This is a genomic window from Sinimarinibacterium flocculans (assembly GCF_003201205.1).
Lineage (GTDB): Bacteria > Pseudomonadota > Gammaproteobacteria > Nevskiales > Nevskiaceae > Solimonas > Solimonas flocculans.
On sequence record NZ_QICN01000001.1, the window covers coordinates 457121 to 512092 of the forward strand.

The window sequence follows — 54972 nt, forward strand, 5'->3', positions numbered from 1 at the left end:
GGAAGTTGACGAACTGCTCGGCGACGAGGCGCTGCGCGAACACCCAGGCACCGGCCCAAGGTTCGGGGGCGACGGCTTCGCGGTCGTGACCGAGGCCCTGGAGAAAGACGGATACGACGATCAACAGCAAACCGTCGAAGGCGGCGAACAGGCCGCTGAACAGTATCGAGCCGAGCATGTCGATCGCGCCCCACCAGAACAGGGGCACGGCGACGATGTGCAGGATCAGGTTGAGGCGGTCCTGGTGGCGCTCGGCGTAGCCGGCCCACTGGGTTTCGAGCAGGGTTGCGAAACTCATCGCGGCTGAGCTCCATGGCATTGGCAATGCGCGGCGGCGCAGGGCACAGGGCGGGGAACGGGCGGCACGGGCGAACCCGGTACGCCGAAGCCTCGTTGACGGCGGAGCGGGGTCACGGCGTGGCTCCGGCGCCGGTGGGGTCGACGTGCCAGGCCGGCGGCGGCAGGCTGCCGCTCCATCCGGGCTGACGGTGCTCGACGGACACGTGCGTATAGATGCCGCCGCGCACGTTGAACACGGCAGTCAGGCGCATGAAGCGCGGCTGCGTCGCCGCCACCAGGTCGTCGAGGATTTCGTTGGTCACGGCCTCGTGGAACTTGCCCTCGTCGCGGAAGCTCCAGACGTACAGCTTCAGCGCCTTGAGTTCGACGCACAGGCGGTCGGCGACGTACTCCAGATAGAGCGTGCCGAAGTCCGGCTGCCCGGTCTTCGGGCACAGGCAGGTGAACTCCGGGATCCGCATGCGGATTGCGAAATCGCGTTGCGGCGCCGGGTTCGGAAAGGTTTCGAGAGACTTGCTCGGCTGGGTCGACATCGAGAAAAGGCGGCGAAGACGGGCCCGGTGGACGGGGCGGCTTCATAATTTACACTACGCGCCCTGCGGGCCCGTGCCCTTCACCTATAAGACCGCGCCCACGCGAGGCGCGAAAACACTCGATCAGCATGCGCCTTTCTGGCATCAAGCTCGCCGGCTTCAAGTCTTTCGTGGACGCGATGCAGCTGCCGCTGCCGGTGAACCTCACCGCGGTCGTCGGCCCCAATGGCTGCGGCAAGTCCAACATCATCGACGCGGTGCGCTGGGTGCTGGGCGAGACCAGCATGAAGAACCTGCGCTCCGCGGACGCAGAGGACGTGATCTTCAACGGCTCGAAGACGCGCAAGCCGGTCGGCCGCGCCGCGGTCGAGCTGCTGTTCGACAACAGCGACGGCACCATCGGCGGGCCGTATGCGGCCTACAGCGAGATCGCCGTGCGCCGCGAACTGACGCGCGAAGGCGGCTCGCAGTACTACCTCAATGGCGCCAAGTGCCTGAAGCGCGACGTCACCGACCTGTTCCTCGGGACCGGTCTGGGCGGCAAGAACCAGTACGCGATCATCGAGCAGGGCATGGTGTCGCGGATGATCGAGGCCAAGCCGGAGGAGCTGCGCCACTGGCTGGAAGAGGCGGCCGGAATCTCAAAGTACAAGGATCGTCGCCGCGAAACCGAGTCGAGAATCAGGCAAACCCGAGAAAACCTGATTCGACTGAATGACTTGCGGTCAGAAATTCAGCAAAGACTGGAAGTTCTGACGAAGCAGGCTGCCAATGCCGAGAAGTACAAGGCGGCCAAGGCCGAGGAACGCCAGCTGCGTGCGGAAATCCTGGCGCTGCGGATGCGCCAGTTCGACGAGCAGTGCGCGGGACACGAGTCGGCGATCGCCGAGCTGGAGCAGGCGCTCGAGCAGGCGCGCTCGCGCGTCCATCACCTCGCCGAGGCGCGCGTCTCGGCCGATGTCGAAAGCCGCGCGCTCGCCGGTCACCTGAACGAGGAGCAGAGCAAGGTCTACGAGGCCGAGGCCCAGCTCGCACGGCAGGAACAGAGCCTGCAGCACGCGCGCGAACTGCAGCAGCTCAAGGCGCGCGAACTCGACCAGATCGCGCGCCAGCTCGCGGAGCTGGATGCGCGCCAGGATCGCGAGCAGCAGCGCCTGGAAGAGGCGCGACGGCAGCTCGCCGACCTGGAGCGGCAGGTGGCCGATGCCGAGAACGGCGAGGTCGATGCGCAATCGGCGGTGATCGCCGCCGAAGAGGAAGCGCAGGAGGAACAGCATCGCTGGGACGTGTTCGTCCAGGACGCCGAGACGCCGCTGTCGCAGACCGAGGCGGAGCGCGTGCGCGTCCAGCAGCTCGAACGTGCGCGTTTCCAGAACGATGAACGGCACCGCCGGCTGCAAGGCGAGCTGGCGCAGATCAACGTCGAGCCGATCCGCGTCAGTCTTGAGGAAGCGGATCGCGAGCTGGCGACGCTGAACGCCGAACTCGATGGTGCCGACGAGCGCCTGCGCGAGATGGACACGCAGCTGCAGCAGCTGCGCGACGAGCGCACCGCATCCGAAGCGGCGCTGCACGAGACCCGTCAGCAGCTCCAGGCGGCGCGCGGGCGCGTGGCCTCGCTGGAGACGCTGCAGCAGGCGGCGCTGCGCGAGGACGATGCCGGCCTGAATCAGTGGCTGGCGCAGCACGGGCTGAGCGAGTATCCGCGGCTGGCTGCATCCCTGCAGGTCGACAACGGCTGGGACAATGCCGTCGAACAGGTCCTCGAGGGCCTGCTCCAGGCGCCGGTGGTACAGGACTTCGCAGGACGCGTCCGCGGACTCCAGGCGCCGGAGGGCGGGATCGCACTGGTCGCCGACACGACCGCGCGTGGAGCCTCGGGACTTGCCGCCCAGGTCAGCGGCCCGCAGGCCGTCATCGACCTGTTGCACGGCATCCATGCCGTCGACACCCTCGACGACGCGGAGGCGCTGCTGCCGACGCTGGCCGCCGGCGAATCGGTGATCACGCGCGACGGCGTCTGGTGTGGCGCGCAGTTCCGCCGCTGGCCGGGCCGCGGCAGCGCCGAGGGCGGCGTGATCGCGCGCAGCCAGCTGCTCAAGCAGCTCAAGGTGCAGGTCAAGGCGCAGCAGCAGCAGGTGCTCGAGCGCGAGCAGGTCCTGGGCGAGTTGCGGGGGCGCATCCATGCCGCCGAGCAGGAACGTCGGGACACCTCGTCGAAGTTCGATCAGTTGCGCCACCGCCAGGCGCAGAAGCTCGCCTTCCGCCAGGCCCAGGCGGTGCGCCTCGAGCAGGCGCAGCAGCGCTTCGAGGCGCTGAGCCAGGAGATCGAGACCCTGGATCGCGCACGGGCGCAGCAGCAGGACGAGCTGGAGACCTCGCGCACGCGCCTGTCGTCACTCGAGCAGATCGCCCAGGAACTCCGCGACAAGCGCGCGGCGATGCAGCAGAACCTGCAGCGCAAGCGCGACGCCGTGGTGCGCGCGCGCAACGACGCGATGCAGGTGCAGCAGTCGCGCAACAACCTGCAGGTCCAGCTCGCCGGTCGGCGCAGTGCCCTGAGTGCCCTGGAGCAGGCGATCGCCGACATCCATGCCGGGCGCGAGACGCTGCAGGCACGGCGGATCGAGGAGGAGCGCCACGCGGCCGAACTCGATGCGCCGCTGCAGACCCAGGCCGGCGACGTCGAGCAGGCGCGCGCGGCCGTGGAGACGGCGCGCGCGGCCCTGCGGACGGTACGCGAGCAGGTGGAGGCGGCCGAACTCAAGCTGCAGGAGGCCGCGCAGGTGGCGCGCGCGGCGGAGGCGGACAAGGACGCGGCGCTGGAGCGCCTGCAGCAGGCGAAGCTGGAATTCGAGAACCTGCGCGCGCATCGCGACAGCCTCGAGGAACAGATCGGCGAAACCGGCTTCGAACGCGAGGCCCTGTTTGCCGGACTCGCCGAGGATGCCACGCTGGCCAACTGGGAGGACCGGCTCGGCGTCGTGCTGCGTCGCATCGAGCGGCTCGGCGCGATCAACCTCGCGGCGATCGAGGAGCTCGAAGAGGCCCAGGGGCGCGAAACCTACCTCGCCGAGCAGCATGCCGACCTGCACGGGGCCCTGGAGACGCTCGAAGAGGCGATCCGCAAGATCGACACCGAGACCAAGGAGCTGTTCCGGCAGACCTTCGACAAGGTCGACACGGTGTTCCGCGACCGCTTTCCGAAGCTGTTCGGCGGCGGCGAAGCCTATCTGGAGCTGACCGGCGAGGACCTGCTCGATACCGGCGTGCGCGTGATGGCGCGTCCGCCCGGCAAGCGCAATTCGACCATCCACCTGCTCTCGGGCGGCGAGAAGGCGATGACGGCGGTGGCGCTGCTGCTGGCCCTGTTCCAGCTCAACCCGGCGCCGTTCTGCCTGATGGACGAGGTCGACGCCCCGCTGGACGATGCCAACGTCGGCCGCTTCTGCGAGGTGGTCCGGGAAATGTCGCAGAACGTGCAGTTCATTATCATCACGCACAACAAGATCACCATGGAGCTGGCGCGACAGCTGCACGGGGTGACCATGCAGGAGCCGGGCGTCTCGCGCCTGGTCAGCGTGGACATCGAGCAAGCCGTCGAGCTGGCGACCGAGCAGGGAACGAAGGAATGAGTCCGACGCAGTGGGCGCTTCTGATCGTGGGTGCGGTCGCCGTCATCGCGATCTACTGGTTCAGCCGGCGCGAGCGGCCGGAGGCACGCCGCCGCCGCAGCGAGGCACCGGTGAAGACGGTGAAGCTGCCGGGTGCGGCGCCCGGCGCCGGCAACGACCAGATGGACATGTTCTCGCGCTTCGGCGAGTTCGACGAGTTCGGCGTCGGCAAGCCGCGCAAGCGTGTGTCGCCCGATCTCGGCGGCGGCACATCGGTGGCCGGCACTGGCGCAGCGGCAGCGGCGGCCGCGGCGCCGGTCGAGGAGAAGATCGTGGCACTGCTGATCGCCGAGCGCGAGGGGACCGCGATCTTCGGCGAGCGGATCCACGCCGCGCTCCAGGCGCAGGGCCTGCAGTTCGGCGACCGCAAGATCTATCACCGCATCGCCCGTGGCGCCCCGGTGTTTTCGGTCGCCAGCCTGATCAAGCCCGGTCATCTCGATCCGGCGCAGCGCCGCGAGTTCTCGACGCCGGGTCTGTCGGTGTTCATGGTGCTGCCCGGGCCGACCGCGCCCGAGGAAGCGATCGCCGACATGTTCCTGACCGCCCGTGCACTCGCGCGTGAACTCAATGCCGACGTCTACGACAGCAACCGCGAACCGCTGACGGCAGCAGCGGAAGGGGCCATCGTCGCCGACGTGAAGGCCTGGGCGCGGCTGCAGGGCCTGTAGGAGCGACGGGGCCGTGGGCGCGCCGTCGGCCGCCGTGCAGCGGGCCGAACAGTTGCGGCGCGAACTGCGCGAACACAATCACCGCTACTACGTTCTCGACGATCCGGGCATTTCGGACGCCGAGTACGACACCCTGTTCCGGGAACTGCAGGCGCTGGAGGCCGCACACCCGGAGCTGCTGACGCCGGACTCGCCGACGCAGCGCGTCGGTGGCGCGCCGTCGGCCGAGTTCGCGGCGGTGCGGCATCGCCAGCCGATGCTCTCACTGAACAACTGCTTCAGCGACACGGAACTCGAGGATTTCGACCGGCGCGTGCGCGAGGGTCTGGCGCGTGACGACGTCGATTACGTGGCCGAACCCAAGCTCGACGGGCTGGCGGTCTCGCTGCTGTATCGCGAGGGTCGCTTCGAGCAGGGCGCCACCCGCGGCGACGGCGAAACCGGCGAGGACATCACCGCGAACCTGCGCACCATCCGCGCGATTCCGCTGACCTTGCGCGGGACGGCGCCGCCGCTGGTGGAAGTGCGCGGCGAGGTCTACCTGCCGCACGCCGGTTTCCGGCGCATGAACGAGGAGGCCGCGGCGCGCGGCGACAAGCTCTACGTGAATCCGCGCAACGCCGCCGCCGGCTCGTTGCGCCAGCTCGATCCAGCGGTCACTGCGCGTCGTCCCCTGGCGCTCTACGCCTATGGCCTCGGGTACGTGGAAGGCTGGCGCGCGCCGGCAACGCACCACGAGGTGCTCGCGCAACTGCGCGAATGGGGCTTGCCGGTGTCGCCGCTGATCGAGGTCGTGCACGGCGTCGACGGCTGCCGCGTCTATTACGCCGCCATGCAGACGCGGCGTGCCGGGCTGGCCTTCGATATCGACGGGGTGGTCTACAAGCTCGACGATCTGGCGGGACGCGACGAGCTGGGGTTCGTCGCGCGCGCACCGCGCTGGGCGATCGCGCACAAGTTTCCGGCGGAGGAAGCGCAGACGGTGCTGGAGAACGTCGAGTTCCAGGTCGGGCGGACCGGCGCGCTGACGCCGGTGGCGCGGCTGCAGCCGGTGTTCGTCGGCGGCGCCACGGTGTCGAACGCGACACTGCACAACATGGACGAGATCACGCGCAAGGACGTGCACATCGGCGATACCGTGATCGTGCGCCGCGCCGGCGACGTGATACCCGAGGTCAAGGCCGTCGTGACGGCGCGCCGTCCGCCGGATGCGCAGGCGGTCGTGCTGCCGCCGAGCTGCCCGGTCTGCGGCGGCCGCGTGGAGAAGGAGGAAGGCGAGGTCATCGCCCGCTGCACCAACGGGCTGTCGTGCCGCGCCCAGCTTCACGGGGCCCTGCTGCATTTCGTCTCGCGCCGCGCGATGGATATCGAAGGGCTCGGCGAGAAGCTGCTGGCGCAGCTCATCGAACTCGACTGGGTCCGCACGCCGGCCGACATCTACGCGCTGCAGGCGGAGCGCCTCGCCGGGCTAGAGCGCATGGGCGAGAAGTCCGCGCAGAACCTGGTCGATGCCGTCGGGCGCAGCAAGCAGACCACGCTCGAGCGCTTTCTCTATGCCCTGGGCATCCGCGACGTCGGCGAGACCACGGCCCGCGATCTCGCGCGGCACTTCGGCACGCTCGAGGCGCTGATTGCCGCGGCACAGGCCGACGCACCGACCGCGCATGCCGACAAGGACAAGGAGCGCTGCCCGCAGCTGCGTGCCGTGACCGACGTCGGGCCGGTGGTCGCCGCGCATGTCAGCCATTTCTTCGTCGAGCCGCGCAACCTCGAGGTCATTGCCGCGTTGCGCGGTGCCGGCGTGCACTGGCCCCAGGCGCAGGCCGCGCGCGAGGGGCCGCTGACCGGAAAGACCTTCGTGCTGACCGGCACCCTGCCGGGCATGACGCGCGACGAGGCGGGGGCGCTGATCGAAACGGCCGGCGGCAAGCTGTCCGGCTCGGTGTCGAAGAAGACCGACTATGTCGTCGCCGGCGAGTCTGCGGGCTCGAAACTGGCGAAGGCCGAGAAGCTCGGCGTCGCCGTCATCGATCTCGACGGACTGAAGGCGCTGATCGCCGGCGAAGGCTGAGCGTCCGGACGCTCAGGATGCGACCTCGTCGGGCGTGCGCGCGACGATGGACAGCGCATGGATGTCGGACTGCATCAGGGCGTCGAGTGCGGCGTAGACCGTCCGGTGCCGCTGCAGCGGTCTCTGGCCGGCGAAGGCGGCGCTGACGATCTCGACGCTGAAGTGTCCCTTGCCGCTGGCCGCGCCGGCATGACCGGCGTGCAGGTGGCTGTCGTCGCGCACGGCCAAGTGCGTCGGCGCGAAGGCCTGCTGCAGCGTTTCGCGGATGCGTTCGACACGGCTCACGGCAGGACCTTGAGATACGGCTGCACTGTGGTGCGGCTGAACACGCCCGCATGGACATACGGGTCATCGGCCGCCCAGGCCCGGGCGTCGGCGAGGCTCGGGAACTCCGCGATGATCAGGCTGCCGTGGAACCCGGCGTCCCCCGGATCGGGCGCATCGACGCGCGGCCTCGGGCCGGCGGCGAACAGCCGCTTCCCGTCGATCAGCGGTTGCAGGTAGGCGAGATGCGCGGCACGGGTCGCGCGGCGGATCGGAAGCGAGTCCGGCGCGTCCTCGCCCAGGATCATGTAGAGCATCGACTACTCCTCCGGCAGGTACTGCCGCAGGAACGGCACATGGGCGAGGAAGAACACGAACATCAGCAGCGTGAAGCCGAAGGTCTTGAACTGCACCCAGGTCTCTTCCGAGAAGTGCTGGGCGACATAGACGTTGAGCAGCGCGCAGAACGCGAAGAAGCCGGCCCAGGCCAGGTTCACCTTGCGCCAGACCGGGTCCGGCAGTGTCACCGTCTTCTGCGGGATGCGGGCGAGCAGTACCTTGTCGCCGATGACGTGGCTGAGCAGCAGGGCCAGGGAGAATACGGCATAGACCGCGGTCGGCTTGTACTGGATGAACGCCGGGTCGCGAATCCACAGCGTCAGGCCGCCGAGCAGACCGGCGACGACCGCGGTGATCAGGTGGGTCTTGTGGATGCGCCGCTCGCGCAGCCAGTAGACGGCCACGAGCAGGAACAGCGAGACGATGAGCACGCCGGTGGCGACGTAGATGCCGGCGACGTAGTAGGCGCCGAAGAACAGCAGCGCGGGGGCGAAATCGAGCAGGGCCTTCATTGAGTGGCGTCCTGTACGGGCCGGCGCCGACGTGGCGACGCCTTTTCCATGCAGGCTGGATGTCCTTTGATGAACGAGGTCCGTACATTCTAGAAGGCTTGGGCCGGTAGAATGCGCGCCTCATGGCCGACTGGTTCCAGATCCACCCGGTGAATCCGCAGCAGCGCCTGCTCGCGCAGATCGCCGTGCGGGTGCGACAGGGCGCGGTGATCGCGTATCCGACCGACTCCTGCTACGCGCTTGGCTGCCAGCTCGACGACCGCGGTGCCGCGGAGCGGCTGAGACGCATCCGCGACTTCGACCGCCATCACCAGTTCACGCTGGTGTGTCGCGACCTGTCCGAGATCGCGACCTACGCCAAGGTCGACAACCGCCAGTTCCGCCTGATCAAGTCGCTGACGCCGGGGCCGTACACCTTCGTGCTGATGGCGACCAAGGAGTTGCCGAGGCGCGTGGCCCACGAGAAGCGCAAGACCGTCGGCATCCGCGTGCCGGGGCACGTCACCACGCAGGCCCTGCTCGAAACCCTGGGCGAGCCGCTGATTTCCTGCACGCTGCAGTTTCCCGGCGAGGATCTGCCGGTCGGCGAGCCCGAGGACTGGCGCGAGCAGCTCGACCGGTCCGTCGACATCGTGATCGACGGCGGCCCCTGCGGCGTCGATCCGACCACGGTGCTGGATCTGAGCGAAGACGACGTCAGCGTGGTCCGTCGCGGCAAGGGCGACCTGGAGCGGATCGGGTTGTAGCCCGCATTTCTCACAGGGTCGCCTTCGATCCTCGCGCCGGTGCTGGACGGGGTTGAAGATTTCACGATGAGCCTGCAGAACAAGCTGTTGTCGGGATCGAAGGCTGATCGGCGCTGGCCTGCCTGCGGTGCCATCGGCTTGGGCTTCACTCAACCGATGGAACCACCATCGGTTTCGTTCCAGCCCGGCGCCGCTGGCAGCCTCGGCATACGGCCATCACTCGATCCCCCTGTGAGAAGTGCGGGCTAGCAGGGGCGGCTGCGCCCGGTCAGCCCGGACCCGGCGGCCGGTATAATGCGACGCCTACGAGGGTGCATCGGGCCGGTCCTGCGGCCGTCGATCGGACCTCCCAACGGCCGTCAGGCCCATTGCCCGTCAAGCCCGCACCGTGAGCGCATCGCCCAAACCCGTCGTCCTGTCCGGCATCCAGCCCTCCGGTCACCTGACCCTCGGCAACTATCTGGGCGCGATCAAGAACTGGCTGCCGCTGCACGCCAGTCACGACTGCTACTACATGCTCGTGGACCTGCACGCGGTCACCGTGCGCCAGGACCCGGCGGAGTTGCGCGAGCGCTGCTACGAGTTCATCTCCCTGTACCTCGCCTGCGGGCTCGACCCGGCGAAGAACGTGCTGTTCGTGCAGTCGCACGTGCCGGCGCACGCGAGGCTGGCGTGGGTGCTGAACTGCTATACGCAGTTCGGCGAGCTGTCGCGGATGACGCAGTTCAAGGACAAGAGCGCCAAGCACGTCGACAACATCAACGCCGGCCTGTTCAGCTATCCGGTGCTGATGGCCGCCGACATCCTGCTCTACCAGGCCAATGCCGTGCCGGTGGGCGACGACCAGAAGCAGCACCTCGAGCTGACGCGCGATGTGGCGATCCGCTTCAACAACGTCCATGGCGCGGACAAGCCGGTCTTCACCGTTCCGGAGCCGATGATCCCGCCGGTCGGCGCGCGCATCATGGGGCTGCAGGAACCGACGAAGAAGATGTCCAAGTCCGACGACGCGCCGACCAATGCGCTGTACCTGCTCGACCCGCCGGACACGCTCGTGCGCAAGATCAAGCGTGCGGTCACCGACCTCGGCAGCGAGGTGCGCTTCGACGTCGCCGAGAAGCCGGGTGTCTCGAACCTGATGTCGATTCTCGCGGCCGCGAGCAACCGCTCGATCGAATCGATTGCGCAGGAGTACGACGGTCAGGGTTACGGCAAGTTCAAGCAGGCGGTTGCCGACGCGGTGGTCGCGACGCTGGAGCCGGTGCAGGCACGCTACCGCGAGGTGCGTGACGACACCGAAGGCCTGCGCCGCGTGCTGCGCGACGGCGCCGAACGCGCCTCGGCACGCGCCGACGCCACGCTGCAGCGCGTCCACGACGCCCTCGGTTTCATTCCGGCATGAATACCGAAACCGGCGCCGAGGACATGACCGCGGATGTCCCCGCAGCGGTCGCGGACGCCCGCGCGCCGAAGGTCCATGGCCAGCCGATGGAGAAGCTGCCGGAGGACCTGTACATCCCGCCGGACGCCCTCGAGGTGTTCCTCGAAGCCTTCGAGGGGCCGCTCGATCTGCTGCTGTACCTGATCCGCCGGCAGAACCTGAACATCCTCGACATCCCGGTCCTGAAGATCACGCAGCAGTACATCCAGTACATCGAGCTGATGCGCGAGCTCAAGCTGGAACTGGCCGCCGAGTACCTGGTGATGGCGGCGCTGCTGGCCGAGATCAAGTCGAGCATCCTGCTGCCGCGTCCGCCGCCAGACGAGGCGGTGGAGCAGGGCGACCCGCGCATGGAGCTGGTGCGCCGCCTGCAGGAGTACGAACGGTTCAAGACGGCTGGCGAGACGCTGGAAAAGATGCCGCGCGTCGGCCGCGACGTGTTCCTCGCGCAGGCACGGCCGGAGGTGATTCCGCAGTCGGCGCAGGTGCCGATGCCGACGCTGCGCGAGCTGGTGATGGCGTTCCGCGACGTCATGGAGCGCAGCGCGCTGTTCACGCATCACCAGATCTCGCGCGAGCCGCTGTCGGTGCGCGAGCGCATGTCGCACATCCTGTCGCGCATCTCCAAGGGGCCGGCGCGCTTCGTCGATCTCGTGGACCCGGAAGAGGGGCGTATCGGGGTCGTCGTCTGCTTCCTCGCCGTGCTCGAGCTGGCGAAGTCGTCGCTGATCGCCGTGCAGCAGGATGCGCCCTTCGAACCGATGCTGCTGGCGCCGCCCAAGGCCGCGCCGGCAACGCTGGAGGAAGCTGTCGATGAGTGAAGAAACGACGAACCAGGACGCGGGCGAGCAGGATCTCGACCTGGCGTCGCCGCCGCAGGTGGACGACGAGCGCTGGGGCATGCTCGAGCGCGTGCTCGAAGCCCTGCTGCTGGCGTCGGACCAGCCGCTGTCGATCGAGCAGCTGCACCGCCTGCTCGGCAACGAGCTGGGCGTGACCAAGAAGGATCTGCGCGCCGGGCTCGAGCGCCTGGAAGCGACGCTGGCCGGTCGCGCCGCGGAGCTGCGCGAAGTGGCCAGTGGCTTTCGCATCCAGGTGCGGCCCGACTACGCCGAGTGGGTCAGCAAGCTGTGGCAGGAGAAGCCGCCGCGTCTGTCGCGCGCGCTGCTGGAGACGCTGGCGCTGGTCTGCTACCGCCAGCCGATCACGCGTGGCGAGATCGAGGAGGTCCGTGGCGTGGCGTTGTCGCCGAACATCATCCGCACGCTGCTCGAACGCAACTGGATCCGCGAGGTCGGCGTCAAGGAAGTGCCCGGCCGGCCGTCGCTGTTCGGCACGACCCAGCAGTTGCTCGACGACCTGTCGTTGAAGTCGCTCGACGATCTGCCGAGCCTGCCCGAGATCAAGGACCCGCAGCAGCTCGAAGCGGCCCTGCAGAAGCTCGGCGAGCAGCTGCACGAGGTCTCGCATGTTGCCGACGCGCCGGCCGGAACGACGGCGTCCGCCGCAGAGGATCAGCCGGCCGCCGGTGACGAGGCTGCGCCGGCCGATACCGGGACCGGCGACGAGGCGGGCGAGGGCGATGCCCCGCCGGCACCGCCGACCGTGCACTGAGCACGGACGCCCCGTGGCCGAACGCATCCAGAAACTGCTGGCCACCGCCGGCGTCGCGTCGCGCCGCGAGATCGAGCGCCTGATCGCCGAGGGGCGCATTCTGGTCAACGGGCGGCCGGCCGAGATCGGCCAGCGCGTCGATCACGACGACAAGATCCGCGTCGACGGCCGGCCGATCGGCCTGCAGCGCAAGGCCGACCCTACCCGCGTGCTGATCTACAAGAAGCAGGTCGGCGAAGTCGTCACGCGCGAGGACCCGGAAGGGCGGCGTACGGTATTCCGCAAGCTGCCGGTCCTCGAGGCCAGTCGCTGGATCGCCGTCGGCCGGCTCGACATCAACACCTCTGGTCTGCTGCTGCTGACCAACAACGGCGAGCTTGCGCGGCGCCTGATGCATCCGAGTTTCGAGGTGCCGCGCGAGTACGCGGTGCGCGTCCACGGCCAGGTGGATGCCGAGATGATCCAGCGCCTGACGCGCGGCGTCGAACTCGACGACGGCATGGCGCGGTTCGAGTCGATGCTTGCCGATGCTTACGAGGACGGCGAGGGCAGCAACCAGTGGTTCCGCGTGCGGCTGCGCGAAGGGCGCAACCGCGAGGTCCGTCGCCTGTTCGAATCGCAGGGGCTCGAGGTCAGCCGCCTGATCCGCGTGAGCTACGGGCCGATCGAGCTCGGCCGCGGCATCAAGTCCGCCACCAGCCGTGAAGCGACAGCGGCCGAGATCGAGGCCCTGATGGAGGCGGTGGGACTCGAGCCGGAACGTCCATCGGCACGCCCGCGCAGCGCGAGGCCGTCGACCGGAAGGGCGGCGGCGCGCACGAAGTCCGCGGCGCGCAAGCCCATGCGCAAACCCCGTCCTACAGCGCGCGACCGTTGACGCCGCGGCTGTCGGGACCCAGCAACCACAGCAGGCTCGGCACGACACTGTCCGGCAGCGGCACCGTCTCGGCGCGCTCGCCCGGGTAGCCGCGCAGGCGCACGCCGCTGCGCATCGGTCCCGGATCGAAGCTGTTGATCCGCAGCGTCGAGCGGTCGCTCAGCTCCGCGGCCCAGGAGCGCATCATCTGCTCGACCGCGGCCTTGGCGATGCCGTAGACACCGTCGTAGGCATGCGGCTCGCGACCGTGCCGGTCGGACAGGAAGACGACCGAGGCGTCGCTCGACGCCTGCAGCAGCGGCAACAGGTTGCGGGTCAGCGCGTAGGCTGCGGTGAGGTTGACCTGCAGCCCCTCCACCCAGTCCTTCGGCTCGATGTCGGCCATCGGCGAGAACGCCTTGAAGTGGACAGCGCAGTGCAGCAGGCCGTCGAGGCCGCCCATTTCTCGCGCCACCGTCTCCGCGAGATCGGCGTAGTCCTTCCATCCGGCGCCGACCAGATGCATGGGGTAGATCGCTGGTTGTGGTGCGCCGCCGGCTTCGATGGCGTCATAGACGGCCTCCAGCTTCCTGACCGTGCGTCCGAGCAGGATCACGGTGGCGCCGTGTGCCGCGCATCCCAGCGCCGCGGCGCGACCGAGGCCGTCGCCGGCGCCGGTGATCAGGATGCGACGGCCGGCGAGCAGATCCGGTGTCGGCTGGTAGTTGGCGGGAATCGAGTCGGACATCGGTGGCGCGGCAGCAGGGGGCGCGTAGTGTAGCGGCCCCCGCGGGGCGGCTCTCAGCCGCGAGGCTGCCCGGCGAGCCAGTGCAGCAGGGCGTCCGGCGACTCCACGACCCGATCGGCGCCCCAGCGGTCGACCGGGGTATCGCCGATGTAGCCCCAAGCAGCGGCGATGCTGCGCATGCCCGCCGCGTGTGCCGCATCGATATCGCGCAGGTCGTCGCCCACGTAGACACAGTTCGACGCCGCAACGCCGGCGAGTGCTGCGGCGTGCAGCAGTCCGTCCGGTGCCGGCTTGGCGCGTGGCACCTCGTCGGCGCTGACGGCGCAGCAGGCGCGCGCGGCCAGGTCGAGCGCATCGAGCAGCGGCCCGGTCAACCACGCCGGCTTGTTGGTCATCACACCCCAGCGCCGCTGCTGCGCCTCGATGCCGGCCAGCAGCTCGGCGATACCGTCGAAAGGCCGCGAATCGTCGGCCAGATGTGCGCGATAACGGTCGAGGAACAGGCGGCGGTGCGCATCGAACTCCGGATGCTCGGGCGTGATGCCGAGCGCCTTGTGCAGCAGCCCGCGAGCGCCGGCGGACGCGACCGGCCGGTAGTCGGCCAGCGGCAGCGGCGGCAGCCCCAGCGTCGCGCGGACGTGGTTGGCGGCATGGCCGAGATCCGGCGCGGTATCGACCAGCGTGCCGTCGAGATCGAACAGCACGCAGTGGACCGGTGCGCTCATCGGTCCTGCGGTCGCCGGCAGTGCATGAAGTAGTTGACGTCGATGTCGTCGGACAGCGTCGCTGCCCGCAGCAGCGGGTTGTAGCGCAGGCCCTTCATGCCCTGCAGTTCGAGTCCGGCCGCGCGCGCCCAGGCTTCCAGCTCGGACGGCCGGATGAACTTCTCGTACTGGTGCGTGCCGCGCGGCACGAGGTTCAGCAGATACTCGGCGCCGACGATCATCAGCGCGAACGACTTCGGGTTGCGATGGATGGTCGAGAACACCACGTCGCCACCGGGGCGCACGAGACGCGCGCAGGCGGCGACGACCGAGGCCGGATCGGGTACGTGCTCGAGCATCTCCAGGCAGCACACCAGGTCGTAACGGCCGGCCTGCTCGGCCGCCAGCGGCTCGGCGGCGATCTGCCGGTAGTCGACGGCGACGCCGGACTGCTGCGCGTGTGCACGCGCGACGGCGAGCACGTCCGCAGCCATGTCGACGCCGAGCACCTGGGCGCCCTCGCGTGCCAGCGCCTCGGCCAGCAGGCCGCCGCCGCAGCCGACGTCGACGGCGCGCTTGCCCCGCAGCCCGTCGGCGCAGCGCGCGATGTAGCGCACGCGCGGCGGGTTGATGACGTGCAGCGCCTGCATCTCGCCCTGCGGGTCCCACCAGCGCGCGGCGAGGGCGTCGAAGTTGGCGATCTCCTTCTGATCGACATTGGCGCTGCGGGTTCCAGCCGTGGCGCCGGCCCCGACCGGACCGTGCTCTGTTCCGGACGCATTCGTCATGGCTTGATCTTCCTGCGCCACTCGCCGGCGCGGGCGATCGCGGCATGCTCGTCGAGCGTCGTCAGACGCCGCTCGCGCAGCAGCGCACGACCGGCGACATAGGCATCGCTCACCTGTTCGCGGCCCGCGGCGTAGACCAGTTGCGAGAGCACGTTGTAGACCGGTTGGGTGTTCGCGGCGGACAGGTCCACGGCGATGAAGTCCGCCGACTTGCCGGCCACCAGCGAACCGATCTCGTCGTCCAAGCCGAGCGCCCGGGCACCGCCGAGCGTCGCCGCGTGCAGCGCGTCGGCGGCCGGCAGGGTCCGCGCGTCGCCTGCCACCGCCTTGGCCAGCAGGGCCGCGCAGCGCATTTCCCCGAACAGGTCGAGATCGTTGTTGCTCGCCGCGCCGTCGGTGCCCAGGGCGACGTTGACGCCGGCCGCGCGCAGTTTGCCGATCGGCGCGAAACCGCTGGCGAGCTTGAGGTTGGATTCGGGACAGTGGGCCACATGAACGCCGTGCGCCGCGGCCTGCGCGATCTCCTCGTCGGTGAGCTGGGTCATGTGCACCGCGATGAAGTCCGGGCCGAGCAGCTCGAGCTCGCGCAGCCGCTGCCAGGGGCGCTTGCCGGTGGCCTCTACGGCCATCGCCACCTCGCCGGCGGTTTCGTGCACGTGCATGTGGATGCCGATACCCAGCTCGTTGGCGTACTGGCGGATTTTCAGCAGCGGTGCGTCGGAGACCGTATAGGGCGCATGCGGCGCGAAGATCGTGCGCACCAGCGGCTCGTGCTTGAGGGCGTCGTGCAGTTCCAGGCCCTTGTGGATGTATTCATCGGCCGACGATGCCCAGGCGCTCGGGAAGTCGATCGCGATCAGGCCGACGCTGGCGCGCACACCCGCCTCGATGGCGATGCGCGCGCTCGCGTCGGGGAAGAAGTACATGTCGTTGATGCAGGTGACGCCGCCTCGGATCATCTCGGCGAACGCCAGCCGCGCGCCGTCCTCGCAGAAGTCGGGTGCCACGTGCGCGGCCTCGGCCGGCCACATGTGGTTCTGCAGCCAGTCCATCAGCGGCAGGTCGTCGGCGATGCCGCGCAGCAGGCTCATTGCCGCGTGCGTGTGGACGTTGACCAGGCCGGGCAGCACTGCGTGGTCGGGCAGCGCCAGCGTCTCGCGTGCCTGGTACTGCGCCCGGGCCTCGGCGATCGGCAGGACCGCGACGATGCGCCCGCCATCGACGATCAGCGCATGGGATTCGAGCACGGCGCCGGCCGGTTCGATCGGCACGAGCCAGCGCGGTGCGACCAGCAGGTCGACGGAAATCATGGGTGTCAGCGGGGCCGGTAGAATCTGCGCCGCATTCTATCCGAGCGATGCCATGACCTCCGCCGTGCAGCCGATTCTCTGGACCCGCGAGCAGCTGCGGTTGCTGGACCAGCGCGAGCTGCCGCAGCACGTGCGCTGGCTCGATTGCCGCGGTGCCGCCGACGTGGCCGCGGCGATCCACGACATGGCGGTGCGCGGTGCGCCGGCGATCGGCATCGCGGCCGCGTACGGACTGGTGCTGGCGCTGCGCGCCGACGCCGACGGTTTCGACCGCGCCTTCGCCGCGCTGGCCGCGTCGCGGCCCACCGCGGTGAACCTGCGCTGGGCACTCGAACGCATGCGCGGTGTGTGGCTGGCGACGCATGACATCGAGGCCCTGGAAGCCGAGGCCGTGCGCATCCACGAGGAGGATCTGGCGCAGAACCTGCAGATCGGCGCCTTCGGTGCCGCGTTGCTGCCGTCCGGCGCACGCGTGATCACCCATTGCAACACCGGCGCGCTGGCCACCGGCGGCCACGGCACCGCGCTCGGCGTGATCCGCAGCGCCTGGGCGCAGAACCGGCTGGCCATGGTCTACAACACCGAGACGCGGCCGTGGTTGCAGGGCGCGCGCCTGACGGCGTGGGAACTGCAGCAGGAGGGCATCCCGGCGCGCCTGATCGCCGACGGTGCCGCGGCGCACCTGATGTCGCGCGAGAAGATCGACTGGGTGATCGTCGGCGCCGATCGCATCGCCGCGAACGGCGACACCGCTAACAAGATCGGGACGTATGCGCTCGCCGTCGCGGCCCGTCGTCACGGGGTGAAGGTCATGGTCGCGGCCCCGAGCGGCACCTTCGACCTGCGCTGCCCGTCAGGTCGCGAGATCCCGATCGAGGAGCGGCCGTCCACCGAACTCACGGCGTTCCGCGGGCAGGCCGTGGCACCCGATGGATTCGACGCCTTCAACCCGGTGTTCGACGTGACGCCGGCGGAGCTGATCGATGCCATCGTCTGCGAGCGTGGCGTCGTCGGGACGCCCACGTCCGAGGGGGTCGCGCGGCTGCTGGGATAGGCCCTTTCGAGGGGGCTTTGTGTTAAAATTCCTTGACAAATATGACCGCGCCCACCGGGTGCGCAACCCTCTGAAAAGGCAATAAAAGCTGCGGCACCGCGAGGGCCGCGGCGTGCCGCATACATGAAGCCGGACATGAGTGACTTCGCCAAGGAGGTTCTGAGCGTCAATCTCGAGGACGAGATGCGGCGCAGTTATCTCGATTACGCGATGAGCGTGATCGTCGGCCGAGCGCTCCCGGACGCGCGCGACGGCCTCAAGCCGGTGCATCGCCGTGTGCTCTACGCGATGAAGGAGCTCGGCAACGACTACAACAAGCCGTACAAGAAGTCGGCGCGCATCGTCGGCGACGTCATCGGTAAGTACCACCCGCACGGCGACTCCGCGGTGTACGACACGATGGTGCGCATGGCCCAGGACTTCTCGATGCGCTACGTGCTCGTCGACGGCCAGGGCAACTTCGGCTCGGTCGACGGCGACGCGCCGGCGGCGATGCGTTACACCGAGGTGCGCATGGCGCGCTTGGCGCACGAGCTGCTGGCGGACATCGACAAGGAGACGGTCGACTTCCAGCCCAACTACGACGGTTCCGAGACCGAGCCGGGCGTGCTGCCGACCAAGGTGCCGCAGCTGCTCATCAACGGCAGCTCGGGCATCGCCGTCGGCATGGCGACCAACATCCCGCCGCACAATCTTTCCGAGGTCATCGACGGCTGCATCGCGCTGATCGACAACCCCGAGATCGAGCTGGCCGAGCTGATGCAGCACATCCCGGCGCCGGACTTTCCGACCGCGGGCCTGCTGCTCGACGCGCACGGTCTGGTCGACGCCTACGCGACCGGCCGCGGGCGTGTCGTCATCCGCTCGCGCACGCACTTCGAGGACATCGGCAACGACAAGCAGGCGATCATCGTCACCGAGCTGCCGTACCAGGTGAACAAGGCGCGGCTGCTCGAGAAGATCGCCGAGCTGGTCAAGGACAAGAAGATCGAGGGCATCACCGAGCTGCGCGACGAGTCCGACAAGGACGGCACGCGCATGGTGATCGAGCTGCGGCGCGGCGAGAACGCCGAGGTGGTGCTGAACAACCTGTTCCAGCACACCCAGCTGCAGGACAGCTTCAACCTCAACATGGTCGCGCTGGACAACGGCCAGCCGCGACTGCTGTCGCTCAAGGAACTGCTGCAGATCTTCGTCCGCCATCGCCGCGAGGTGGTCACGCGGCGCACACGCTACCTGCTGCGCAAGGCGCGTGAACGCGCCCATGTGCTGGAGGGGCTTTCGGTCGCGCTGGCCAACATCGACGCGATCATCGAGCTGATCAAGACCAGCCCGAACCCCGCCGAGGCCAAGGCCGGACTGATGGCGCGGCTGTGGGCACCGGGACCGGTCACCGCGATGCTCGAGCGTGCCGGCAGCGATGCGTCGCGTCCGTCGGACCTGGCGGCGGAATTCGGCATCGTCGACGGTGCGGACGGAGCGGGCTACCGTCTGTCCGAGGCCCAGGCCCAGGCGATTCTCGATCTGCGTCTGCATCGCCTCACCGGGCTCGAGCAGGACAAGATCCACGACGAGTTCCGGCAGCTGCTGGAGTCGATTCTGGACTACCTCGACATCCTCGGCTCTGACGAGCGCCTGCTCGACGTGATCCGCGGCGAGTTGCGCGAGATCAAGGAGCAGTACGGCGACGCACGTCGCACCGAGATCACCGACGCCGCGCTGAACATGGCGCGCGAGGACCTGATCCCGCCGCAGGACATGGTGGTCACGCTGTCGCACGAAGGCTACGTCAAGGCGGTGCCGCTGGACGAGTACCAGGCGCAGCGGCGCGGTGGTCGCGGCCGGATCGCGGCGACGACCAAGGAAGCGGATTTCGTCGATCGCCTGTGGGTGGCCCACTCGCACGACACGCTGTTGTGCTTCTCCAGCCTGGGCAAGTGCTACAAGCTGCGCGTGTTCGAGCTGCCGAGCGGTTCGCGCGGTTCGCGCGGCAAGCCGTTCAATAACCTGCTGCCGCTGGAAGAGCGGGAGAAGGTCAACGCCGTGCTGCCGATCAAGTCCTTCGACGACGCCCCGCCCGGCATGGCCTCGCCGGAGCAGAAGGCGTTCATCTTCATGGTGACGCGGCGCGGCACGGTGAAGAAGACCGAACTGGCCGCGTTCAAGAACGTGCGCGCCAACGGCATCATCGCCGTCGACCTGCGCGTCGACGACGAGTTGGTCGGCGTCGCACTGACCGGCGGCGGTCACGACATCATCCTGATCTCCGACGGTGGCCGTGCGATCCGCTTCAACGAGGCCGACGTACGGCCGATGGGGCGCGGCGCCACCGGCGTGCGCGGCATGCGCCTGCTGAAGACCTTTGCCAGCGGCGACGACGAGACCGAGGACGCGGCGGCCGATGAGGCCGACGAGGCTGCCGCCGACACCGGTCCGGAGCAGGCGCGCGTGATCTCCCTGCTGGTCGCCAACGGCGGCGATCAGGACAGCGAGATCCTGACGGTGTCGGAACTGGGCTACGGCAAGCGCACGCCGGTCGCGCAGTTCCCGCGGCGCGGCCGCGGCGGCCAGGGCGTGATCGCGCAGGCGCTGTCGGAGAAGACCGGTCGCCTGATCGGCGCCGTCGCGGTCGGCGACGACGACGAGGTGATGCTGATTTCCGAGAGCGGCATTCTCATCCGCTTCAAGACCAGCGACGTGCGCACGATGAGCCGCAACACCCAGGGTGTGCGCCTGATGCGGCCGACCGACGGCGATCGCCTCGTCGGGGTCGACCGGATCGACGGCGAGGATGCCGAGGGAGCCGAGGACGCCGTACTGCCGCCGGTCGACGGCGAGTAGGCGGGGCGCCGGGCGTTCAGATCCCTTCGGATGACGGCCTGAGCTGACGCAGGTCCTCGACGCCGTTGCGGCAGCCGAAGACGAAGGCGTCCGGGTAGCCCTCGCAGTACTGCGGATCGGTGAAGTTGCCGCGCTGTGCCCATTCGTAGCCGTCGGTGTGGGTCGTGCAATGCGTGCTGCACGGCGCCGGCGGCGGCACGGTGTCGCCGCGGGCGCAGGCGCCGATCAGCAGGGTGGTGAGCGTCAGCGGAAGGATGATGCGGGTCATCGTCGGAAAGTGGATTCGAAGCGTCGGGGTCAAAGATAGCGCACGCCGGTGAGGCGTTCCGATGCCTCCCACAGCAAGCGGTTGCGTTCGGGATCGCGGGCGATGCGCAGGCAGCCGACGCGCCGCGGATGGCCCTTGAGCTGTTGCCAGCCGTCCGGACCGAAGTAGTCGCCGCTTTCGACGTCGGGCATGGTGATCGCGTAGAGCTGCGGCAGCGCGCCCATGGCCTGATCCTGGCTGAGCAAGGCGTTGCCGAACTGCATCAGCAGCCTGCCGACACGGGAGTTCTGCTGCGCCGGCCCGACGAACATCAGATTGGTCGCCGCATAGCCCGGGTGGGCACAGGCCGAGCGGACATCGAAACCGGCGGCGCGCAGGCGACGGTCCAGCTCGAAGTGGAACCTCAGGTTGGCCATCTTGCTGCGACCGTAGGCGTCCCACTTGTTGTAGCGCTGGCGCTCGAAGCCCAGGTCGCCCGCATCGAGGCGCATGCCCCACTTGTGGGCATTGCTGGCGACGCTGACGACGCGCGCGCCGGCTGTGGCCTTGAGCTGGTCGAGCATCAGGCCGGTGAGGGCGAAGTGGCCGAGATGGTTGGTGCCCATCTGCATCTCGAAACCGTCCTTCGTGCGCTGCAGCGGCAGCGCCATGACGCCGGCGTTGTTGCACAGCACGTCGATGCGCTCGAAGCGGCGTGCGCAATCGGCAGCGAACGTGCGGACCGACGCCAGGTCGGCGAGGTCCAGGGTCATCAGCTCGGCCTTCGCGCCGGGAGCGCGCCGCTGCACCTGGTCGAGCGCGGCGCCGGCCCGGTCCGGATTGCGGCAGGCCATGATCACCTCGGCGCCGGCCGCGGCGAGCGCAACGCTGGTCTCCAGTCCCAGCCCGCTGCTCGCCCCGGTCACGACGATGCGGCGACCCTGCTGCGGCGGAATGTCCGCCACGGTCCATTGCGTGCTCATCCGGCTCCCCCGTCACAAAGCGCTGCAGCGTAGCCGGTTTTGCGTTGCGACCGCTACGATGGCGGCGAATGCGCAAGATCATTCACGTGGACATGGATGCGTTCTACGCATCCGTAGAGCAGCGCGACGATCCGTCGTTGCGCGGCCGTCCGGTGGTCGTGGCGTGGCGGGGGGCGCGCTCGGTGGTCTGTGCGGCCTCGTATGAGGCGCGGCGCTTCGGCGTGCGCTCGGCGATGCCGGCGGTGCGCGCCGAGCGGCTGTGTCCGGAGGCTGCGTTCGTGCCGCCGGATTTCAGCCGCTACCGAACGGTGTCGCGCCAGGTCCGCGAGATCTTCCGCCGCCATACCGCGCTGGTCGAACCGCTGTCCCTGGACGAGGCCTACCTGGACGTGAGCCATCCGCTCAGCGATCTGCCCAGCGCCACCGCGATCGCCGAATCGATCCGCGCCGCGATTCGCGCCGAACTGCAGCTGACGGCTTCGGCCGGAGTCGCCCCGAACAAGTTTCTCGCGAAGATCGCCTCGGACTGGCGCAAGCCCGATGGCCTGTTCGTGATCCGGCCGGCACACGTCGCGAAGTTTCTCGAACCGTTACCGGTGGGGCGCCTGCCCGGCGTCGGCAAGGTGATGGAAGGCCGGCTGGCGCAGATGGGCATCGCGACGGTCGGGCAATTGCGCCTGCGCGATCCAGGTGAGCTGCAGGATCGTTTCGGTCGCTATGGCCGGCGCCTTCACGAACTGGCGCACGGGATCGACGAACGCAGCGTCGAACCGGACCGCCCGGTGCAGTCGGTTTCGGCCGAAGACACCTTCGCCCAGGATCTGCCGCTCGATGCACTGGCTCCGCACGTCGAACGCATGGCGCGGAAAGCCTGGACGGCGTCGCGCAAGTACGAGCGGATCGGGCGCACGGTCGTGCTCAAGCTCAAGACCGCGGACTTCCGCATCCTGACGCGCAGTCACACGCCGCCGCTGCCGCCGGCGGACGAGGCCGAATTCGTCGGCATTGCGGTCGGCCTGCTGGCGCGCGCGGCAGGCGTGGCCGGTACGCGCTACCGTCTCGTCGGTGTCGGACTGGGAAATTTCGCCGACGCCGACGATCCGCGCGTGCAGGACCTGTTCACCGGGACGGCGATGACGTGAGACCGTCATCCGCACGCCATCTGTCCGCCACGCCGTTCTCACAGTCGACCGGGACACTGCAGCGGCCGGTCCGGGAGACGGACCTCCACGGAAGGAGCACGGCATGCGCAAGCGCAGGAAGGTGAGAGGGCTGTTGTCGGCCATTGTCGCGCTGTGCGCGGCATGGGCCCCGGGGTCCGCGACGGCGGGCGGCGATCACGGTCAGGCAGGGACCGCGGTCGAACTCGGGCCACGACCGTTCCATCTGGTCGAGGACATGGACGACAGTCCGCTCAAGCGCCGGCTGCAGCAGTGCGCGAAGCGACCGTCGCGGCGTAGCGACTTCTCGATTGCGCATCGCGGCGCCCCGCTGCAGTTTCCGGAGCACACGCGCGAGTTCTACGAAGCTGCCATCCGCATGGGGGCCGGCATCGTCGAGTGCGACGTGACGTTCACCGCGGACCGTGAGCTGGTCTGCCGGCATTCGCAGTGCGATCTGCACACGACGACCGACATCCTGGCGAGACCGGACCTGGCGGCGAAGTGCTCGGCGCCGTTCGTGCCCGCCGAGTTCGATCCGGCGACCGGCGAGCGCACCCGCGCGGCATCGGCGCGCTGCTGCACCAGCGACATCACGCTGGCCGAGTTCAGGACGCTGTGCGGCAAGATGGACGCGGCGAACCCGGATGCGACGAGCGTCGCCCAGTACCTCGACGGGACGGCCCGCTGGCGCACGGACCTGTACGCCGGCTGCGGTACGCTGATGACACATGCCGAGAGCATCGCGCTGTTCCGGCGCCACGGCGTGAAGATGACGCCGGAGCTCAAGGAGCCGTCGGTGCCGATGCCGTACCAGGGCGACTACACCCAGCAGCAGTACGCGCAGCAGATGATCGACGAGTACCGCGCCGCCGGCGTGCGTCCGCGCGAGGTGTTCCCGCAGTCCTTCCGCATCGAGGACGTGCGGTACTGGATCGAGCACGAGCCGCTGTTCGGACGCCAGGCGGTCTATCTCGACGGCCGCGTCGACGATCCTGCCTTCGTCGCCACGCTCGAGGACTTCCAGGCGCTGGCCGCGCAGGGCGTGCGCATCGTCGCGCCGCCGATGTGGGCGCTGGTAACGCTCGACGAATCGCAGCGGATCGTGCCGTCCGGGTACGCACAACTAGCGCGTCTGGCGGGGCTCGACATCATTGCCTGGAGCTTCGAGCGTACCGGTCCGATCGCGGACATGATCCCCGAGGGGCGCCAGTACTACTTCCAGAGCGTCGCTGAGGTGATGGACAACGACGGCGACGCGATCGAGGTGCTCGACGTGCTGGCGCGCGAGGTCGGCATCATCGGCATTTTCTCGGATTGGCCGGCGACGGTCACGCACTACGCCAACTGCATGCGCCTGTGAGGCGGATCAGGGGGCGATCGCGGCGTTGCGTTCGTCGATCTGCTCGTTGAGCGTCCAGTAGTCGTAGAGGATGCCGAGCCCGAAGACGCCGACCGTGAGCAGGTACAGGATTCCGGTGATCCACTTGCCCTGGTAGAAGCGGTGGATGCCGAAGATGCCGAGGAAGGTCAGCAGGATCCAGGCGACGGAGTAGTTGATAGGGCCGCCGCGGTAGCGGCGGTCGGCGTCGCGGTCCATCCCCGGGATCAGGAACAGGTCGACGATCCAGCCGATGAACAGCAGGCCGAGCGTGAAGAACCAGATCGTGCCAGTGATCTGGCGGCCGTAGTAGAACCGGTGGGCGCCCATGAATCCGAAGATCCACAGGGCGTAGCCGACCGGCATGTGGTGGGTGTTGTGCTGGCTCATTCGCTCGTTCTCCGTCGGCCTTGGATGCCCGAAGGGCCGTTTGCGTTTGCACGCGCCTCAGGCGGCGTGCGCGACACCCGAGTAGACGTAGGTCATCGGCTTCGGCCCCTTGAGGTAGCGGTGTGCGAGTTCGCCGATGCGGAATCCGCCGGCCTCGATCAGGGCCGGGATGTCGCGGTTCAGGTGGCAGCCGCCGGCGATCGGTTTCCACACCGGTGTCAGCCGGTGCTGCCAGCGGCGGACACCGTCATCCGGCGCGAGACCGTGTTCGCAGAACAGCAGCTCGCCGCCAGGCTTGAGCACGCGGCGCATCTCGGCCAGCGCCGGTACCGGATCGGGAATCGTGCACAGCGTGAACGTGCAGACGACGCTGTCGTAGCTGGCGTCCGCGGCGCCGATCTGCTCGATCACCAGCGGCACCGTGTCCACCGGAATGCCGATGCCCTGCGCCCGCCGGCGCGCCTTGGTCTGGATCTCGGCCGAGGGATCGACGCCGAAGATGTGCTCGACCTTGTGCGCGTCGTAGAACTCCAGGTTCAGGCCGCTGCCGATGCCGATCTCCAGCACGCGCCCGCGTGCGCGCGGCACGATCTGCGAACGTGCCTTCATGATCTCGCCGAGGCCGCAGGCGCAGTCGATCACGTGCGGCAGGATGTAGCGGTCGTAAAAGCCCATGAACGTCTCCCGGTATGCGCCGTGCACTTTACGGGCTGTGGCTGCGCAGTGCAGCGATGCGCAGCAGCAGGTTGGGGTCCGGGCAGTTCGCAAGCCAGCGTTCGCGCTCGCCGGCCTCGCAGACGCCGGGGTAGTCACCGGTGCGCCCCTCGAGATCGATGACGATCTGGAAGTGCAGGTGCGGCGGCCAGCCGACGTTCTCGCCGGGTTCGCCGAGTGCGCCGATGCGCTCGCCGGCGCCGACGACCTGACCGGGGCGCAGCGTCGACAGGCCGGCGCGCGCCAGGTGCCCGTAGAGGGTGTGGAAGCGCCAGCCGTCGATCTCGTGTGCGAAGACGAGGGTCGGGCCGTAGTCGCCGAAGGTGCGGTTGTCGGCGAGGCTGTGCAGCCTGCCGTCGAGCACGGCGTGAACCGGCGTGCCGGCGGCGGCCCACAGATCGACACCGAGATGAATCGTCCGCCAGCGGCCATCGGCCCGACGGAACAGGGGACTCAGGCGGTAGAGCGCGCGGTCTTCGGCGTACCCGCCGGCGGCGCAGCGAACCGCGGCGGCGTGCATCTGCGCCTGCACCCAGGTACCGAAGCGCTCGAGGTCGAGCGGATCGAACGCCCCCAGTGCCGCGTTGCCGGCGCTCAGGTCGAGTGCCACGACGCCGGCGGCATCGAGATCGAAACCGAAGGGACTGGCGGTCGGAGCCTGCGCGAGGCTGCGCTGCAGCGGCGTCACGAGCCGGTGGCCTGCAGGTTGCGGTCGAGCGGCTGCGGGCCGTACCAGTAGGCGAAGGCCGACTCGTAGAGCATCGTGCGCAGTTCGGGGGGCGGACGCCAGCGCTCGTGCGAGATCGCGGCGCGGATCATGAAATCGAAGAAGGTGAGGTGGGTGCGCAGGATGCGCTGGTGCCGGTGCGGCGCGATCGGGTTGAAGATGCCGAGCACCGAGAAGATCTGCGCCGGGCTCTTCTTGACCCAGAGCCAGGAACCCATCTCCAGCGTCAGCGGAATGAAGGGCCGGTCGCTGCCGAGCTTGGCACGGTCGTAGAGGTAGTCCCAGAGATCGCCGTGCGTCGTGTACTGGCGCGCCTGCGGTTCGATCACGTAGATGCTGTGATAGGGATGCGTGGTGCGGAACATCGTGCGCAGCGCGTAGATCTCCGGCAGGCAGTCGATCGGCCGGCGCGACCGTGCGTACGGGAACCAGATGCGGTCCTTGGTGCCGAAGCCGGAGTGGCAATCGATCGACAGGCTGAAGGCATGCGGCAGCAGGCGCTGCTCGACGACCTCGCACAACACCTGGGCCTCCGGCTGCATCGGGGCATCCCGGCGGCCGCGATACCAGGGCAGCGCCGAGGTCAGGCGCTGACCGCCGAGCAGCCAGGAGACGTCATGGTCGGCGTCGACGGGCGCGTTGCGCATCAGGTCGACGCCGGCCGGATTGCTGCGCGTGCGGCGGCGCATGCCGCCGGGATTGACCAGCGGCACGAAGACCAGGCGTACGCGTTCGAGCATGTGCCGCAGCGACTCGTCCCAGTGCAGGCGCTCGATGAGCGTTTGCAGGAACGCGATCAGTACCTGGGCGCCGATGCGCTCGACGCCGTGGATGCCGCCGAAGAAACCGACGGCCGGCGCGCGCGGATCCGTCGTGCCCAGCTCCAGGCAGTGCAACGGCAGGCGTTCCTTGCCGAGGACGACCTCGTGCAGCACTTCGCTGCGCAGCAGTCCGTCCGCGCGACGGATCAGTGCGCGGATGGCATCGAGTTCCGGGAAGTCGCCGGTGCTGAACGGGCGGGGGAGCAGCTGCGCCATGCCGGCATCTTAGAACGGCCGCATGACAAACGCGTCAGCGCAGCAGCTCGTAGGGGCCGCCCTTCTGCAGGGCCCGCTGGTACGCCGGGCGCGCGTGAATGCGTTCGAGGAAGGCCGCGATCCGCGGATACTCGTCGATGCCGCCGGCACGCGACGCCGCGGCCTCCAGCGGAAAGCTCATCTGCACGTCGGCGGCGGTGAAATCCTCGCCCGCGAACCAGGTGCTGCGGCCGAGTTCCGACTCGACGTAGTCCAGATGCAGCCGGGTGTTCGGGCCGAGAAACTGGCGATGCACCGCCTTGACGATACCGGCGGCGATCGGCCGGATCAGCATGGGGCTTCCCGGAACGATGCGGTTGAAGATCAGGGTCATCACCATCAGGGGCATCAGCGAGCCCTCGGCATAGTGCAGCCAGTAGCTGTAGCGAAGGCGGGCGTCGCTGCCGGCCGCCGGTGCCAGCCGGCCGCTGCCGTGGCGGTCGACCAGGTATTCGATGATCGCGCCGGTCTCGGCGACTACGCGCTCGCCGTCGCTGATCACCGGCGACTTGCCCAGCGGATGCACGTTCTTCAGCGACGCCGGTGCCAGCATGGTCTTGGCGTCGCGCTCGTAACGCTCGACGCGGTAGTCGATGCCCAGTTCCTCGAGCAGCCAGAGGACGCGTTGCGAGCGGGAGTTGTTGAGATGGTGGACGGTGATCACGTGGGTTTTCCTGTTGTCAGTCGTGGTCGTCGCGGCCGCTGACCCCGGGGTCGCGTTCGGTGCGCAGCCCGAGGGCGCTGCGGGTCGCCTGACCGGACAGGCGGTTGACGCCGCGGATGGTGCCGTAGACGGCGTTGGCGATGACATCGTGGGCCTGGCGCACGACGCGCGTCGTGTCCCGCGTCGCCGGCAGGGCTTCGAGCAGGCCGAACGGAATCGCCGCGATGCCGAAATGGACCTGGCGAACGGCCTGCGTGCCGACGTCGACCGCGGTTTCGGTCAGCTGCTGCGCTTCGGCCAGTTGTCGCTGCTGTTCGATGCGGCGGCGCAGCTCGATCAGCAGGGCTCCGCTGCGACGCAGACTGTCGGCAAGGCCTTCGATGGCGCGGGTGTCTGCGGTGCTGCGTCGCCAGACCTCGGCGCTCAGCGCGATCGCGAGCAGGCCCAGCACCGCGTCAACCCAGACCATGGATGCGCACCTCCGCCTGTACGCCGTGCTCGCCGAGCTGCTGCCGCAGCATCTCGGCCGCGCGTTGATAGACGAGCCGGCGGATCAGCCCGGGCGCGACGCGACCGAGCGGCCCGGCCAGCGGCGATTCCTGGCTCGCGAGTTCCACCGGGTTGAGGATTTCGATGGTGATCAGGGCGCCGCCGGTATTCAGCAGGGTGGCGGCATCCGGCGGCAGCGCATTCCAGCTGCGGGCCAGCACGGTCTGGTCGCGGGCCAGCGTCGCCAGCAGGCGTTGCTGCTGGTGCGCGCGCCGCCACAGCAGCAACAGGCTCGCGATCAGCGCGACGAGCACGAGTACGATGAACATCTGCATGGGGGAGCCGTCATCCGGCGCAGGACTGCGGCCACGCTAGCGATTGTGCCTTGCCACCGCAAGCCGCAACGCTGGCAGCGCCGGGTCGCACCGTATCAGTCCTGGCGGCGCCGGCCGGGGCGCGGTCGGCTTCACGGCGCGGCGACGGCAGTCAGCGGCCGCCGAGCACGAGCGTCGCGCGCTCGACATCCTTCGGACGTACCCAGAACACGGCCCCGTAGCGCTCGGCGCCGGCGGCGATCGCATCGATCTGCGTGATGTTGATGCCGGCCGTCCCCAGACGCTCGGCGAGCTTGACCAGCGCGCCGGCGCGGTCCTTGCCCTGGGCGAGAAAACCCGTCCGCTTCTTCGACAGGCGCCAGCCGAACTGCTTGGCGAGTGCTTCGAGCCAGGCGGCATCTTCGGGGATCAGTTCGACCTGCGACGTTCCGGATGCCGCCGGAAAGGCGGTGAGGGCGAGCAGGTTGATGCCGTGCTTCTTCAGGGTCTTCAGCAGGTGCGAGCCGTCACCCGGTTTGTCGCGGTGATGCAGGACGTACTTGTTCACCCGACGGATGCCCTTGGCCATCAGCATGCTCCTGAACGGATTCGCCGAAGCAGAAAAGCACAAATCCCCGGTACGCGCCAGCGCATCGCGGGCGGGCGGCTCGCGATCAGCGCCCATTCAGTCCGGCGCCGTCACACTGCATGGGTTCGACGTTCAGGGAAGCGTCGGACCGGGAGCTCCCCGAAAAAACGGTTCAATCCAGCAGGATCACCATGACAAGGATACTGGCAACCACGACGCTGGCCCTGTTGCTCGCCGCCTGCGGCAGCGACGGTGGCGGCGATTCCGGACCGGCGAAGCTGTCGCTCTCGGTCACCGACGCACCGGTCGATTCGGCCGAGGCCGTCGTCGTCTCGTTCACCGGTGTCGAGTTGTTCCCGAGCGGCGGCGGCGATGTCGTCGGCTTCGAGTTCGACCCGCCGCTGTCGATCGACCTGCTGGCGCTGCAAGGCGACAACAGCGCCTTCCTGATCGAGGACGCGGATATCGAGGCCGGCGTCTACGACGAGGTCCGTCTGATCATCGACACAGAGAACGCCAGCTGCAACAACCTCGTGGCGCCCTTCGCCTCGTACATCCGCATCGACGGCACCGACTATCCGCTGACCGTGCCCAGCGGCGGCGCCTCGGGACTGAAGATCTCCGGGCCGATCACCGCGGCCGCAGGCGGCCGTGCGGACTACACGATCGATTTCGATCTGCGCCGCTCGATCGCCGAGCGCGGCGCCACCGGTTGCTACAACCTGCGCCCGGTGCTGCGCGTCGTCGACAACGCCGAGGTCGGCTCCCTGTTCGGCACCGTCGATCCGGCATTGCTCGCCGATTCCACGTGTACGGCCGATCCGGTCACCGGCCGCGGCGCGGCGGTGTACGTGTTCGAGGGCAGCGGTATCGAGCCGGATGATATCGACGGCACGGATCCGGAGCCGCTGACGTCGGCGCTGCTGGCGCCTGTCGAGGGCGGAGGGCTCGCGTACGAGGTGGGCTTCCTGCTCGCCGGCGACTACACCGTTGCCCTGAGCTGCCAGGCCGGAGAGGACGAGGCCGCGACCGACGACGAGATCGCCTTCGCGGTGACCGTGGACGTTGCCGTCGAGGCGGACGCCGCGACGGAGCAGAACTTCACCGTCACGCCGGCGCCGTAGCGTCGAGACCGGTGTAAACCGGCGGGCCGGCGTCTCATGAGACGCCGGCCCGTTTTCGTTAGGCTGTGACCATGAGCATCCTGCAGCTGCCGCATGCACCGCCGCGCGTCCTGCTGTTCGACTGGCATGCCACCCTGGTCGACACCATGGATGCGATGTACTACGCGCTGGACGATGTGCTGCCGCGCTTGGTCGGGCTGGGGCTGATCGAGCGGCTGGTGCCGCCGGGACAGTCGAAGACGATCGAGGACGCGCGGCTGGTCAAGTACGTGCGCGAGCATGCGCGCCTGCATCCGAAGATCCGGGCCGAGCGCCGGATCTCGCGCACCGACATCTTCGAACTGCTGTTCGGCGACGACCAGGAGGCGAAGGCGATCGCCCACGCCGAGTTCGACCGCAGCTACGAGCGGCATTTCGGTCTGGTCCGGCCGATGGAGCGGGATGCGCGCGCGCAGCTGGAAGCGCTGCGTGCCCTGGGTATCCGGCTCGGCGTGCTGTCCAACCGCAGTCGCCGCTTCATGGCGCACGAGATCTACACCGTCGACGGCAGTGGCTGGCACGAGCTGTTCGACACCATGGTCTGCGGCGACGACGTCGAGCGGCGCAAGCCGCATCCCGACCTCATCCGCAAGGCACTGGCCGATCTCGGCGCGGCGACCGACGAAGGCTGCTGGTACGTGGGCGACAGCACGACCGACATCACGGCGGCGAAGCGCGCCGGCGTGACGGCCGTGTTCTACAACGGCGCCGGATGGGACCGGCACTGGCTGGACCGGATCTTTCCCGGCACCGACCGCCATCCGCACCGTCCGGACGCCGTGGTCGCCGACCTCGGCGAGCTGGTCGCACTGGCCCGGCGCTTCCTGGATGCCGTGGCCGCCGCCGGCTGATCGGGGGCGCCGCTTCAGCGCGCGGGGCGGGGCCAGGGCAGCAGTGCCGGCACGCGGCGCATGTGCTCGGCATAGCCCGGCCGGCGCTCGACGCTGCGCCGGTCCATGAAGGGAATGCTGGCGAACGCGAACATCCCGGTCATCGTCAGCGCGCCGGGAACGATCCACCACCACTGCGACGGCGCCGCCGCCAGGCCGAACAGCATCAGGCCCCACCAGAAGCCGAGTTCGCCGAGGTAGTTCGGGTGGCGCGACCAGCGCCACAGTCCACTGGTGATGAACGCGCCGGCCTGTTTGCGGGCGATGAAGGCGTGCAGCTGCAGGTCGGCCACCGTCTCGATCAGGATCGCGCCGAGCGTCACCGCCAGCGCCAGCGCATCGAGCGCGCCGAAGCCCGCGTGTCCGCGGCTCATCACCGCGTAGACGGGCAGGCAGCCGAGGAACACCTGGATCGTCGGGAACACGTGGATGCCCGCCAGGTCCGCCCACAGTGCCGCGCGGCCGGCGCGCTCGCGGACCAGCGGATAGCGCCAGTCCTCGTGATGCAGCCCGCCCCAGTGCACGGCCCAGTTGGCCGTCAGGCGCAGACCCCACAACCACACCAGTGCGATGACCAGCCACGCGCGCACGGGGTCGATCCCGCTGGCGGCATGGCTCCAGTACCAGTACAGCGCGAACAGCGGCGGCAGCACGCTCCAGTACGCGTCGTAGAAGCTCGAGTTCCGGTAGGCGCGGGAGAACGCGAAGATCACCAGCGTGGCCACGAGGTCCGCCACGAACAGGTCCCAGGGCTGCGGCAGTTCGACCGCCAGCAGGGCTGCGGCCCCTGCGGCCAGACACAGCGCATATGCGATCACGATGGCCGCGTAGTCACGCCTGCCTGCCATGTGCCAAGCCCCCGAATGGTCGAGGCTCGACGCTAGCGACTGTCCCCGGCGGCAGCCTCGTCACAGCGGACGAGGCCGCGAGCCGTCGTCAGGGACGCGCCGCCTCGCGCAGAAAGCGCGCCAGGCCGCCGAGTTGCACCGACTGGACCTCGTCCACCACCGGCGCGAACTCGGCCAGATCGTCCGGCGAGTACCCGCCGACGCGGTAGTACAGGGTGATGCGCGTGCCGCCGTCGATGGCCTCGAAACGCCAGTCGAGCGCGCCGTGCAGGCCCATGCCCTGCAGCGGGCCGAGGCCGCCGGTCATGCGCAGGAGCCTGCCCGGATCGGCGAAGCTCACGCGCATGTGCGCGGCCTGGCGCGCGCCGTCGATCTCGCAGAAGCAGCCGCCCGCGCGCGGCTCGATCGACAGCCGGGCGGCGTCCCCCCACCAGGTGTGGTCCGCCGGCCACCAGCGGCCCACGTCCTCGACGAGGGCGCGGAAGGCCACGTCCGGTGGGACCGGGACGGTCTCGACGTTCTCGATGGTGAAGCCCTGCGGCGAGCTGTCGAGGACCGCGCCGTTGGCCACCGTCGCCGACAAGGATGTGCCCACGCCTGCCAGCATCAGCGCCGCCATTTTCGTAAGGTGCATCGTCGATCTCCCTGCCGGTTTCGGGTGCCGGCATCGTCGCTGCCGGCGGGGTTCGCGGCCAGACCTGTTGACGCCGTAACAGTTTTGCTATGATTCGCGCCCCTGAGCGGGACCCGGTCGGGGAAATGCTCGCGATGGTGACCGTAGCTCAGTCGGTAGAGTCCCAGATTGTGATTCTGGTTGTCGCGGGTTCGAGCCCCGTCGGTCACCCCACTTTCAAGGCAATTGCGTACGAAGTTCGGGCTGCTAGCTCAATGGTAGAGCAGCTGACTCTTAATCAGTAGGTTCGGGGTTCGAGTCCCTGGCAGCCCACCACTACGCAAGTTCCAGCAAGCCCGGCGGATACCGGGCTTTGTCGTTTATGTGCGCCGTACCGAGGACCATCGAAACATGCTGCAGCAGATTCGTGACCGTACGTCTGGGCTGATCGCAGGATTCATCGTTGCGCTCATCGCAATCCCCTTCGCGTTCTTCGGCATCGAGTCGCTGGCGCCGGGCGGCGGCGACCCGGTCGTGGCGGAGGTCGGCGACCAGAAGATCCACGAGTCGCAGTTCCGGCGGCAGTACGACCAGCGCTATCAGCAGCTGGTGCAGCTCATGGGCGAGAACTTCCGCGCCGACATGTTCGACCAGGAGCGCATGCGCGCCGCGGTGCTGCGTGACATGACGCAGGAGACGATGCTGCGGCAGTACACCGAGGACCGCGGCTATCGCGCCGACGATGCGACCCTGTTCAACGTGATTTCGGCGGAATCGGCGTTCCAGCGCGACGGCGAGTTCGACGGCCAGGCCTACCGCGATGCTCTGCAGCGTGCGGGCTTCACCGTCGAGCGCTACGAAAGCCAGCTGCGCGACAACATCGAGATGAACCAGATGCGTGAGGCGGTCGTCGATACCGCCTTCAGCACGCCGGTCGAGCGGACACTCGCCGCGAAGCTGCAGGCGCAGGAGCGCACGCTGCAGTACGCCGTCTTCGAGGTTGCGCGCTATCGCGACCGCGTGAGCGTGACCGACGAGCAGGTCGAAGCGCGCTACGAGCAGACCAAGGCCCGCTATATGGCGCCGGAGCGCCTGCGACTCGCCTATGTCGAGCTGGCGCTGGACAAGCTGCCGGACGTGGAGCCGCCCTCCGAGGATGTGCTCAAGGTGCTCTACGAGGGCGAGAAGGCCGGTCGCTTCACCACGCCCGAGGAGCGCAGCGCGCGGCACATTCTCGTCGGCTTCGGGGCCGACAAGGACGCCGCTAAGCAGAAGATCGAGGACCTGGCGAAGCAGCTCGCCGACGGCGCCGATTTCGCCGAGCTGGCGCGCGAGCACTCGGAGGACCCGGGGTCCAGCCAGGCCGGCGGAGACCTCGGCTGGGTGCGTCGCGGACAGATGGTCAAGGGCTTCGAGGATGCGTTGTTCGCACTCGACGAGGGCCAGACGAGCGCGCCGGTCGAGACCGAGTTCGGCTGGCACCTGATCCGTCTCGACGAACTCAAGCCGGCCACGGTCCGTGCCTTCGACGAAGAGGGCGTGCAGCAGTCGCTCAAGGAACTGTTCGCCGATCGCGAGCGTCAGCAGCGCTTCCAGGAGATGTCGGAGCGCCTGGAGCAGCTGGCCTTCGAGAACCCCGGCGCGCTCGAGCCGGTGGCCCAAGCGCTGGAGCTGCAGGTGCAGACGACCGACTGGTTCGAGCGCGGCAAGGGCAGCGGCATCGCGGCGGAGCCCAAGGTGGTCGAGGCGGCGTTCTCGCGTGAAGTGATCGAGGACGGCGAGAACAGCCAGCCGCTGAGCCTGGGCGGCAACCGCATCGTCGTCGTGCGCAAGGCCGAACACGAGCCGCCGCGGCAGAAGGCGCTCGACGAGGTGGCCGGACAGGTCCGTGCCGAGCTGGTCGACGAGGCCGCGCGCAAGCTCATCGAGCAGGAAGCGCAGGAAGTGCTCAACGCGGTCCGCGGCGGCACCGACTTCCAGGAGATCGTCAGCGCCAAGAACGGCGAGCTGCGCAACCCGGGCAAGATCCGCCGCGACAACGAGGAAGTGGAGGCTGCGGTCGTTGCCGCCGCATTCCGGCTGCCGCATCCGCAGGACGGCACGCCCTCGACCGGCGAGGCGCAGCTCGACAACGGCGGCAGGGCGGTGCTGCTGCTCAGCGCTGTCGACACGCCCGAGGATGCGCGCCTCAACGAAGTGCAGCAGCGGCGTCTGCGCGACCTCGCGGCCGGTGCGCAGTTCGGTGCCTACATGGAAGAGATCGAGACGCGGGTCGGCGTCGAGATCCGCGAGCGGCCGGACGACGCCGAAACGCCGCCGATCGACGGCTGAGCCCGCTCGTTGGCGGCACCGAGGCCGTTCGTGGTTCAATCGAACCCGGACGGCCTTCTTCGTTGCGCACATGAAACTTCACTGGCAGATCGCGCTCGCGCTGCTGGCTGCGATCGTTGCCGGTGCAGCCATCGGCGAGGCGCCATGGTTCATCGAGACCACCAGCTTCGTCGGCACGCTGTTTCTCAACGGCCTGAAGATGCTGATCGTGCCGCTGATCGTCGGCGCGATGATCAACGCGATTCTCGGCCTGAGTGCCGACAGCGGCAGCGTCTCGCGCATCGGCGGCAAGGCGGTCATCTTCTTCGCCGGGACCACGCTGGTCTCGGTGCTCACCGCACTGATCCTGCTCAACGTCATCGAGCCGGGCGTCATTGACGGCGAACCGGCCGGCGAACGCCTGGGCCTGTCTGCGGACACCGATCGCGTGCTCGCCAGCGTCGAGGATCGCGGTAGCGGCGATCTGTTCGAGGTGCTGCTGCGCATGGTGCCGCCGAACCTGATCGAGGCGGCTGCACGCACGGAGATGCTGGCGCTGATCTTCTTCAGCCTGCTGTACGGCTATTTCGCGTCGCGGCTTCCGCCGGAGATGGCGGATACCCAGCGGCGGTTCTGGGGCGGCCTGTACGAGGTGATGATCCGCATCACCGGCTGGGTGATGCGGTTCGCGCCGATCGGCGTTTTTGCCCTGGTCGGGCGCACCGTCGCCCAGACCGGGTGGGGCGCCCTCGAACCGCTGCTGCTGTTCTTCTGCTGCGTGCTGGCCGGCCTGCTGATCCAGACCTTCGTCTGGCTGCCGCTGCTGCTGCGGACGTTCTCGCTGTCGCCGAAGCGTTTCCTGCAGGCCATGGCGCCGGTGCTGCTGACGGCCTTTTCCACGAGTTCGTCCGCGGCGACGCTGCCGGTGAGCATCGACCACGTCAAGCGCAGCGGCGTATCCGACGGCATCGCCGGCTTCGTGCTGCCGCTGGGTGCGACGGTGAACATGAACGGCACCGCCCTCTACGAGTGCGCCGCCGCGATCTTCATCGCCCAGGCTTACGGCCTGGAGCTGAGCCTGGTGGCGCAGTTCACGATCGTGCTGCTGGCGCTGCTGACCTCGATCGGCGTCGCCGGCATCCCGTCGGCGAGCCTGGTGGCCATTGCCGTGATCCTGTCGGCGGTCGGCCTGCCGCTGGAGGGCGTCGGCCTGATTCTCGCCGTCGACCGCATTCTCGACATGTGCCGGACCGCCGTGAACGTGTTCGGCGACACCGTCTGCGCCGCCGTCATCGCACGGATGGAGAACGAACCGGTGCTGCGCGACGGCAGCGGCTGAAACTCAGCCCCTGTCCGCGCCGGGCAGCGTCATGCCCATGATGTTGTAGCCGGCATCGACGTAGAGGATCTCGCCGGTGATGCCGGATGCGAGGTCCGAGCACAGGAACGCGGCCGCGTTGCCGACTTCCTCGATGGTGACGTTGCGCTTGAGCGGCGAGGCTTCCTCGGCCGCCGAGAGCATGCCGCGAAAGCCGGTGATGCCGGCTGCCGCGAGGGTCTTGATCGGTCCGGCGGAAATGCCGTTGACGCGGATGCCCTGCTCGCCGAGATCGGCGGCCATGAAGCGCACGTTCGCTTCCAGCGATGCCTTGGCGGCGCCCATGACGTTGTACATCGGCACCGCGCGGACCGCGCCCAGGTAGGTCAGCGTCAGCAGCGAGGCCTTGCGGCCCTGCATCAGCGGGCGGGCAGCCTTGCCCAGCGCCGCGAACGAATAGCTCGAGATGTCGTGCGCGATGCGCGATCCTTCGCGCGTGACGGCATCGAGGTAGCGGCCTGCGAGCTGCTCGCGCGGTGCGAAGCCGATCGAGTGCACGAGCACGTCGAGCCCGCCCCATTGCCGCTGCAGCTCGCTCATCAGTTCATCGATCTGCGCGTCTTCGGCGACGTCCAGCGGAAGCACGATCTTCGAGCCGCACTCGGCGGCGAAGGCCTCGACACGGCTCTTGAGCCGGTCGTTCTGATAGGTGAAGGCCAGCTCGGCGCCCTCGCGATGGAAGGCTTCGGCGATGCCGGTGGCGATCGAACGATCACTGGCGACGCCGGTGATCAGGGCACGCTTGCCCGAAAGGAACCCCATGTGTCGTGCTCCGTGGCGCTATGGCGGGCGTAAGTTTCCGGTTTCCGGTCGCCGGTTTCCAGTCATGGAACCGCGTCCGGAAACCGGAGACCATCCGCCGGAAACTGCTTCTACGACGGCAGGAACGTGATCGGGTAGTTGGGATAGGTGAACGCCGGCACGTCCTTGGCGCCGAAGTTCATCAGCATCACGCGCTGCACGATCTTGCGTTCGAGGTCGGGATTGTTGAAGGTGCTGGACACCAGCTTGCAATCCGTCACCGAGCCGTTGGGCGCGATCGTCAGGCTGATGACGATCTTGCCGGCGCCCAGGTTGGGGTTGTCGCGCGCAGCCCGGTTGTAGATCGATGTGATCGCGCCCTTGTTGCGGTCGAAGATCAGCTGGATCTCCTCGAGCGTGCGGCCGGCGATCAGGCGGTCGCCACCTTGCCCGGGCCGTGTGCGGTCCGGGCCGACGCCGACCGGGCTCTCGACCTGCGTCGTGCGCCGTTCGCCGAGTCCGCTGCCGGACTGCGCGCGCCGGGTCGCGCCGGTGCCGCTCGGCGAGCCGATGCCGCTGGATGCCGCGGACGCCGACTGTTCGAAGACGCGGCTGTCGCCGCCGTCGCTGCCGCCGGAGCGATCGATCGTCGCCAGTGCCTGGTCGGGTCGCTGGATCGACTGCACGCCGCTGTGCAAGGCCTGCAGCTGATCGGCGAACGCCATGACGCCTGAGCGCGACGCCGTCTCGCGGGCGCGTTCGACGGCGCGCTGCTGCTGGACCTCGGGGGGCTGGGCCGGCGGCGCGGTCGGCTGCGGCTGCGGCTCAGCCGGGGCTTCGGGTTCGACCGGGTCCGGTTCGTCCTGCTCGGCCGGTTGGGGCTCCTCGACCTTGTCGGCCACCGGTGCCGGTTCCTCGGCCAGCAGTTCGACATAGCGCGAGCCGGTCAGCGTGCCGCCGCCGCGCGTCAGCCCGACGAGTTCGAGGAACGGCACGACGATGCTGATGATCAGCAGCGGAATGCCGACGATCACGATCAGGCGGTTGAAGCGGCGATCCGACTCCGCAGCCAGATCCCAGCTCTGCCACTGGATGGTCTGCGTGCTCACTGGTGCACCTTATAGCTGAAGGGACAATGCAGACTTCGCCGTGAGCGGACGCGCGCCTCCCGCACCCATTGCGCTTCGCGCAAGCGCCGTGTCGACGCGCTCATGCGCCGTCTCCACCGGCGCGGTGTGCGACGGCGAGCGAGATCTTCGCGAAGCGTGCATCGGTGCACGTCGCCATGATCTTCTTGACCAGCTGATAGGGGATGTCCTTGTCGGCCATGATGTTGATTTCGCCGCGGGAGACCGCGCCGTCGGCGTCGCCGCCCACGACCGGCAGCAGGCCTTCCTGCAGCAGACGCGCCTTGAGCGGTCCGAGCACGTTGGCGGTGCTGTCCATCGCGGCGGTCGTGCTCATGACGACCTCGCTGTTCACGAGGATGTCCTCGTTGGTGACCATCAGCAGCACGGTTTCGCGCGGACCGTCCACGGCGACCGATTCCGGCAGCACCAGCGTTCCGGGGTTCGGCAGCACCTCGACCTGCGAGGAGTTCACGAGCAGGAAGAAGACCAGGATCGTGAAGATGTCCATCAGCGAGGTCAGCGACAGCGCCCCCGGACGGTTGCGCTTGCGACGGCGTTCCAGGCGCTGCGTGCGCAGCGTGTGGGCGCGGATCACGGTGCGGCCTCCTGTGCCGGCGCATCGCCGACCGAAATCTGCGGGAACATGTCGACCAGCACCCCTTCGCTCGCGGCCGGCAGGTAGTGGACGGTGTCCATCACCTGGATCATCACGTCGTAGGCGATGCCGGGTTCGAGCAGCAGGGTGATGCGGTCCTCTGCCGGATTGCGCTCCTTGATGCCGGCCAGCGCCTGGCCCAGCGCGGCGTAGCTGTAGTCGTCCTCGGCCTTCGGCCACGACTGCACGGTGGCGCCGTCATTGGTCAGCGTCAGTCCGGTTTCGCGGATCACGACGGTCAGGCCGCGCTTGACGTCCTCGGACGGCGGCTGGCTGCGGGAGCTGTCGGGCAGGTCCAGTTCCTTGATCGTCAGCTGCGTGAAGACGGCCGTGATCAGCAGGAACGGCACCAGCACGACCATCAGGTTGAGAAAGGCCGTGATGTTGAGCTCCGCCACGTCCTGGCGGCGCGCACGGCGCATGCGGGCGAGCATCGGCGTCTCTGGTTTAGCCCTTGAGGCCGAGGCTGTTGAGGAACTTGATCGCCGCCATCTCGACGCTGTCGATCAGGTCGTTGGCCCTGGACTGCAGCCAGGCATGCGACAGCAGCAGCGGAATGGCGACCATCAGGCCGAACGCCGTGGTGTTCATGGCCACCGAGATCGACGCCGACAGCAGGTTCGCCTTCTCCGCCGGATTGACGTTGGCCACCGCGTTGAAGCCCTGGATCAGGCCGATGATGGTGCCGAGCAGTCCGAGCAGCGTGGCGATGTTGGCGAAGGTCGCGAGGTAGTGCGTGCGCCGCTCGAGCAGCGGCGTGACTTCCATGATGCTTTCCTCCATCGCCATCTCGATCTCGCCGCGGGTCGCGTTGCCGCGGGCCCGGGCCAGGCCGAAGCCGAGCACGCGACCGATTGCCGTCTCCGACTCGCCGGCGAGCTGCTCGGCGGCCTCGTGCTTGCCCTGGTTGAGCAGCGGCAGCAGGTTCGACCACAGCTGGCGGTTTTCGACGTTCGCGCGACGCAGGTACAGCGCGCGCTCGATCGCGATCGCGAGCCCGATGATCAGCACCACCAGAATGGGGTACATGAACGCGCCGCCACTCTGGAAGAAGCGCAGGACGGTGGCAAAGAACTCCATGGGGTCAGCCTCTTGATGAATCAGTGCGTGGTTGGGTGACGGGGCTTGTGCGTTGCATCCGCTTCAGCGGCCGCCGGGGGTGACGATACCTTTTTGCTTCAGCGCGCCACTGAGCGCGTTGTGATACTCGATCTGGCGGACGAACACCTGCTCGTCCACGGGTAGCAGTTCCTCCTGCAAGAGACGCGCCGGACGGTCCATGTCCGGTTCCGGACGCGCGTCGCGCCACGGCATGATGTACAGACCGATCGGCGATTCGCGTTCGCCGATGATGGTCGTGCCGGCCTCGCCGGTGTCCTGGCGGCCGGCGGACTGCGGCATACCGCCGACGGCCGGCATCTCGTCCTGCGCCGTCGCGGCGCCGGCGAACCCGAGCAGCACGATCCCCAGCAGCCGGGTTGCCCCGCTCATGGCTGCACCTCGCTGCCGTCCGGCGGCGCTGCGGACGCAGGAGCCTCGGCCGGCGGGTTCTCCGCCTCGATCTGCGCAACCCAGGCCATGACCCGGAGGTCGTCGCCACCGGTCAGGCGCAGATATTCGCGGTAGTGGGGCAGGGCGTCCGTCGGTCGTCGCAGGTGCGCGTCGAGCAGCAGCCCGAGATTGTAATGCGCGAAGGCGTACCCGGAATCGATTGCCAGCGCGCGTTCGTACGACGCGCGGGCGCGCTCGAAGTCTCCGGACTCGCGGTAGAGGATGCCGAGCCAGTTCAAGGCGATCTTGTTGTCGGGCTTGAGCTGTGCGGCGCGGGCGAGCGCCCCGATCGCCTGCGGACGGCGGTTGGAGCGCGCGAACAGGATGCCGAGGTTGGTCCACGGGCCGGCGTGCTCGGGGAAGTCCTGCGCCACCGTGCGGAAGGCCTCCTCGGCTTCGCCGACCTGGCCGTCGCGCAGCATCTGCAGCGCCGCGTCGAAACGCTGCTGTGGATTGCCCTTGTCGGGTTCCGTCTGAGCCTCTCCGGTCGTGGGCGACGGCTCGGCGGATGGCGGGCGCTGCTGCACGCTGCCGCAGGCGGCGAGCAGCAGGACGAGCGAGGCGGCGGCAAGCTGCCGCGCGCGATCAGTCGAGCGCTTCATAGCGGTCCTCTCCCTGCTCGCGCTTGCCGTAGCGTGCCGGCACCATGTCGGCGAGCGTCGCCGCGCTGCGGGCGATCCACTCGTCGTACAGATCGCTGCGCAGGCGCTGCAGGTTGGCTTCGTGGGTTTCGATGGCCTGCTCCTCGAAGGGATAAGCCTGCTCCTCGAGCAGCAGTTCGTACTGTTCCAGCGCAAGGCCGTCGAGATCGCGCGGGCGCTCCGACGACATCAGTGCGCGGCCGAATTCGCGGTAGACCTCGCCGAGTTCGAAGGTCGCGGCGGTGGTGGTCTCGGCAAAGCCGTACCCGGCCGCGCGATCGAGCCAGCGGATCGCCTCCTGCATGGCCTGCTGCTTGCGCGGCAGGCTGTTCTCGATCGGCAGGCTCAGGCGCAGGCGGGCGACGTCGCGCGCGGCCATGCGTCCCAGTTCGAGGCTGGCTTCGGCCGCCAGCGAGCGCGACCGGTTGCTGCGCTCGGTGCCGGCCGCACTGTCGGCATCGACCAGGGCCTGCAGCCAGAAGTTCAGCTGGGTGGCATTGCCCGAGGCACGGGCGTAGTCGACCAGACGGCTGCGCGCCTCCAGCGCGCGCTCCAGCGGGCGCGGATAGGTCTCGACGTAGCGGGCATAGGCACCGGCGGCATCGTCGGCGGCCTCGCCCTCGTCGAACAGCGTTGCCGCCAGCCATGCCGCCTCGCGGCGCACGTCGACGCTTTCGCTGTCGCGACCGGCAATGCGCAGGTAGGCGCGGGCGGCGTCGAGCGGCCTGCCGTCGCTCTGATAGGCGACCGCGAGTTTCTTGTCGACGTCGGCTTCCAGTGCGTGTCCGGGGAAGCGCTGACGGAAGCCTTCGAGCACGCGCGCCGCCGCGGGCCAGTCCTCGAGCGCGATGAGCGCCGCCGCGCCGTCGTACTCGGCGGTGGCGCGGATGCCCGAGGCGGGCGCGAGCTCGCCGATGCGCAGGAAGTGGAATGCCGCGGTCTTGAGGTCGTCCGCCTCGCGTGCCGCCTCGCCCTGGCGATACACCGAGATCGCCAGCTGCTCGGTGATCTCGGCGCGTTCGGCGGCCTGCGCCGGCGTCAGCCGCAGTTCCTCGGAGAACGCCGACTCGGCTTCGGCAAAGCGGTCCTCGGCGAAGTGGGCGTCGCCGGTCACGCTCCAGGCGATGCGGCGCAGCGTCGCGTCGGCCGGCGGTTGCGCGTCGAGGACGCGCGACGCGATCGTGATGGCCTCGTCGTAGGCCTCGAGTTCGTAGAGGTCCTGCGTCGCCTGCGTCAGCACCGCGAGCTTGTGCTCGTGGGCGGGGAAGCTGTCGGCGAGGCGGATCGCGGCATCGACCGCCGTGCGCAGTGCCTGCGGTCGCTGGGCGGCGTCCACTTCTCCGGCATGTCGCGCGTAGGCGAGCACCGAGGCATAGGCGGCCTCGCCGGCGCGGGCGAAGCCTTCGTAGTCGTAGCCGGTACGCGCGTACTCCTGCGCCGCCTCGAGCGTGCGGCCGCCGTCGAGCAGGGCGTCGCCGAGCAGGAAGTTCACCTCGGCGAGCTTCTCGTCCTGCGGGAACAGCTCGATGATCCGGCGATACCAGCGGGCGGCGACCAGGAAGTCCGCGCGCCGGGCCGTCGGGTCGGCGTCCTCGGCAGCCTGCTGCGCGCGTGCATGGTGATGGCGCGCGAGATCGTCCATGTGCGTGCGCAGCTCGGCCATCACCGCGTCGGTCGGCGCGGCGCCGGCCCAGTACGCGGCATCGGGGTCGTAGACGGTGGCGTAGCGCTGCTTTTCCTCGATGACGAGATCGCCGAAACCGGCGTCCTCGTAGACCGCGATGATCCGCGACTGGAAGCCGGGCGCCAGCGGCGAACTGCCGTAGCGCGAGATGAACGCCGCATAGGCGCCGGCGGCATCCGTGTAGCGTTCCTTGTCGCGCATCGCCTCGCCGAGCGCCACGTAGAGCAGGGGATGGAAGCGCACGTCACCGTGCGCCTGCAGATAGTCGTTGAGCGCCGGCCCGCCGCCGAGCGTCGCGAGCGCCAGCGTGATCACGCGCAGCGAGTCGCGCACCATGTCGGCGTCGGCCACGTCGACCTGCGCGAGCGCCGGCTCGGGTTCGAGCAGCTCGCCGGTCGGCAGCTCGCGGTCGAGGATGTCGAAGAAGGTGCCGACGGCGTCCTCGTACTTCGACTGCTTGTACTGCGTCCAGCCGTACTTGTACTGCGCCGGCTCGAAGAACGGCGTCGCGTCCTTCAGGTCCATCACCACGCGGTAGTCGCTTTCGGCCTCGGCGTAGCGGCCCAGGTAGAACAGCAGTTCCGCACGGCGGAAGCGCGCGTCGCCGGCGAGGTCCGAGTTCGGGTGCCGGTCGGTCAGTCGCTTGAGCGTATCGATCGCGGCTTCGGTCTCGCCGATGTTCTGTTGCGCGCGGGCGAGCTGGTAGAAGATGCGGTCGTTGTCGTCGCTGTTCGGGTCGGCGTACAGCAACTTGTTGTAGAGGCTGATGGCCTCCTGCAGGGATTTCTCGGACTCCTCGGTCGCGCCGCGGCTGTCCTGGATCTGCACCTGCAGGTCGGCCAGGCGCCGCTGCGCCTCGTTGCGGGTCTCGACGTCCGGCGCCAGTTCCAGCAGCCGGCGGTAGTTCTCGGCTGCTGCCTCGGCATCGCGTGCGACCGGTTCGGAGCGGATGATCGGCAGCACCTCCTCGGAGGGGCGATCCATCTTGCCGATCGTCTTGGAGATCGGCGGCGAGCTTTCCTTGATGACGCTCGATCCGCAGCCCGCGAGCAGCAGGCCCGCAAGTGGGAGCAGCAGGCGGCGGCTGCGGTTACTCGTCATTGAGTTCGCCCTTCTTCCGACGGTCGTACAGGCGCGCCAGCGCGAAGCGTGCCTCGATGAGATAGCGCTCGATCTGCTGCTTCTGGCCGTCCAGGTTGACCAGGGCCATGTCCTGCAGCAGCTTCGACTGTTCATCGCCGGCGACGGCAAGCTGCCGGCTCAGGTCCGCCAGGCGCTGCTGCGCGGCGCGGGCGCGCTCGGCCGGACCGTTGAAGCGCGCCGGCGCCCCGGCGAGCCGCAGGCGCGGTCGCAGCTGCGGTGCGCCTGGGTCGTCGCCAGCGTAGGCGCCGGGTACCGACAGCGCCGTTTCGGCGCGCAGCGGAATTTCCAGGCCCGCCCACGGCGGCGACCAGCGGCTGCGCGCGCGGCGGATCAGCAGCGTCGCATCGCCGGGCGGACGGTCGGACGCGGTGTAGAGCCGTTCCGCCGTGCTCAGCCGCTGCGACCAGGACTCGAGCGAGCGCTGCATCATGCGCGTGTCGCGGTAGTTCTTCAGCGCCTCCTGGAAGCGGTGTTCGGCAAGCAGCTGCTGGAGGAAGTAGGTTTCCGGCGCGTCCGGCAGGTCGAGCAGCTTCCACTGCCATCCTGCTTCGGATTCGATCTCGCGACGCACGATGGTTTCGACCATGCGCCCCTGACGGATCGAGATCTTGGCGGCCTCCATGCGCCGCCGCGCTTCCTCGAGCACCCCGATGGCCTTCTCGTAGTACTGCAGCGCCTGCGTGTAGGCGCCGAGCCGGTCCAGCGTGAACGGAATCGCCAGCCAGGCTTCCTGCACGGCCGTATCCATGGGGTCGCGCGAGATCAGCTCGACCCAGGGCACCAATGCCTTGGCCAGTGCCTCTTCTTCCTGCTCGCTGGCCTTGCTCAGCCGGAACGAGCGCAGGCCGGCACGCTTGAAGATGTCTTCCTCGACGAAGCCGGGGCGCAGCAGCACGCCCAGCGTCGAGAAGGTGGTGAACGGGCTCGAGTCGGTCTCGGGCTCGTCGCCGACCAGGGCCTTGCTGACACGCTCACCTTGTGGGGCGAGTTCGGCCCAGCCGAGGCCGAGCAGGGCGCGGTTCGAGAACGGCCCTTCGAATCGCACGCGCTCCAGCGGCGGCTTGGCGGTGCCGCCCTGCTGGCTCTGCAGGAAGTACCAGCCGAGGCTCAGGTTCGCGCGATCTCGCAGCGCCAGCTCTTCGAGGTCGGACGGGACCAGCCGGCCGACACGATCGAGTACCGTCAGTCCCTGCGGCGCCCGGCCGTCGTTGATCAGCGCCACGGCGAGGTTGTAGCGCGTGTAAGGCGACTGGCGGTCCGAGTTGTCGAGGTCGGTCAGCACCTCGGCAGCATCGCCATAGCGCTTTTCCGCCATGAGCACGCGTGCGAGCAGGTCCTGCCAGTCCTCGACCAGTTCCTGCGGCAGGCTTTCGCGCATCCGGTAGAGGGTCGCGCGGGCCTCCGCCCAGTAACCCCGCGTGTACTCGAACTCGGCGATGCGCAACTGCGCCCGGCCGAGCATCAGCCGGTCGTCGGTGGTGCGTTCGAGCTGACGGTAGATGGCCTGTGCGCGATCGCGCAGGCCGAAGGCGAGATAGTTTTCGGCGAGCTGCCAACGGTACGGCTCGGGCAGGCGCTGTGGTTCGTTCGACGGATCGATCAGGCGCAGTTCGACGATCGCCGAGTAGTGGCGGCTGTCGCGGCTCAGGTACTCCGCGACGCGCAGATGCGGATCGTCCGGCGAGCCCGGTGCATAGATGTCGGCGGCGGACGCCGGCAGCGTGGCGGCCAGCAGCAGCAGAGCCAGCGCGCGCATCAGGGCAGGCTCCGCCATTGCTTCATGGTGGTGCGCAACTCGTCGCCGAAGCGGCTCGCGCGCGAGATCGTGAACTCGAGCTCCGTTTCGCGATCGCCCTTGTCGAAGATCGCCTCGTAACTGCCGGTGACCGGCGGATCCTCCGGGCCGTCGTCGGCGTAGTGGCCGCGATAGTTCAGACGGATGCGGTGCGCGCCCTCGCCGACGGTGGCGCGCAACACGCGCTGCAGGGCCTGCTCCGACAGCAGTGCGCGTGCATCGCGTTCGTCGTAGCGGTGCGACTCGGCATCGCGCTCGTCGATCGCGACGCTGACCTCGTCGAGCAGCAGGCCGGCGACGTCGACGCGCAGGTACACCGACACGCGCAGGTGATCGGGGACCAGCACCGTGTTCTCGATCGACTGCGCTTCGGTCGTCAGTTCGATGACCTCGTCCTTGAGGGCCTGCATGGTTTGATCGAGGCGGATCGCGCGTTCCGCGACATCCGCAGCCTGATCGGCCGCGGCGGCGTGCAGGGGAAACAGCGCAACCAGCAGCGGGCGCACCGCCCTGCGGCCACGAATCAAGCGCATGCGAAAAAAGTTCTGATGGTGGGACCGCGCGAGTGTATCAAAAGCACTTCGCCAGAAGCCTCGTCCGGTGCTTGCGGTCGTTTCTGCGGGACCAGCGGCGGCCCGCGTCAGAGATGGCTGACAAGCGTCGGGATCGACGGAGCCGGGTCGGGCGCAGACGACACCGTTAAGTGTGTGGCCGCGGTCATGCAGTACGTTTCATGACGTGCACATCGAAGTCAATCGGGATCAACCCCCATTCCGATGCGCGTTTTTCACCTGCGCAAGCGTTCCCGGCAAGCTTTGTTGACGGTCGAAAACCCGCTTGTTATAAAGCGCCGCAACCCACCGTTGAGCTCATGGTTTGCGGCCGTCTCGAGCACGTCCAGTGCAAGGTCGCAAGGCGGTTGCATCGTCGTGAAGTGGGTAGGCGGTCGGCAGGGCACGTTGACGATCCGATGAGGACGGCAGGTCGATTCGCACAAACTAGCGGTCAGTCACGCCAGGGGTTCGCCAGATTTTCTTTGTTTCGGCTCATACGCCATCCACTTTTGAGGGGACGCTCTAGATGAACAAAACGGATTTGATCAACGCGGTCGCGGACAAGGCCGATATCTCCAAGGCTGACGCCGGACGTGCGGTCGATGCACTGTTCGAGGTGATCGGCAAGGCGCTCAAGAAGAAGGACAAGGTGTCCCTCGTCGGCTTCGGTACCTTCCTCGTTCGCGAGCGTGCTGCCCGTCAGGGTCGCAACCCGAAGACCGGTGCCACCATCAAGATCAAGGCGAGCAAGACGCCGGCCTTCAAGGCTGGCAAGGCGCTCAAGGACATGCTAAAGTAGCGGTCTTTGCTGGTGGAAAGGTCGCCGGGTACGGGACCGACCGGTAACGCTTCATCGGGGTGCTTAGCTCAGTTGGTAGAGCGTCGCCCTTACAAGGCGAATGTCGGCGGTTCGAGCCCGTCAGCACCCACCAGGCTGCACAATCCGGAGCGGTAGTTCAGTCGGTTAGAATACCGGCCTGTCACGCCGGGGGTCGCGGGTTCGAGTCCCGTCCGCTCCGCCACGTCAAGATCGAAGGGCGTCCCAGTCGGGACGCCCTTCTTTTTTTGTCTCGCACGCGGGGCGGGTGAAAAGCGCGGCTGGGAAGACGGCACTGCGGCGGGCGAGAATGCGACGGCGGTTTTCCGGTTCAGACGCGGCAGTCGTGGGGGAGTGTCCTGAATGTCACATCCAGTCGTGTTGCTGCACGGCATGTGGTGCACCGGTGCGAACTGGGCGCGCGTGCGCGAGATACTCGAACCGCGCGGCTACGCCTGCTTTTCGCCGACGCTGCCGGCGCACGAGCCGGTTCCGGATCAGCCGCTGCAGGTCGGACGCTGCAGCCTGCGCGACTATCTGGGCTTTGCCGAGGACGCGATCGCGGCACAGGGTTACACGCAGCGCCCGGTTCTGGTCGGGCACGGCATGGGCGCTCTGCTGGCGCAGCAGCTGGCCGCGCGGGTCGATGCCCTGGCGCTGGTGCTGCTGAACCCCGCACCGCCGGCGGGCGGAGCGGGCCTGCGCCCGCTGAGGTTCGCCGCGATCTCGCCGTGGCTGGCGACCGGCACGTTCTGGCGCCGTCCCTACAAGCCCGCATTCGAGCGTGCCGCGCGCATCCTTTTCAATGGCATCGCCGCCGATCGGCATCGCGCGCTCTACGAGACGCTGGTGCACGAGTCGGGTCGCGCCGTTTCCGAAATCGCGCTGTGGTGGGCGGACCTCGCGCGTGCTGCCGCGATCCGTTCGGACGATGTACGCTGTCCGGTATACGTGGTCAGCTGCGGTGAAGACCGCCTGATACCCGACGCCGTCGCGCGCCGGGTCGCGGCGCGGTACGCACCGGTGGCACAGCGTCACTATCCAGACCGCGGCCATTGGGTCATCGACGACGAGGAGACCGAGGAAATGATGCACGGCATCTGCAGCTGGCTGCGTCCGATCGAGCGGCGCGAAGAGGCGGCAGCTCGTGCGCGCTGAGGTGTTGCGCCGCAGCGCCGGCATCGGCGCCGCGGTGCTGCTGGCCGCCGTGTGCACGACCGCACCGGCCCAGCAGGACTCGGTGCAGCGGGCCATCGGCACCGTCGAGCAGACGCAGCGTGCGGCTGCCCAGTCTCAGCAGCGCATCGACCGGCTCGATGCGCAGACGCGCGAGATGCTGGAGCGCTACCGGGCGGCGGTCTGGCAGGCGCAGCAGCTCGAGGTCTACAGCGAGCAGATCGAGGAGCTCGTGGAGTCGCAGCGCGGCGATCGCGAGGCGCTGCAACGGCAGATTGACGAGATGGAGCGGGTCGAGCGCGATCTGCTGCCGTTGATGCTGCGCATGATCGACAGCCTCGAATCGTTCATCGAGCTGGACCTGCCGTTCCTGCCGGATGAGCGGCAGCGCCGCGTCGCCGAGTTGCGGCGCCTGATGGGTGATGCCGATGTCGGCACCGCCGACAAGTTCCGGCGCATTCTCGAGGCGTATCGCATCGAGGTCGACTACGGCAATGCGCTCGGCGCGGAGCGGGTCGATGTCGACGGGCGGCTGATGGACCAGCTGCGCGTGGGGCGCACCGGCCTGTTCGCGATCGCGCTCGACGCCGAGGATGCGCTGCGCTGGGATGCCACGGCGCAACGTTGGGAACCGCTGCAAGCCCGGTATATCCCGGCCCTGAGGGAGGCCTTGCGCATTGCCCGGGAAACCGCGGCCGCAAGCCTGCTGGTGTTGCCGATGCCGGTGGCCACGAGTGCCGGGGAGGCTGCACGATGAAGCGCCTGATTGCATCGTTGCTGCTGCTGGTTGCCGCGCCGGTCATGGCGCAGCCTGCCGGTCTGGATGCCCTGCTCGAGCAGATCCGCAAGAGCCAGAGCGAATCGACACGGCTCAATCAGGAGCGCGAGCAGCGCTTCCTGCGCAACAAGAGCGAACAGGCCGAATTGCTGCGCCAGGCCGAGCGCGAGCTGGCTGCCGCCAAGGCGCGCGCCGATGCCGCGCGCGGGCGCTACGACACGCAGCAGCGCGAGGTGGCGGCGCTCAAGGCGCAGCTGCAGGAACGCGCCGGCGACTACGTGCAGGTCAACGCGGCAGTGCGCCAGCTCGCCGGCGAGCTGCGCAGTGCCGCAGCCGACTCGATGCTGACGGCGCAGTTTCCCGAGCGCATGGACTTCCTCGACGAGCTCGCGTCGGGAACGGCGCTGCCGAGCCTGTCCGAGCTGGAGACGCTGTGGTTCACGCTGACCCAGGAGATGACCGAGAGCGGCAAGGTCGCCCGCTTCAGGACGCAGATCGTCGACGAACAGGGCTCGCGGCGCGACGCCGAGGTCATCCGCATCGGCAGCTTCACGGCGTTTGCGGACGGCCGATACCTGGTCGCGAGCAACGAGGGGCGCCTGCTGACGGCGCTGCCGAGACAGCCCTCGGGCCGCCTGCAGGATCTCGCCGAGGACTTCGCCGATGCGGACGGACCGGTGGCGCCGGCGCTCGTCGATCCTTCGCGCGGCAGCCTGCTGCTGATCGAGGGCGAGAAGCCGACGCTGGGCGAGCGCGTGCGCCAGGGTGGCCTCGTCGGTTACGTGATTCTCGCGATCGGAGCCGTCGGCCTGCTGCTCGCGTTCGGCCAGATGGCGTATCTCGAAGCGGTGGGCCGGCGCGTGCGCCGGCAGCTGCGCGAACTGCGAACGCCGCGTGCGGACAATCCGCTCGGTCGTGTGCTCAAGGTATTCGAGGGGGACGACACGCACCAGGAAGATGACGCCGAGCTGCTGGAGCTCAAGCTGTCGGAGGCGGTGTTGCGCGAGATGCCGCCGCTGGAGCGCGCGCAGTCGATCCTGCGCCTGTTCGCGGCCACCGCACCGCTGCTCGGCCTGCTCGGCACCGTCACCGGCATGATCGTGACCTTCCAGGCGATCACGGTCTTCGGCACCGGCGATCCGAAGCTGATGGCCGACGGCATTTCGCAGGCGCTGGTGACGACCGTCGAGGGGCTCGTGGTCGCCTTGCCGCTGCTGTTCGTCAACGTGCTGCTGGCGACGCGTGCGCGCGCCATCGTGCAGGTGCTGGACGAACAGTCGGCCGGCCTGCTCGCGCAGCGGCTGGAGGCGGGGCGTGCTTGACCTGCTCGGGGCCTCCGACGCCGGGCTGCTGTTGCCCGTGCAACGCTTCATGGACGCGGGCGGCTTCGTGCTGTGGTGGATCTTCGCAGCGGCCATCGTGCTGTGGACGCTGATCCTCGAACGCTACTGGTACTTCCGGAGGATCTGGCCGCGCCGTCGCGATGGCGTGCGGCGCGTCTGGCAGGCACGCCCGGAGCGTCGGTCGTGGACGGCGCGCCGCATCCGCGCCGCGATGCTGGGCGAGCAGGAGGCCTCGATGGCGGCGACGCTGCCGCTGATCCAGGTGCTGATCTCGATGTGCCCGCTGCTTGGTCTGCTCGGCACCGTCACCGGCATGATCGAGGTCTTCGACGTGATGTCGCTGAAGGGCACGTCGGACGCGCGGGCGATGGCGGCCGGCGTGTCGCGTGCGACGGTGCCGACGATGGCGGGCATGGTCGTCGGCCTGTCCGGGCTGCTGTCGATCAACCGCTTCCGCAAGCGGGTCCGAGTCGAGACCGAGCGGCTCGGCGACGAGCTGGCCTACACCTGAGACGCCCATGAAAGTCCGCCGCCACGCCGCGCCGCCCGAGGACACCGGCATCGATCTGACACCGATGCTCGACGTCATCTTCATCATGCTGATCTTCTTCATCGTCACGACGACCTTCGTGCGCGAGGCCGGCATCGAGATCAACCGCCCGTCCGCCGAGACCGCGGTCAAGCAGGAGCAGAGCAATATCCTCGTCGCGATCTCCGCGGACAGCGAGGTCTGGATCGACGGCCAGCGTGTCGACATCCGTGAACTGCGCGGCATGATCCGCAAGCTCAAGTCCGAGAACCCGGAGGCCGCGGTCATCGTCCAGGCCGACCGCGATGCGCGCGCCGGCCTTCTGGTGCAGGCCATGGACCAGGCGCGGCTCGCCGGCGTGCGCGATGTGGCGGTCGCCGCGGAGCAGCCGTGAAGCAGCGCCTGCTCGTCTATGCGCTGGTCCTGGTCGTCGTGCTCGGCTGGCTGGCTTGGCGCGGGCGCACGCCGGCGCCGATCGACGTGATCGTCGTGCGCGATGGCGTGGTCAGCGCCGACGGGCAGATCGTCGAGACCGCACAGCTCGGCGCGCATGTCGCGGCGCAGCTCGAGCGCGATGCGCGGCGGCGCGTGCGCGTCACCGTCGATGCCAAGGCGCCGAGCACGACGCTGATTCCGGTGCTGCAGTCGCTCGAGCAGTCCGGCGTCGAGAACGTCGAAGTGATCGCGAACCCGTGACACGCTGGCTGGTCACGCCGCCGGCCGCGTTGCTGATCGCGCTGGCCCTGTTCCTGCTCATGGAGTGGCTCATCCGGCCGCCGCAGGGCCCGGACGATCTGTTGCGCGTACTGCCGGAGGTCGAGGTCGTACGCGCCACGCCCGAGGAGGAACCGCCGCCGGATCTCGCCAGCCCGGACGCGGCCCCGCCGCCGCCACCGGCCGCGCCACCGGCGCTCACGCGACCGGACCTGCCGTCGGTCGCCGTGCCGGCGCTCGACGCGGTGCCGCTGGACGTGGGACCGGTCGCCCTGCCGACGCGACTGGCGGGCAGCAGCCTGAAACTCGGCAGCAGCGGCGCGTTCGGCGGTTTCGCCGGTGGCGGGGGCGGCGGTACGGGAACCGGCAAGGGTTTCAGCGGACGCCCGCTGATCCCGCTGTCGACAGCGCGTCCGCAGATGCCGGAGTGGGCCTGCAAGCAGGGCATCCGCGGCTGGGTCGAGGTGGTGTTCACGGTCCTGCCGACCGGCAAGGTGACGGATGTGCGGCTGATCGACGCCGATCCGCGCGGCGTCTTCGAGACGGCGGCGATCGAGAGCGTGGCCAACTGGATCTACGAGTCCCATGACCGCGCGCGCGAGGTCAAGCAGCGTGTCGAGATGGACCCGGCGGATTGCGCGTACAACTGGCAATGAAGACGCGCACGTCCATGCCCGGACACGGCCGTTCGACGGCGGAACCGCCCACCGGACCGTACTGCCGTGTGTCCCGCCGGTTACGGCTTCCCGGGCAGGCCGCAGTCCTGCTGCTGCTCGTGCCCATGGCCGTGCAGGCGCAGCAGTACCGCAGCGAGACGCGCGAGCTCGAGTCCGTCCCGCCAGCCGTCGAGCAGAAGAGCGCGCAGGAGCTGCTGCGCACGACCAAGGACCCGTATGCCAAGTCCCTGCTGCTGCGCGATCTGGCCGCGCAGGCCGCGCAGTCGGGTGACGCCGGCGCCGCCGCGCGCTATCTGGAACAGGCGCTGGCGCAGAACGCCCTGTCCGGCATCGCCGAGCAGCAGTTGCGCGAGCAGCTCTCGCAGCTGTACCTGTCGAGCGGCGACTACCAGAAGCTCGTTCCCCAGCTCGAGGCCCAGGTCAAGTCCGGCAAGGCCGGGGTCGAGACGCTGATCGCGCTGGGCTCGGCGTACATCGAACAGAAGCGCTACAGCGCGGCGATTCCGCTGCTGCAGCGGGGCATGCGCGAAGCGGCGGCGCAGAAGCGTCGCATCGATCCGTCGTGGCGGCGCGCACTTGCCGCAGCGCTGCTGGCCGCAGGGCGCGAACGCGAGGCGCTGCCGGAACTCGAGAAGCTGCTGGCCGAGGACCCGACCCAGCGCGACGACTGGATGCGGCTGGCGGCGATCCACCTGAAGGCGGGCGACAAATCGCGTGCCGCCGCGGTCATGGAGATCGCCGGCCGCCTGGGCTTTCTCGGCGACACCGAAAGCCGCTTGCGCCTGGTGACGCTCACGGCGCAGATCGGTGCGCCGTTCGAGGCGGCATCGACGCTCGCCGAGTTCATCGAGCGCAAGCAGGTGCCGCTCAACGGCGAGAGCGCGACGCTGCTGGCCTCGCTGTGGATCGCGGCGCGCGAATCGCAGCTTGCGCTCGCCGCGCTCGACGATGCGATCCGCCTGGCGCCTTCGGCGCGGCTCTACCAGCAACGGGCGCAGTTGCACATGGATCGCGAGGAATACGGCGAGGCGGCGCGTGCGTTGTCGGCGGCGATCGAGCGCGGCGCGCGCGACGGCGCGACCCTGATGGCCCTGGGCATGGCGCGCTATCAGCAAGCCGACATCGATGCCGCGCTGCAGGCGTTTCGCGAGGCGCAGGCGCAGGGCGCCTCGCGCAAGCTGGCGGGCGACTGGATCGAGTATCTGGAATCGGGCCGCGCGCGCGAGCAGGCGATGGCCGCCGCGGCACAGCGCCGCGTGCGCAGCGACGAGCCGGTACGCCTGGGTGGGCGGCTCGGCGATGCGCCGGTCACGGTAACGGCCGCGGCCACCGGCGATGCGGACGGTGCGGGGGCGGCGCCGCGCACCGTCCGTGGCGGCTTGACGCCGATCGGAGCCGAGGCCAGTGCCAGCGCCGACGGCAGCATCCCGGCGTGGACCGGCGGGCTGACGCAGGCCCAGTGGCCGAGCGGATTTCGCAAGGGCGAGCGCCTGCGTGACCCGTTCGCCGGAGAGCGGCCGCTGTTCACGATCACCCGCGACAACCTCGCGCGTTACCGCGAACGGCTGAGCCAGGGGCACCTGGCGCTGTTCGCGCGCTACCCCGGCTACACGATGCCGGTCTACGCGACCCGCCGCAGTGTCAGCTACCCGCAGGCGATCTATGAGGCCAGCCAGGCGAACATCGGGCGGGCCAGGCTGCTCGGCCCCGACGCACTGGCGGGGGCGAAGCTGGGCGTGCCGTTCCCGAAACCGCAGTCCGGCGTCGAGGTGATGTGGAATCACCGCACGCGCTACCGCGGCAACTCGGTCGAGGCACAGACGACGCAGGCGGTGGTGCAGCCGCGCGGCTCGCCGATCTATCTCAAGCAGACCGAACGCGTCTGGTTCCGCTACGGCAATACCGACGATCCGGTCGATCTGTCGAAACAGAACATCCTGCTGTACTACCTGACCTGGTTCGGCAAGACCCGCAACGAGGTCGACTTCCTGGCGCTGGTGCACGAGAGCGCGAACTCGCTCGAGAACCCGCGCAACATCTGGGTGCTGCCGCCGGGCATCCCGCGCATGTTCCGCGTGCCGCCGGTGGGTTACGACCAGCCTTTCGTGGGCTCCGACGGCCTGATGTTCATCGACATGGTCGACATGTACAACGGCGCCTTCGACCGCTACGTCTGGAAGCTGCTCGGCAAGCGCGAGCTCTACATTCCCTACAACGGCTTTCGCATCGGTGATGGCAGCTACAGCTACGACGCCCTGTTGACGCCGCATCACTTCAACCAGGAGGCGACGCGCTACGAGTTGCACCGGGTCTGGGTGATCGAGGCCACCGAGCGATCGGGCAAGCGTCACAGCTTCGGTACGCGCACCTTCTATGTCGACGAGGACAGCTGGAACGTCGTGCTGGTGGAGAACGAGGATCGTTCGGGGCAGCTCTGGCGCTTCCAGGAGGGGCATCTGCTGCCGTTCTACGACGGCGCATTCGCCAACACCGCGCCGATGCTGGTCTACGACTTCAAGGACGGGCGCTACTTCGCCAGCCGCCTGTCGGCCGAGGACCGGCCGCCGGAGTACGGCGTGCCGATGCGCGACGCCGAATTCGTGCCGGCAGCGGTGCGCGCACGCTACGCGCGCTGAGCGGCC

The 54972-nt window shown here is 68.8% G+C and carries 56 protein-coding genes and 4 tRNA genes (1 of these 60 running past the window's edge); 29 read left to right on the plus strand and 31 right to left on the minus strand.

Annotated elements, in window-relative coordinates:
• Nucleotides 1–298 carry the 5' portion of a DUF962 domain-containing protein gene (locus C8D93_RS02010; RefSeq protein ID WP_110263479.1) on the minus strand. The gene continues 74 nt to the left of window position 1, outside the view, so the window shows 298 of its 372 coding nt (coding positions 1–298); it begins with the start codon at nt 296–298; its stop codon lies off the left edge, out of view.
• A 112-nt stretch (nt 299–410) separates the two neighbouring features.
• Nucleotides 411–833, minus strand: a complete 423-nt coding sequence (queF, locus tag C8D93_RS02015; protein WP_110263480.1) for a preQ(1) synthase — start codon at nt 831–833, stop codon at nt 411–413.
• A gap of 128 nt (nt 834–961) precedes the next feature.
• On the opposite strand from queF, the gene smc reads away from it, so the two are divergent.
• Genes smc through ligA form a run of 3 tightly spaced genes read left to right on the plus strand, consistent with a single transcriptional unit; the run spans nt 962 to nt 7249 of the window.
• The gene (gene smc, locus C8D93_RS02020) at nt 962–4468 is read left to right on the plus strand and encodes a chromosome segregation protein SMC (RefSeq protein WP_110263481.1); all 3507 of its coding nucleotides are present in this window, start codon (nt 962–964) and stop codon (nt 4466–4468) included.
• Nucleotides 4465–5178 (plus strand): cell division protein ZipA, encoded by a 714-nt coding sequence (locus C8D93_RS02025; RefSeq protein WP_110263482.1) that lies wholly within the window; start codon nt 4465–4467, stop codon nt 5176–5178. Before smc ends, C8D93_RS02025 begins: the two co-directional genes overlap by 4 nt.
• A gap of 13 nt (nt 5179–5191) precedes the next feature.
• A complete protein-coding gene (ligA, locus tag C8D93_RS02030; protein ID WP_110263483.1) occupies nt 5192–7249 on the plus strand; it encodes an NAD-dependent DNA ligase LigA in 2058 nt (685 codons plus the stop codon).
• A gap of 12 nt (nt 7250–7261) precedes the next feature.
• Here the strand turns inward: ligA and C8D93_RS02035 are convergent, their stop codons facing one another.
• The 3 genes from C8D93_RS02035 to ispZ are packed head-to-tail and all read right to left on the minus strand — an operon-like array spanning nt 7262 to nt 8364.
• Complete coding sequence (locus C8D93_RS02035; protein ID WP_110263484.1) at nt 7262–7534, minus strand: BolA family protein; 273 nt, start codon at nt 7532–7534, stop codon at nt 7262–7264.
• On the minus strand, nt 7531–7830 hold the full coding sequence (locus C8D93_RS02040; RefSeq protein WP_110263485.1) for a YciI family protein: 300 nt from the start codon (nt 7828–7830) through the stop codon (nt 7531–7533). The genes C8D93_RS02035 and C8D93_RS02040 overlap by 4 nt, the downstream gene beginning before the upstream one ends.
• A gap of 3 nt (nt 7831–7833) precedes the next feature.
• Nucleotides 7834–8364, minus strand: a complete 531-nt coding sequence (gene ispZ, locus C8D93_RS02045; protein ID WP_110263486.1) for a septation protein IspZ — start codon at nt 8362–8364, stop codon at nt 7834–7836.
• A gap of 122 nt (nt 8365–8486) precedes the next feature.
• Between ispZ and C8D93_RS02050 the strand changes: the two genes are divergently transcribed.
• The 5 genes from C8D93_RS02050 (at nt 8487) to rluB (ending at nt 13042) form a co-directional block, all read left to right on the plus strand.
• Nucleotides 8487–9110, plus strand: a complete 624-nt coding sequence (locus C8D93_RS02050) for an L-threonylcarbamoyladenylate synthase (protein ID WP_110263487.1) — start codon at nt 8487–8489, stop codon at nt 9108–9110.
• A gap of 388 nt (nt 9111–9498) precedes the next feature.
• On the plus strand, nt 9499–10512 hold the full coding sequence (gene trpS / locus C8D93_RS02055) for a tryptophan--tRNA ligase (protein ID WP_110263488.1): 1014 nt from the start codon (nt 9499–9501) through the stop codon (nt 10510–10512).
• On the plus strand, nt 10509–11372 hold the full coding sequence (locus C8D93_RS02060; RefSeq protein WP_110263489.1) for a segregation and condensation protein A: 864 nt from the start codon (nt 10509–10511) through the stop codon (nt 11370–11372). Before trpS ends, C8D93_RS02060 begins: the two co-directional genes overlap by 4 nt.
• Complete coding sequence (gene scpB, locus C8D93_RS02065; protein ID WP_110263490.1) at nt 11365–12165, plus strand: SMC-Scp complex subunit ScpB; 801 nt, start codon at nt 11365–11367, stop codon at nt 12163–12165. The genes C8D93_RS02060 and scpB overlap by 8 nt, the downstream gene beginning before the upstream one ends.
• A 13-nt stretch (nt 12166–12178) precedes the next feature.
• The gene (gene rluB / locus C8D93_RS02070) at nt 12179–13042 is read left to right on the plus strand and encodes a 23S rRNA pseudouridine(2605) synthase RluB (protein ID WP_211307155.1); all 864 of its coding nucleotides are present in this window, start codon (nt 12179–12181) and stop codon (nt 13040–13042) included.
• Here rluB and C8D93_RS02075 read toward each other — a convergent pair.
• Genes C8D93_RS02075 through C8D93_RS02090 form a run of 4 tightly spaced genes read right to left on the minus strand, consistent with a single transcriptional unit; the run spans nt 13023 to nt 16571 of the window.
• Nucleotides 13023–13769 (minus strand): SDR family NAD(P)-dependent oxidoreductase, encoded by a 747-nt coding sequence (locus tag C8D93_RS02075; protein ID WP_110263492.1) that lies wholly within the window; start codon nt 13767–13769, stop codon nt 13023–13025. The genes rluB and C8D93_RS02075 overlap by 20 nt on opposite strands.
• 53 nt (nt 13770–13822) lie before the next feature.
• A complete protein-coding gene (locus C8D93_RS02080) occupies nt 13823–14494 on the minus strand; it encodes an HAD family hydrolase (RefSeq protein ID WP_110263493.1) in 672 nt (223 codons plus the stop codon).
• Nucleotides 14491–15261, minus strand: a complete 771-nt coding sequence (gene ubiG, locus C8D93_RS02085) for a bifunctional 2-polyprenyl-6-hydroxyphenol methylase/3-demethylubiquinol 3-O-methyltransferase UbiG (protein ID WP_110263494.1) — start codon at nt 15259–15261, stop codon at nt 14491–14493. The genes C8D93_RS02080 and ubiG overlap by 4 nt, the downstream gene beginning before the upstream one ends.
• Nucleotides 15258–16571: a TRZ/ATZ family hydrolase gene (locus C8D93_RS02090; protein WP_110263495.1), complete on the minus strand. Its 1314-nt coding sequence runs from the start codon at nt 16569–16571 to the stop codon at nt 15258–15260. The genes ubiG and C8D93_RS02090 overlap by 4 nt, the downstream gene beginning before the upstream one ends.
• A gap of 52 nt (nt 16572–16623) precedes the next feature.
• Between C8D93_RS02090 and mtnA the strand changes: the two genes are divergently transcribed.
• Both mtnA and gyrA read left to right on the plus strand, forming a co-directional pair.
• A complete protein-coding gene (gene mtnA / locus C8D93_RS02095) occupies nt 16624–17625 on the plus strand; it encodes an S-methyl-5-thioribose-1-phosphate isomerase (RefSeq protein ID WP_110263496.1) in 1002 nt (333 codons plus the stop codon).
• Nucleotides 17626–17760: 135 nt separating this feature from the next.
• Entirely contained in the window at nt 17761–20466 is a 2706-nt protein-coding gene (gene gyrA, locus C8D93_RS02100) for a DNA gyrase subunit A (RefSeq protein WP_110263828.1), read from the plus strand.
• Nucleotides 20467–20482: 16 nt separating this feature from the next.
• Here gyrA and C8D93_RS02105 read toward each other — a convergent pair whose 3' ends face one another.
• Nucleotides 20483–20734: a hypothetical protein gene (locus C8D93_RS02105; RefSeq protein ID WP_110263497.1), complete on the minus strand. Its 252-nt coding sequence runs from the start codon at nt 20732–20734 to the stop codon at nt 20483–20485.
• A 29-nt stretch (nt 20735–20763) separates the two neighbouring features.
• A complete protein-coding gene (locus C8D93_RS02110) occupies nt 20764–21696 on the minus strand; it encodes an oxidoreductase (protein WP_110263498.1) in 933 nt (310 codons plus the stop codon).
• 68 nt (nt 21697–21764) lie between these two features.
• On the opposite strand from C8D93_RS02110, the gene dinB reads away from it, so the two are divergent.
• Nucleotides 21765–22838 carry a DNA polymerase IV gene (gene dinB / locus C8D93_RS02115; RefSeq protein WP_110263499.1) on the plus strand — a complete coding sequence of 358 codons (1074 nt, stop codon included), beginning with the start codon at nt 21765–21767 and terminating at the stop codon, nt 22836–22838.
• Between the two features lie 103 nt (nt 22839–22941).
• Nucleotides 22942–24219 (plus strand): glycerophosphodiester phosphodiesterase family protein, encoded by a 1278-nt coding sequence (locus tag C8D93_RS02120; protein WP_110263500.1) that lies wholly within the window; start codon nt 22942–22944, stop codon nt 24217–24219.
• Between the two features lie 6 nt (nt 24220–24225).
• On the opposite strand, the gene C8D93_RS02125 is transcribed toward C8D93_RS02120, so the two are convergent.
• The 8 genes from C8D93_RS02125 to C8D93_RS02160 all read right to left on the minus strand — a co-directional run bounded on the left by C8D93_RS02125 (nt 24226) and on the right by C8D93_RS02160 (nt 29200).
• Nucleotides 24226–24627, minus strand: coding sequence for an NINE protein (locus tag C8D93_RS02125; protein ID WP_110263501.1), 402 nt, complete (start codon nt 24625–24627; stop codon nt 24226–24228).
• Nucleotides 24628–24684: 57 nt separating this feature from the next.
• Entirely contained in the window at nt 24685–25302 is a 618-nt protein-coding gene (locus tag C8D93_RS02130; RefSeq protein WP_110263829.1) for a class I SAM-dependent methyltransferase, read from the minus strand.
• Nucleotides 25303–25330: 28 nt separating this feature from the next.
• Nucleotides 25331–26029, minus strand: coding sequence for a peptidoglycan DD-metalloendopeptidase family protein (locus C8D93_RS02135; protein WP_110263502.1), 699 nt, complete (start codon nt 26027–26029; stop codon nt 25331–25333).
• Nucleotides 26026–27105: a M14 family zinc carboxypeptidase gene (locus C8D93_RS02140; RefSeq protein WP_110263503.1), complete on the minus strand. Its 1080-nt coding sequence runs from the start codon at nt 27103–27105 to the stop codon at nt 26026–26028. The genes C8D93_RS02135 and C8D93_RS02140 overlap by 4 nt, the downstream gene beginning before the upstream one ends.
• A 34-nt stretch (nt 27106–27139) precedes the next feature.
• Nucleotides 27140–27808 (minus strand): glutathione S-transferase family protein, encoded by a 669-nt coding sequence (locus C8D93_RS02145; protein ID WP_110263504.1) that lies wholly within the window; start codon nt 27806–27808, stop codon nt 27140–27142.
• A 16-nt stretch (nt 27809–27824) separates the two neighbouring features.
• The gene (locus tag C8D93_RS02150; RefSeq protein ID WP_110263505.1) at nt 27825–28277 is read right to left on the minus strand and encodes a hypothetical protein; all 453 of its coding nucleotides are present in this window, start codon (nt 28275–28277) and stop codon (nt 27825–27827) included.
• Entirely contained in the window at nt 28264–28632 is a 369-nt protein-coding gene (locus C8D93_RS02155) for a hypothetical protein (RefSeq protein ID WP_110263506.1), read from the minus strand. Before C8D93_RS02155 ends, C8D93_RS02150 begins: the two co-directional genes overlap by 14 nt.
• A gap of 151 nt (nt 28633–28783) precedes the next feature.
• The gene (locus C8D93_RS02160) at nt 28784–29200 is read right to left on the minus strand and encodes a hypothetical protein (RefSeq protein ID WP_146216481.1); all 417 of its coding nucleotides are present in this window, start codon (nt 29198–29200) and stop codon (nt 28784–28786) included.
• A 191-nt stretch (nt 29201–29391) separates the two neighbouring features.
• Between C8D93_RS02160 and C8D93_RS02165 the strand changes: the two genes are divergently transcribed.
• Both C8D93_RS02165 and C8D93_RS02170 read left to right on the plus strand, forming a co-directional pair.
• Nucleotides 29392–30324 (plus strand): DUF4382 domain-containing protein, encoded by a 933-nt coding sequence (locus C8D93_RS02165; protein ID WP_170123854.1) that lies wholly within the window; start codon nt 29392–29394, stop codon nt 30322–30324.
• Nucleotides 30325–30395: 71 nt separating this feature from the next.
• Complete coding sequence (locus C8D93_RS02170; protein WP_110263509.1) at nt 30396–31214, plus strand: HAD family hydrolase; 819 nt, start codon at nt 30396–30398, stop codon at nt 31212–31214.
• A gap of 14 nt (nt 31215–31228) precedes the next feature.
• On the opposite strand, the gene C8D93_RS02175 is transcribed toward C8D93_RS02170, so the two are convergent.
• A complete protein-coding gene (locus C8D93_RS02175) occupies nt 31229–32101 on the minus strand; it encodes a DUF1295 domain-containing protein (protein WP_110263510.1) in 873 nt (290 codons plus the stop codon).
• Between the two features lie 88 nt (nt 32102–32189).
• On the minus strand, nt 32190–32735 hold the full coding sequence (locus C8D93_RS02180) for an SRPBCC family protein (protein ID WP_146216482.1): 546 nt from the start codon (nt 32733–32735) through the stop codon (nt 32190–32192).
• A gap of 137 nt (nt 32736–32872) precedes the next feature.
• On the opposite strand from C8D93_RS02180, the gene C8D93_RS02185 reads away from it, so the two are divergent.
• The 4 genes from C8D93_RS02185 to C8D93_RS02200 all read left to right on the plus strand — a co-directional run bounded on the left by C8D93_RS02185 (nt 32873) and on the right by C8D93_RS02200 (nt 36363).
• A tRNA-His gene (locus C8D93_RS02185) sits at nt 32873–32948 on the plus strand.
• Between the two features lie 27 nt (nt 32949–32975).
• Nucleotides 32976–33050: transfer RNA gene (locus tag C8D93_RS02190), tRNA-Lys, on the plus strand.
• A 75-nt stretch (nt 33051–33125) separates the two neighbouring features.
• Nucleotides 33126–35045, plus strand: a complete 1920-nt coding sequence (locus tag C8D93_RS02195) for a SurA N-terminal domain-containing protein (RefSeq protein ID WP_110263512.1) — start codon at nt 33126–33128, stop codon at nt 35043–35045.
• A 70-nt stretch (nt 35046–35115) separates the two neighbouring features.
• Nucleotides 35116–36363, plus strand: a complete 1248-nt coding sequence (locus tag C8D93_RS02200) for a dicarboxylate/amino acid:cation symporter (RefSeq protein ID WP_110263513.1) — start codon at nt 35116–35118, stop codon at nt 36361–36363.
• A gap of 3 nt (nt 36364–36366) precedes the next feature.
• Here the strand turns inward: C8D93_RS02200 and C8D93_RS02205 are convergent, their stop codons facing one another.
• From C8D93_RS02205 to C8D93_RS02250, 10 genes are all read right to left on the minus strand, one after another.
• Nucleotides 36367–37164: an enoyl-ACP reductase FabI gene (locus C8D93_RS02205; RefSeq protein ID WP_110263514.1), complete on the minus strand. Its 798-nt coding sequence runs from the start codon at nt 37162–37164 to the stop codon at nt 36367–36369.
• A gap of 110 nt (nt 37165–37274) precedes the next feature.
• On the minus strand, nt 37275–38252 hold the full coding sequence (locus tag C8D93_RS02210) for an AgmX/PglI C-terminal domain-containing protein (RefSeq protein WP_110263515.1): 978 nt from the start codon (nt 38250–38252) through the stop codon (nt 37275–37277).
• A gap of 100 nt (nt 38253–38352) precedes the next feature.
• Nucleotides 38353–38868, minus strand: coding sequence for an ExbD/TolR family protein (locus C8D93_RS02215; RefSeq protein ID WP_245903784.1), 516 nt, complete (start codon nt 38866–38868; stop codon nt 38353–38355).
• Nucleotides 38865–39362 (minus strand): ExbD/TolR family protein, encoded by a 498-nt coding sequence (locus C8D93_RS02220; RefSeq protein WP_110263516.1) that lies wholly within the window; start codon nt 39360–39362, stop codon nt 38865–38867. The genes C8D93_RS02215 and C8D93_RS02220 overlap by 4 nt, the downstream gene beginning before the upstream one ends.
• 13 nt (nt 39363–39375) lie before the next feature.
• Nucleotides 39376–40008: a MotA/TolQ/ExbB proton channel family protein gene (locus C8D93_RS02225; RefSeq protein ID WP_110263517.1), complete on the minus strand. Its 633-nt coding sequence runs from the start codon at nt 40006–40008 to the stop codon at nt 39376–39378.
• 63 nt (nt 40009–40071) lie between these two features.
• Entirely contained in the window at nt 40072–40419 is a 348-nt protein-coding gene (locus tag C8D93_RS02230) for a hypothetical protein (RefSeq protein ID WP_110263518.1), read from the minus strand.
• Complete coding sequence (locus tag C8D93_RS02235; protein ID WP_110263519.1) at nt 40416–41081, minus strand: tetratricopeptide repeat protein; 666 nt, start codon at nt 41079–41081, stop codon at nt 40416–40418. Before C8D93_RS02235 ends, C8D93_RS02230 begins: the two co-directional genes overlap by 4 nt.
• Nucleotides 41065–43905 (minus strand): tetratricopeptide repeat protein, encoded by a 2841-nt coding sequence (locus C8D93_RS02240; protein ID WP_110263520.1) that lies wholly within the window; start codon nt 43903–43905, stop codon nt 41065–41067. Before C8D93_RS02240 ends, C8D93_RS02235 begins: the two co-directional genes overlap by 17 nt.
• Nucleotides 43895–45703: a tetratricopeptide repeat protein gene (locus C8D93_RS02245; RefSeq protein ID WP_146216483.1), complete on the minus strand. Its 1809-nt coding sequence runs from the start codon at nt 45701–45703 to the stop codon at nt 43895–43897. The genes C8D93_RS02240 and C8D93_RS02245 overlap by 11 nt, the downstream gene beginning before the upstream one ends.
• On the minus strand, nt 45703–46275 hold the full coding sequence (locus C8D93_RS02250; RefSeq protein WP_110263522.1) for a hypothetical protein: 573 nt from the start codon (nt 46273–46275) through the stop codon (nt 45703–45705). The genes C8D93_RS02245 and C8D93_RS02250 overlap by 1 nt, the downstream gene beginning before the upstream one ends.
• 547 nt (nt 46276–46822) lie before the next feature.
• On the opposite strand from C8D93_RS02250, the gene C8D93_RS02255 reads away from it, so the two are divergent.
• From C8D93_RS02255 to C8D93_RS02305, 11 genes are all read left to right on the plus strand, one after another.
• Complete coding sequence (locus C8D93_RS02255) at nt 46823–47095, plus strand: non-specific DNA-binding protein Hbs (protein WP_110263523.1); 273 nt, start codon at nt 46823–46825, stop codon at nt 47093–47095.
• Nucleotides 47096–47152: 57 nt separating this feature from the next.
• A tRNA-Val gene (locus C8D93_RS02260) sits at nt 47153–47228 on the plus strand.
• Nucleotides 47229–47241: 13 nt separating this feature from the next.
• A tRNA-Asp gene (locus C8D93_RS02265) sits at nt 47242–47318 on the plus strand.
• A gap of 158 nt (nt 47319–47476) precedes the next feature.
• Nucleotides 47477–48271, plus strand: coding sequence for an alpha/beta hydrolase (locus C8D93_RS02270; RefSeq protein WP_110263524.1), 795 nt, complete (start codon nt 47477–47479; stop codon nt 48269–48271).
• Nucleotides 48261–49046, plus strand: coding sequence for a DUF3450 domain-containing protein (locus C8D93_RS02275; RefSeq protein WP_245903785.1), 786 nt, complete (start codon nt 48261–48263; stop codon nt 49044–49046). The genes C8D93_RS02270 and C8D93_RS02275 overlap by 11 nt, the downstream gene beginning before the upstream one ends.
• Nucleotides 49043–50389, plus strand: coding sequence for a MotA/TolQ/ExbB proton channel family protein (locus tag C8D93_RS02280; RefSeq protein WP_110263525.1), 1347 nt, complete (start codon nt 49043–49045; stop codon nt 50387–50389). The genes C8D93_RS02275 and C8D93_RS02280 overlap by 4 nt, the downstream gene beginning before the upstream one ends.
• Entirely contained in the window at nt 50382–50921 is a 540-nt protein-coding gene (locus tag C8D93_RS02285; protein WP_245903786.1) for a MotA/TolQ/ExbB proton channel family protein, read from the plus strand. Before C8D93_RS02280 ends, C8D93_RS02285 begins: the two co-directional genes overlap by 8 nt.
• A 7-nt stretch (nt 50922–50928) precedes the next feature.
• On the plus strand, nt 50929–51333 hold the full coding sequence (locus C8D93_RS02290; RefSeq protein ID WP_110263526.1) for an ExbD/TolR family protein: 405 nt from the start codon (nt 50929–50931) through the stop codon (nt 51331–51333).
• A complete protein-coding gene (locus tag C8D93_RS02295) occupies nt 51330–51635 on the plus strand; it encodes an ExbD/TolR family protein (RefSeq protein ID WP_110263527.1) in 306 nt (101 codons plus the stop codon). The genes C8D93_RS02290 and C8D93_RS02295 overlap by 4 nt, the downstream gene beginning before the upstream one ends.
• Nucleotides 51632–52309 carry a TonB family protein gene (locus tag C8D93_RS02300; RefSeq protein WP_110263528.1) on the plus strand — a complete coding sequence of 226 codons (678 nt, stop codon included), beginning with the start codon at nt 51632–51634 and terminating at the stop codon, nt 52307–52309. Before C8D93_RS02295 ends, C8D93_RS02300 begins: the two co-directional genes overlap by 4 nt.
• Nucleotides 52306–54966 carry a DUF1329 domain-containing protein gene (locus C8D93_RS02305; RefSeq protein ID WP_245903787.1) on the plus strand — a complete coding sequence of 887 codons (2661 nt, stop codon included), beginning with the start codon at nt 52306–52308 and terminating at the stop codon, nt 54964–54966. Before C8D93_RS02300 ends, C8D93_RS02305 begins: the two co-directional genes overlap by 4 nt.
• Nucleotides 54967–54972: the final 6 nt, after the last annotated feature.

Coding starts and splice junctions, on each gene's coding strand:
- queF (WP_110263480.1), bottom strand. CDS start 833: ATGTCGACCCAGCCGAGCAAGTCTCTCGAAACCTTTCCGAACCCGGCG.
- smc (WP_110263481.1), top strand. CDS start 962: ATGCGCCTTTCTGGCATCAAGCTCGCCGGCTTCAAGTCTTTCGTGGAC.
- C8D93_RS02025 (WP_110263482.1), top strand. CDS start 4,465: ATGAGTCCGACGCAGTGGGCGCTTCTGATCGTGGGTGCGGTCGCCGTC.
- C8D93_RS02040 (WP_110263485.1), bottom strand. CDS start 7,830: ATGCTCTACATGATCCTGGGCGAGGACGCGCCGGACTCGCTTCCGATC.
- ispZ (WP_110263486.1), bottom strand. CDS start 8,364: ATGAAGGCCCTGCTCGATTTCGCCCCCGCGCTGCTGTTCTTCGGCGCC.
- C8D93_RS02050 (WP_110263487.1), top strand. CDS start 8,487: ATGGCCGACTGGTTCCAGATCCACCCGGTGAATCCGCAGCAGCGCCTG.
- C8D93_RS02060 (WP_110263489.1), top strand. CDS start 10,509: ATGAATACCGAAACCGGCGCCGAGGACATGACCGCGGATGTCCCCGCA.
- scpB (WP_110263490.1), top strand. CDS start 11,365: ATGAGTGAAGAAACGACGAACCAGGACGCGGGCGAGCAGGATCTCGAC.
- C8D93_RS02075 (WP_110263492.1), bottom strand. CDS start 13,769: ATGTCCGACTCGATTCCCGCCAACTACCAGCCGACACCGGATCTGCTC.
- C8D93_RS02080 (WP_110263493.1), bottom strand. CDS start 14,494: ATGAGCGCACCGGTCCACTGCGTGCTGTTCGATCTCGACGGCACGCTG.
- ubiG (WP_110263494.1), bottom strand. CDS start 15,261: ATGACGAATGCGTCCGGAACAGAGCACGGTCCGGTCGGGGCCGGCGCC.
- C8D93_RS02090 (WP_110263495.1), bottom strand. CDS start 16,571: ATGATTTCCGTCGACCTGCTGGTCGCACCGCGCTGGCTCGTGCCGATC.
- mtnA (WP_110263496.1), top strand. CDS start 16,624: ATGACCTCCGCCGTGCAGCCGATTCTCTGGACCCGCGAGCAGCTGCGG.
- gyrA (WP_110263828.1), top strand. CDS start 17,761: ATGAGTGACTTCGCCAAGGAGGTTCTGAGCGTCAATCTCGAGGACGAG.
- C8D93_RS02105 (WP_110263497.1), bottom strand. CDS start 20,734: ATGACCCGCATCATCCTTCCGCTGACGCTCACCACCCTGCTGATCGGC.
- C8D93_RS02110 (WP_110263498.1), bottom strand. CDS start 21,696: ATGAGCACGCAATGGACCGTGGCGGACATTCCGCCGCAGCAGGGTCGC.
- dinB (WP_110263499.1), top strand. CDS start 21,765: ATGCGCAAGATCATTCACGTGGACATGGATGCGTTCTACGCATCCGTA.
- C8D93_RS02120 (WP_110263500.1), top strand. CDS start 22,942: ATGCGCAAGCGCAGGAAGGTGAGAGGGCTGTTGTCGGCCATTGTCGCG.
- C8D93_RS02125 (WP_110263501.1), bottom strand. CDS start 24,627: ATGAGCCAGCACAACACCCACCACATGCCGGTCGGCTACGCCCTGTGG.
- C8D93_RS02130 (WP_110263829.1), bottom strand. CDS start 25,302: ATGGGCTTTTACGACCGCTACATCCTGCCGCACGTGATCGACTGCGCC.
- C8D93_RS02140 (WP_110263503.1), bottom strand. CDS start 27,105: ATGGCGCAGCTGCTCCCCCGCCCGTTCAGCACCGGCGACTTCCCGGAA.
- C8D93_RS02150 (WP_110263505.1), bottom strand. CDS start 28,277: ATGGTCTGGGTTGACGCGGTGCTGGGCCTGCTCGCGATCGCGCTGAGC.
- C8D93_RS02155 (WP_110263506.1), bottom strand. CDS start 28,632: ATGCAGATGTTCATCGTACTCGTGCTCGTCGCGCTGATCGCGAGCCTG.
- C8D93_RS02160 (WP_146216481.1), bottom strand. CDS start 29,200: ATGGCCAAGGGCATCCGTCGGGTGAACAAGTACGTCCTGCATCACCGC.
- C8D93_RS02165 (WP_170123854.1), top strand. CDS start 29,392: ATGACAAGGATACTGGCAACCACGACGCTGGCCCTGTTGCTCGCCGCC.
- C8D93_RS02170 (WP_110263509.1), top strand. CDS start 30,396: ATGAGCATCCTGCAGCTGCCGCATGCACCGCCGCGCGTCCTGCTGTTC.
- C8D93_RS02175 (WP_110263510.1), bottom strand. CDS start 32,101: ATGGCAGGCAGGCGTGACTACGCGGCCATCGTGATCGCATATGCGCTG.
- C8D93_RS02180 (WP_146216482.1), bottom strand. CDS start 32,735: ATGCACCTTACGAAAATGGCGGCGCTGATGCTGGCAGGCGTGGGCACA.
- C8D93_RS02195 (WP_110263512.1), top strand. CDS start 33,126: ATGCTGCAGCAGATTCGTGACCGTACGTCTGGGCTGATCGCAGGATTC.
- C8D93_RS02200 (WP_110263513.1), top strand. CDS start 35,116: ATGAAACTTCACTGGCAGATCGCGCTCGCGCTGCTGGCTGCGATCGTT.
- C8D93_RS02205 (WP_110263514.1), bottom strand. CDS start 37,164: ATGGGGTTCCTTTCGGGCAAGCGTGCCCTGATCACCGGCGTCGCCAGT.
- C8D93_RS02220 (WP_110263516.1), bottom strand. CDS start 39,362: ATGCTCGCCCGCATGCGCCGTGCGCGCCGCCAGGACGTGGCGGAGCTC.
- C8D93_RS02225 (WP_110263517.1), bottom strand. CDS start 40,008: ATGGAGTTCTTTGCCACCGTCCTGCGCTTCTTCCAGAGTGGCGGCGCG.
- C8D93_RS02230 (WP_110263518.1), bottom strand. CDS start 40,419: ATGAGCGGGGCAACCCGGCTGCTGGGGATCGTGCTGCTCGGGTTCGCC.
- C8D93_RS02235 (WP_110263519.1), bottom strand. CDS start 41,081: ATGAAGCGCTCGACTGATCGCGCGCGGCAGCTTGCCGCCGCCTCGCTC.
- C8D93_RS02240 (WP_110263520.1), bottom strand. CDS start 43,905: ATGACGAGTAACCGCAGCCGCCGCCTGCTGCTCCCACTTGCGGGCCTG.
- C8D93_RS02245 (WP_146216483.1), bottom strand. CDS start 45,703: ATGCGCGCGCTGGCTCTGCTGCTGCTGGCCGCCACGCTGCCGGCGTCC.
- C8D93_RS02250 (WP_110263522.1), bottom strand. CDS start 46,275: ATGCGCTTGATTCGTGGCCGCAGGGCGGTGCGCCCGCTGCTGGTTGCG.
- C8D93_RS02255 (WP_110263523.1), top strand. CDS start 46,823: ATGAACAAAACGGATTTGATCAACGCGGTCGCGGACAAGGCCGATATC.
- C8D93_RS02270 (WP_110263524.1), top strand. CDS start 47,477: ATGTCACATCCAGTCGTGTTGCTGCACGGCATGTGGTGCACCGGTGCG.
- C8D93_RS02280 (WP_110263525.1), top strand. CDS start 49,043: ATGAAGCGCCTGATTGCATCGTTGCTGCTGCTGGTTGCCGCGCCGGTC.
- C8D93_RS02290 (WP_110263526.1), top strand. CDS start 50,929: ATGAAAGTCCGCCGCCACGCCGCGCCGCCCGAGGACACCGGCATCGAT.
- C8D93_RS02305 (WP_245903787.1), top strand. CDS start 52,306: ATGAAGACGCGCACGTCCATGCCCGGACACGGCCGTTCGACGGCGGAA.